The 56,679-nt window shown below is 55.5% G+C and carries 56 protein-coding genes and 1 tRNA gene (1 of these 57 only partly in view); 38 read left to right on the top strand and 19 right to left on the bottom strand.

The window, feature by feature from the left end:
* On the bottom strand, window positions 1-184 hold the beginning of the coding sequence (locus B7364_RS14615; protein ID WP_198534268.1) for a ComF family protein. The gene continues 602 nt to the left of window position 1, outside the view; 184 of the gene's 786 nt are visible here — the first part of the coding sequence; it begins with the start codon at window positions 182-184; the stop codon falls past the left edge of the window.
* 48 nt (window positions 185-232) lie between these two features.
* On the opposite strand from B7364_RS14615, the gene B7364_RS14610 reads away from it, so the two are divergent.
* Entirely contained in the window at window positions 233-1,156 is a 924-nt protein-coding gene (locus B7364_RS14610; RefSeq protein WP_085340777.1) for a methyltransferase domain-containing protein, read from the top strand.
* On the opposite strand, the gene B7364_RS14605 is transcribed toward B7364_RS14610, so the two are convergent.
* From B7364_RS14605 to argJ, 3 genes are all read right to left on the bottom strand, one after another.
* Window positions 1,153-1,329 (bottom strand): Flp family type IVb pilin, encoded by a 177-nt coding sequence (locus tag B7364_RS14605; protein ID WP_085340776.1) that lies wholly within the window; start codon window positions 1,327-1,329, stop codon window positions 1,153-1,155. The two genes, B7364_RS14610 and B7364_RS14605, sit on opposite strands and share 4 nt — an antisense overlap.
* Window positions 1,326-1,742 (bottom strand): (deoxy)nucleoside triphosphate pyrophosphohydrolase, encoded by a 417-nt coding sequence (locus B7364_RS14600; protein WP_085340775.1) that lies wholly within the window; start codon window positions 1,740-1,742, stop codon window positions 1,326-1,328. The genes B7364_RS14605 and B7364_RS14600 overlap by 4 nt, the downstream gene beginning before the upstream one ends.
* A 73-nt stretch (window positions 1,743-1,815) precedes the next feature.
* Entirely contained in the window at window positions 1,816-3,048 is a 1,233-nt protein-coding gene (gene argJ, locus B7364_RS14595; protein WP_085340774.1) for a bifunctional glutamate N-acetyltransferase/amino-acid acetyltransferase ArgJ, read from the bottom strand.
* 84 nt (window positions 3,049-3,132) lie between these two features.
* Between argJ and B7364_RS14590 the strand changes: the two genes are divergently transcribed.
* The 10 genes from B7364_RS14590 (at window position 3,133) to dprA (ending at window position 12,529) form a co-directional block, all read left to right on the top strand.
* Entirely contained in the window at window positions 3,133-4,119 is a 987-nt protein-coding gene (locus B7364_RS14590) for a helix-turn-helix transcriptional regulator (RefSeq protein ID WP_085340773.1), read from the top strand.
* Between the two features lie 67 nt (window positions 4,120-4,186).
* Entirely contained in the window at window positions 4,187-4,732 is a 546-nt protein-coding gene (gene lspA / locus B7364_RS14585) for a signal peptidase II (protein WP_085340772.1), read from the top strand.
* 104 nt (window positions 4,733-4,836) lie between these two features.
* On the top strand, window positions 4,837-5,391 hold the full coding sequence (locus B7364_RS14580; protein ID WP_085340771.1) for a DUF3035 domain-containing protein: 555 nt from the start codon (window positions 4,837-4,839) through the stop codon (window positions 5,389-5,391).
* Between the two features lie 78 nt (window positions 5,392-5,469).
* Complete coding sequence (gene mutL, locus B7364_RS14575) at window positions 5,470-7,335, top strand: DNA mismatch repair endonuclease MutL (protein WP_085340770.1); 1,866 nt, start codon at window positions 5,470-5,472, stop codon at window positions 7,333-7,335.
* Window positions 7,336-7,456: 121 nt separating this feature from the next.
* Window positions 7,457-7,930 carry an NUDIX domain-containing protein gene (locus B7364_RS14570; RefSeq protein WP_085340769.1) on the top strand — a complete coding sequence of 158 codons (474 nt, stop codon included), beginning with the start codon at window positions 7,457-7,459 and terminating at the stop codon, window positions 7,928-7,930.
* A gap of 1 nt (window position 7,931) precedes the next feature.
* A complete protein-coding gene (locus B7364_RS14565) occupies window positions 7,932-8,552 on the top strand; it encodes a class I SAM-dependent methyltransferase (protein WP_085340768.1) in 621 nt (206 codons plus the stop codon).
* Window positions 8,549-9,523 carry an aspartate carbamoyltransferase catalytic subunit gene (locus B7364_RS14560; RefSeq protein ID WP_085340767.1) on the top strand — a complete coding sequence of 325 codons (975 nt, stop codon included), beginning with the start codon at window positions 8,549-8,551 and terminating at the stop codon, window positions 9,521-9,523. The genes B7364_RS14565 and B7364_RS14560 overlap by 4 nt, the downstream gene beginning before the upstream one ends.
* Entirely contained in the window at window positions 9,513-10,805 is a 1,293-nt protein-coding gene (gene pyrC / locus B7364_RS14555; RefSeq protein ID WP_232780925.1) for a dihydroorotase, read from the top strand. Before B7364_RS14560 ends, pyrC begins: the two co-directional genes overlap by 11 nt.
* 33 nt (window positions 10,806-10,838) lie before the next feature.
* Window positions 10,839-11,423, top strand: a complete 585-nt coding sequence (plsY, locus tag B7364_RS14550; protein WP_085340765.1) for a glycerol-3-phosphate 1-O-acyltransferase PlsY — start codon at window positions 10,839-10,841, stop codon at window positions 11,421-11,423.
* A gap of 2 nt (window positions 11,424-11,425) precedes the next feature.
* The gene (gene dprA / locus B7364_RS14545; RefSeq protein WP_085340764.1) at window positions 11,426-12,529 is read left to right on the top strand and encodes a DNA-processing protein DprA; all 1,104 of its coding nucleotides are present in this window, start codon (window positions 11,426-11,428) and stop codon (window positions 12,527-12,529) included.
* Here dprA and B7364_RS14540 read toward each other — a convergent pair.
* Window positions 12,492-12,716 carry a hypothetical protein gene (locus B7364_RS14540; RefSeq protein WP_085340763.1) on the bottom strand — a complete coding sequence of 75 codons (225 nt, stop codon included), beginning with the start codon at window positions 12,714-12,716 and terminating at the stop codon, window positions 12,492-12,494. The two genes, dprA and B7364_RS14540, sit on opposite strands and share 38 nt — an antisense overlap.
* A gap of 185 nt (window positions 12,717-12,901) precedes the next feature.
* Between B7364_RS14540 and topA the strand changes: the two genes are divergently transcribed.
* The gene (gene topA / locus B7364_RS14535; protein WP_085340762.1) at window positions 12,902-15,544 is read left to right on the top strand and encodes a type I DNA topoisomerase; all 2,643 of its coding nucleotides are present in this window, start codon (window positions 12,902-12,904) and stop codon (window positions 15,542-15,544) included.
* Complete coding sequence (rnr, locus tag B7364_RS14530; protein WP_085340761.1) at window positions 15,541-17,874, top strand: ribonuclease R; 2,334 nt, start codon at window positions 15,541-15,543, stop codon at window positions 17,872-17,874. The genes topA and rnr overlap by 4 nt, the downstream gene beginning before the upstream one ends.
* Before the next feature lie 3 nt (window positions 17,875-17,877).
* Here rnr and tatC read toward each other — a convergent pair whose 3' ends face one another.
* From tatC to B7364_RS14490, 8 genes are all read right to left on the bottom strand, one after another.
* Window positions 17,878-18,717, bottom strand: coding sequence for a twin-arginine translocase subunit TatC (gene tatC / locus B7364_RS14525; RefSeq protein WP_232780924.1), 840 nt, complete (start codon window positions 18,715-18,717; stop codon window positions 17,878-17,880).
* On the bottom strand, window positions 18,714-19,235 hold the full coding sequence (tatB, locus tag B7364_RS18425) for a Sec-independent protein translocase protein TatB (RefSeq protein WP_085340760.1): 522 nt from the start codon (window positions 19,233-19,235) through the stop codon (window positions 18,714-18,716). The genes tatC and tatB overlap by 4 nt, the downstream gene beginning before the upstream one ends.
* Before the next feature lie 45 nt (window positions 19,236-19,280).
* Entirely contained in the window at window positions 19,281-19,511 is a 231-nt protein-coding gene (gene tatA, locus B7364_RS18300; protein WP_085340759.1) for a twin-arginine translocase TatA/TatE family subunit, read from the bottom strand.
* 154 nt (window positions 19,512-19,665) lie between these two features.
* Entirely contained in the window at window positions 19,666-20,436 is a 771-nt protein-coding gene (gene scpB / locus B7364_RS14510) for an SMC-Scp complex subunit ScpB (protein WP_332835088.1), read from the bottom strand.
* The gene (locus B7364_RS14505; protein ID WP_085340758.1) at window positions 20,433-21,233 is read right to left on the bottom strand and encodes a segregation and condensation protein A; all 801 of its coding nucleotides are present in this window, start codon (window positions 21,231-21,233) and stop codon (window positions 20,433-20,435) included. Before B7364_RS14505 ends, scpB begins: the two co-directional genes overlap by 4 nt.
* Entirely contained in the window at window positions 21,234-22,292 is a 1,059-nt protein-coding gene (locus B7364_RS14500) for a glycoside hydrolase family 3 N-terminal domain-containing protein (protein ID WP_085340757.1), read from the bottom strand. It abuts the gene before it with no gap.
* A gap of 23 nt (window positions 22,293-22,315) precedes the next feature.
* Window positions 22,316-23,179, bottom strand: a complete 864-nt coding sequence (locus B7364_RS14495; protein WP_085340756.1) for an SPOR domain-containing protein — start codon at window positions 23,177-23,179, stop codon at window positions 22,316-22,318.
* Between the two features lie 67 nt (window positions 23,180-23,246).
* A complete protein-coding gene (locus tag B7364_RS14490; protein ID WP_085340755.1) occupies window positions 23,247-24,428 on the bottom strand; it encodes a deoxyguanosinetriphosphate triphosphohydrolase in 1,182 nt (393 codons plus the stop codon).
* A gap of 117 nt (window positions 24,429-24,545) precedes the next feature.
* On the opposite strand from B7364_RS14490, the gene erpA reads away from it, so the two are divergent.
* Together erpA and B7364_RS14480 are read left to right on the top strand one after the other, a co-directional pair.
* Window positions 24,546-24,875 carry an iron-sulfur cluster insertion protein ErpA gene (gene erpA, locus B7364_RS14485; RefSeq protein ID WP_085340754.1) on the top strand — a complete coding sequence of 110 codons (330 nt, stop codon included), beginning with the start codon at window positions 24,546-24,548 and terminating at the stop codon, window positions 24,873-24,875.
* Between the two features lie 68 nt (window positions 24,876-24,943).
* Window positions 24,944-25,615: a nitroreductase gene (locus B7364_RS14480; protein ID WP_085340753.1), complete on the top strand. Its 672-nt coding sequence runs from the start codon at window positions 24,944-24,946 to the stop codon at window positions 25,613-25,615.
* Window positions 25,616-25,624: 9 nt separating this feature from the next.
* Here B7364_RS14480 and B7364_RS14475 read toward each other — a convergent pair whose 3' ends face one another.
* The gene (locus tag B7364_RS14475; RefSeq protein WP_085340752.1) at window positions 25,625-25,996 is read right to left on the bottom strand and encodes a hypothetical protein; all 372 of its coding nucleotides are present in this window, start codon (window positions 25,994-25,996) and stop codon (window positions 25,625-25,627) included.
* Between the two features lie 80 nt (window positions 25,997-26,076).
* Between B7364_RS14475 and xth the strand changes: the two genes are divergently transcribed.
* Complete coding sequence (gene xth / locus B7364_RS14470) at window positions 26,077-26,859, top strand: exodeoxyribonuclease III (protein ID WP_085340751.1); 783 nt, start codon at window positions 26,077-26,079, stop codon at window positions 26,857-26,859.
* A gap of 12 nt (window positions 26,860-26,871) precedes the next feature.
* On the opposite strand, the gene B7364_RS14465 is transcribed toward xth, so the two are convergent.
* A complete protein-coding gene (locus B7364_RS14465; RefSeq protein WP_085340750.1) occupies window positions 26,872-27,750 on the bottom strand; it encodes a hypothetical protein in 879 nt (292 codons plus the stop codon).
* 219 nt (window positions 27,751-27,969) lie between these two features.
* Here B7364_RS14465 and trmFO point away from each other — a divergent pair, with 219 nt between their 5' ends.
* From trmFO to B7364_RS14450, 3 genes are all read left to right on the top strand, one after another.
* Window positions 27,970-29,352 carry a methylenetetrahydrofolate--tRNA-(uracil(54)-C(5))-methyltransferase (FADH(2)-oxidizing) TrmFO gene (gene trmFO, locus B7364_RS14460; protein WP_085340749.1) on the top strand — a complete coding sequence of 461 codons (1,383 nt, stop codon included), beginning with the start codon at window positions 27,970-27,972 and terminating at the stop codon, window positions 29,350-29,352.
* Window positions 29,349-30,329, top strand: coding sequence for an endonuclease/exonuclease/phosphatase family protein (locus tag B7364_RS14455; protein ID WP_085340748.1), 981 nt, complete (start codon window positions 29,349-29,351; stop codon window positions 30,327-30,329). Before trmFO ends, B7364_RS14455 begins: the two co-directional genes overlap by 4 nt.
* Before the next feature lie 80 nt (window positions 30,330-30,409).
* Window positions 30,410-31,183: an enoyl-CoA hydratase gene (locus tag B7364_RS14450; RefSeq protein ID WP_085340747.1), complete on the top strand. Its 774-nt coding sequence runs from the start codon at window positions 30,410-30,412 to the stop codon at window positions 31,181-31,183.
* Here B7364_RS14450 and B7364_RS14445 read toward each other — a convergent pair.
* Together B7364_RS14445 and B7364_RS14440 are read right to left on the bottom strand one after the other, a co-directional pair.
* On the bottom strand, window positions 31,180-32,211 hold the full coding sequence (locus B7364_RS14445; RefSeq protein WP_085340746.1) for a serine hydrolase domain-containing protein: 1,032 nt from the start codon (window positions 32,209-32,211) through the stop codon (window positions 31,180-31,182). The genes B7364_RS14450 and B7364_RS14445 overlap by 4 nt on opposite strands.
* Window positions 32,212-32,251: 40 nt before the next feature.
* Complete coding sequence (locus B7364_RS14440) at window positions 32,252-32,743, bottom strand: HPP family protein (RefSeq protein ID WP_085340745.1); 492 nt, start codon at window positions 32,741-32,743, stop codon at window positions 32,252-32,254.
* A 382-nt stretch (window positions 32,744-33,125) separates the two neighbouring features.
* Here B7364_RS14440 and B7364_RS14435 point away from each other — a divergent pair, with 382 nt between their 5' ends.
* The 5 genes from B7364_RS14435 to B7364_RS14415 all read left to right on the top strand — a co-directional run bounded on the left by B7364_RS14435 (window position 33,126) and on the right by B7364_RS14415 (window position 38,015).
* Entirely contained in the window at window positions 33,126-34,376 is a 1,251-nt protein-coding gene (locus B7364_RS14435) for a vWA domain-containing protein (protein WP_085340744.1), read from the top strand.
* An 88-nt stretch (window positions 34,377-34,464) separates the two neighbouring features.
* The gene (locus B7364_RS14430; RefSeq protein ID WP_085340743.1) at window positions 34,465-34,863 is read left to right on the top strand and encodes a hypothetical protein; all 399 of its coding nucleotides are present in this window, start codon (window positions 34,465-34,467) and stop codon (window positions 34,861-34,863) included.
* Between the two features lie 88 nt (window positions 34,864-34,951).
* Window positions 34,952-36,262, top strand: a complete 1,311-nt coding sequence (locus B7364_RS14425; protein WP_085340742.1) for a dicarboxylate/amino acid:cation symporter — start codon at window positions 34,952-34,954, stop codon at window positions 36,260-36,262.
* Between the two features lie 142 nt (window positions 36,263-36,404).
* Window positions 36,405-37,553 (top strand): acyltransferase family protein, encoded by a 1,149-nt coding sequence (locus B7364_RS14420; RefSeq protein WP_232780923.1) that lies wholly within the window; start codon window positions 36,405-36,407, stop codon window positions 37,551-37,553.
* Window positions 37,554-37,661: 108 nt separating this feature from the next.
* Window positions 37,662-38,015 carry a nuclear transport factor 2 family protein gene (locus tag B7364_RS14415; protein ID WP_085340740.1) on the top strand — a complete coding sequence of 118 codons (354 nt, stop codon included), beginning with the start codon at window positions 37,662-37,664 and terminating at the stop codon, window positions 38,013-38,015.
* Here B7364_RS14415 and B7364_RS14410 read toward each other — a convergent pair.
* Complete coding sequence (locus tag B7364_RS14410) at window positions 37,990-39,129, bottom strand: pyridoxal phosphate-dependent aminotransferase (RefSeq protein WP_085340739.1); 1,140 nt, start codon at window positions 39,127-39,129, stop codon at window positions 37,990-37,992. The two genes, B7364_RS14415 and B7364_RS14410, sit on opposite strands and share 26 nt — an antisense overlap.
* A 138-nt stretch (window positions 39,130-39,267) precedes the next feature.
* Between B7364_RS14410 and gcvA the strand changes: the two genes are divergently transcribed.
* Together gcvA and B7364_RS14400 are read left to right on the top strand one after the other, a co-directional pair.
* Window positions 39,268-40,188, top strand: a complete 921-nt coding sequence (gene gcvA, locus B7364_RS14405) for a transcriptional regulator GcvA (RefSeq protein ID WP_085340738.1) — start codon at window positions 39,268-39,270, stop codon at window positions 40,186-40,188.
* Between the two features lie 47 nt (window positions 40,189-40,235).
* Window positions 40,236-40,583, top strand: coding sequence for a chorismate mutase (locus B7364_RS14400; protein WP_085340737.1), 348 nt, complete (start codon window positions 40,236-40,238; stop codon window positions 40,581-40,583).
* On the opposite strand, the gene B7364_RS14395 is transcribed toward B7364_RS14400, so the two are convergent.
* Entirely contained in the window at window positions 40,580-40,966 is a 387-nt protein-coding gene (locus tag B7364_RS14395; protein WP_085340736.1) for an Hpt domain-containing protein, read from the bottom strand. The genes B7364_RS14400 and B7364_RS14395 overlap by 4 nt on opposite strands.
* A gap of 148 nt (window positions 40,967-41,114) precedes the next feature.
* Between B7364_RS14395 and B7364_RS14390 the strand changes: the two genes are divergently transcribed.
* From B7364_RS14390 to B7364_RS14325, 12 genes are all read left to right on the top strand, one after another.
* Window positions 41,115-41,660 carry a hypothetical protein gene (locus tag B7364_RS14390; RefSeq protein ID WP_085340735.1) on the top strand — a complete coding sequence of 182 codons (546 nt, stop codon included), beginning with the start codon at window positions 41,115-41,117 and terminating at the stop codon, window positions 41,658-41,660.
* 172 nt (window positions 41,661-41,832) lie between these two features.
* Window positions 41,833-41,908: transfer RNA gene (locus B7364_RS14385), tRNA-Lys, on the top strand.
* 549 nt (window positions 41,909-42,457) lie between these two features.
* Window positions 42,458-43,453, top strand: a complete 996-nt coding sequence (locus B7364_RS14380; RefSeq protein WP_085340734.1) for a DUF4238 domain-containing protein — start codon at window positions 42,458-42,460, stop codon at window positions 43,451-43,453.
* Between the two features lie 784 nt (window positions 43,454-44,237).
* The gene (locus tag B7364_RS14375) at window positions 44,238-45,188 is read left to right on the top strand and encodes a hypothetical protein (protein WP_085340733.1); all 951 of its coding nucleotides are present in this window, start codon (window positions 44,238-44,240) and stop codon (window positions 45,186-45,188) included.
* Entirely contained in the window at window positions 45,185-45,397 is a 213-nt protein-coding gene (locus B7364_RS14370) for a hypothetical protein (protein ID WP_085340732.1), read from the top strand. The genes B7364_RS14375 and B7364_RS14370 overlap by 4 nt, the downstream gene beginning before the upstream one ends.
* Before the next feature lie 243 nt (window positions 45,398-45,640).
* Window positions 45,641-46,666, top strand: a complete 1,026-nt coding sequence (locus tag B7364_RS14365) for a restriction endonuclease (RefSeq protein WP_085340731.1) — start codon at window positions 45,641-45,643, stop codon at window positions 46,664-46,666.
* A gap of 438 nt (window positions 46,667-47,104) precedes the next feature.
* Complete coding sequence (locus B7364_RS14360; protein WP_085340730.1) at window positions 47,105-48,097, top strand: hypothetical protein; 993 nt, start codon at window positions 47,105-47,107, stop codon at window positions 48,095-48,097.
* Window positions 48,098-48,211: 114 nt separating this feature from the next.
* Complete coding sequence (locus B7364_RS14355) at window positions 48,212-48,472, top strand: helix-turn-helix transcriptional regulator (RefSeq protein ID WP_085340729.1); 261 nt, start codon at window positions 48,212-48,214, stop codon at window positions 48,470-48,472.
* Between the two features lie 620 nt (window positions 48,473-49,092).
* Window positions 49,093-49,476 (top strand): hypothetical protein, encoded by a 384-nt coding sequence (locus B7364_RS14340; RefSeq protein ID WP_085340726.1) that lies wholly within the window; start codon window positions 49,093-49,095, stop codon window positions 49,474-49,476.
* Window positions 49,473-51,293: a type IV secretion system DNA-binding domain-containing protein gene (locus tag B7364_RS14335; RefSeq protein ID WP_085340725.1), complete on the top strand. Its 1,821-nt coding sequence runs from the start codon at window positions 49,473-49,475 to the stop codon at window positions 51,291-51,293. Before B7364_RS14340 ends, B7364_RS14335 begins: the two co-directional genes overlap by 4 nt.
* 2 nt (window positions 51,294-51,295) lie before the next feature.
* Window positions 51,296-54,064, top strand: a complete 2,769-nt coding sequence (gene mobF / locus B7364_RS14330) for a MobF family relaxase (protein WP_085340724.1) — start codon at window positions 51,296-51,298, stop codon at window positions 54,062-54,064.
* A 566-nt stretch (window positions 54,065-54,630) separates the two neighbouring features.
* The coding region (locus tag B7364_RS14325) for a class I SAM-dependent DNA methyltransferase (protein WP_106407654.1) at window positions 54,631-56,679 on the top strand (2,049 nt) is incomplete at its 3' end.

Below are 56,679 nucleotides of genomic sequence, written 5' to 3'. Positions count from 1 at the left end.
CTGGCAACGGAAAGCCGCAGCGGACGCAGCCTGGGCCATACAGAAAGTCGAGACCACGCCATAGGTCTGCTTCTAAGGTTCCAAGGCGGTCAACCCGCGCATCCGATAGCAGCGAACGCGGTGGCCAAATCAGATCAGCAAGTGTAGTTCCGAGACGGTAAAGCCGCTGAGATCGTGCCATCATCTCTCTACCTGTGGTCTTTTTTTCAGAAATAGCGCAAAACTCATCGCCATGGAAAGCCCCAACATAACCCCGTTGTTTGATCGGAAGCTTTTAGCGATCCGGCGTAACCGCGCCGCGCGTGGGTATCGCTCGGTCGCCTTTCTGAAAGAGCGCGCGGTCGCTGATGTGTGCGAGCGGTTGGACTTTATCAATCGCCGATTTGAACAAGCCCTCGACATCGGCTCCCACGGCGGGTTTCTAGCAGAGGCGATTGCCCGCCACCGCAATCTTTGTGACAAGATTGGCGCGCTCGCCGAATGTGACATCAGCCCCGCCATGCTGAGGCAAAGGCCAGGCGCGCCTTTCCTCGCCGATGAAGATCATATGCCCCTTGCCCCTCAGAGCTTGGACTTGATCGTCTCCACACTGGGCCTGCATTGGGTTAATGATGTGCCGGGCTTTATGGCCCAAACCCGCCTAGCGTTGCGCCCGGATGGTCTGTTGCTCGTGACCTTTTTGGGCGGGCGGACCTTGCAGGAATTGCGGACATGCTTGGCAGAGGCAGAGACTGAGTCTTACGGCGAGGCGACCGCGCGCGTATCGCCCTTTGCCGATGCCCAAGATGGCGCGCACTTATTGCAGCGGGCGGGTTTCGCTTTACCCGTCGCCGACAGCGATGTGGTGACAGTTCGTTATACCAATTTGTTTGGCCTGTTCCGAGACATTCAAGCCATGGGGGAAAGCGCAGCCTTTTTTCAAAAGCCGAGGCACCCATTGACCCGGCGCATCATCGCGCGCGCGGCAGGCCTGTATCAAGCCAATCATGCCGATCCAGATGGCAAAGTGCGCGCGACGTTTGAGTTGATTACACTGACGGGATGGGCACCCCATGAAAGCCAGCAAAAGCCGCTGGCGCGGGGAAGCGCCAAGATGCGCCTCGCAGATGCCCTGGGGACACGTGAAATTCCGACCGGTGAGAAGCCACCTGGCTAGCGGGCAGTCGCCATTGCCTCAACGATCTTATTGGTAATGCGATCATACATGCCATTGGTGTTGCCGCCGACCATCTGCATGGCCGGGATCATCACGATCATCATGAGGGCCGCAATCAGACCATATTCAATTGCGGTAGCGCCGCGCTGATTCTTGAGTTTCTTTAAAATCATGACAAGCGACTCTGGTTAAGATGCTCACGTAAAATCGGAACTAAGGGAATATCCGCTTCTGGCATTGGGTAGGACTCCATGTCCTCTGGCAGCACCCAAGCTAAACTCTGCCCTTCCCGCCCTTGGGGATCGCCCTGCCAATGACGGGTTGTCCAAAGCGGCATCATCAGATGGAAATCCGCATAGGTATGGGAGGCAAAGGTCAAGGGCGTAAGATCCTTGGGATTGACGTCAAGGCCCAGCTCTTCCGCCAACTCACGGCACAGAGCAGCTTCTGGATTTTCGCCTGACTCAATCTTGCCGCCCGGGAACTCCCAGAGCCCAGCAAGACTTTTTCCCTCTGGTCGTTGCGCTAACAACACGGCACCATTCCCATTCACCAAAGCCGCTGCGGCTACCAATAAAAGTCGCATAAGCCCCTACCCACCCCACACATAAGTCACAATTATTAAATAATCCCGATAGTGGGCGATCAAATCCAATACATTAGGACCGATAATCACCATTAATAGAAATATAGCCGTGGGTTAGGTCGCAGGTCCAAACGCGGGCACGGCCGTCTCCCACACCAACATCGACAAGGATGTCGATGAGTTGACCTTTCATATGGGCATCCACCAAGGCCGCATCATAGGGCACAGCCCCGCCTTCCTTGGCTGTCCATTGTCCGCCAAAGCGCACAGCCAGACGCTCAATCGCGATTGGTTCGCCGGCTTTACCAACCGCCATGATGACCCGGCCCCAATTGGCATCTTCCCCAGCAATAGCCGTCTTCACCAAGGGCGAATTCGCAATCGCAAACCCGATTGTCCGGGCCGATAGGTCGTCGGCGGCACCTTGCACATCAATCTGGATCAGCTTTTGGGCCCCCTCGCCGTCGCGCACGACTTGTAAGGCCAGATCATGGAAAATAGTGTATAGCGCCTCCGACAGACGAGCTGCCCGAGGGTCTTTCTCTTCTGTAATCGGGGCTGCCCCGCTAGCGCCGGTTGCAAATACCAAGAGGGTGTCTGAGGTCGATGTATCGCTATCCACCGTGATGGCGTTGAAGGTCGTCTCGACATGGGCAGAGACCATGGTTTGCAAGATATTGGGTGCGACAGCGGCATCGGTGAAGATGAAAACCAGCATGGTCGCCATATTGGGTGCAATCATGCCCGAGCCTTTGGCCAAGCCTACGACATTCACACGCGTTCCATCTAAGTCGAGCGTGGTGCCAGCCCCCTTTGGGAAGGTATCGGTTGTAGAAACCGCGCGAGCGAGACTTTCCCACGCTGGTGCGGCCAAGGCCTCAAACGCGTTCGGCAAGGCGTCTGCCACCCTTTGTGCCGGCAAGGGCACGCCAATCACGCCGGTCGCGGCCAGAAAAACTTCATGCGGCTCACAGCCAACAAGGCGGCAGGTTTGCGCCACGGTTGCTGCATTTTTGGCAAGGCCCGCAGGCCCCGTAAATGCATTCGAATTGCCAGCATTGACCACAAGCGCCCGCGCCTGCCCCTTCTTTACCTGAGCTGCACACCATTCGACGTCGGCAGAGCGGGTTGTGCTGCGGGTGAAGGCACCAGCAACGCTGGCCCCATCGGGAAAAACCACCGTCAAAAGATCATCGCGCGTACCGCCATAGAGCCCAATACGGCTGGCCGATGCGCGCATGCCGGCAACAGGCGGCAGGGTTGGAAAGGCAGCAGGGGCGAGCGGGGAGATAGGCAGATTTTTCATGCCAATCGCTCTAACCGCAGCCTCCCGACAAGTCGACACGTTTTCGCGTTTGACCTGAAGCTAGATTCAGGGCGAGAAGGCGGCATGCGACACGAAAAATCTGCCCGACTTGTTGAACTCGCCCGCCATTTGGCCGCAACGACGTATGGCCTGACCTTGGATGAAATGGCCGAGAAATTAGATGTGAAGCGCCGCACCATCGAACGTATGCGCGATCAATTGGTGATGATGTATCCGGATTTAGAGGAAATTTCTGATCCTCCAACCAAAAGATGGCGTCTGCCGAAGGGCCTAGACAGCTTTACTTTGGCCCCTACCAGCGAAGAATTGGCAGCCCTGACCACTGGCCAAAAGCAGCTAGAGCGCACCAATCCACAAGCGGCTGGTGCTTTGGCTAGCCTTGAGACCAAAATGCTCTCCGCCCTCAAGTCCAATGTGAAGCGCCGCTTGGCCACCGATATTGAAGCCTTGATGCAAGCTGAAGCCATCGCGGTTCAACCTGGACCGCGGGCAAGCGTGGATAAAGACGTTCTGCAAGTGTTGCGCGATGCGCTTTTGGCTCTCAAGCAAGTGCGGGTTCATTATAGCGGTGGCTCGGGTGGTCCACGCCAGCGCGATCTCATCCCCTATGGCATTTTATTTGGCGGCGAGGCCTATTTAATCGCGCGCGAAGCCCATGTGGATGAGGCCATCGCGCCGCGCATGTGGCGGATCGACAGAATGGGCCAACCCATCATGCTTGATCTGCCGGGGGGTGCGCCCGATGGCTTTGATCTTCAGGCCTATTCGGAACGGTCTTTCGGCGTCTATCAGGAAGAAACTGTCGATGTGTGTCTGCGCGTGTTTCCCGACTTTGCCGATGAAGCAAGCCGGTGGGTGTTTCATCCCAAGCAAGTATTTGAGCTTCAGGCCGATGGGGCCCTTCTGGTCCATCTTCATGGCGGTGGCTTGAACGAACTGGCTTGGAGCTTGTTCCGCTGGGGTGGGAAACTTGAAATCCTTGAGCCACCGGCATTGAAGCGGGCCATGGCCAATGCCCTAGAGCTTGCGGGCACCATGATCCAATCCTGACAAACCTTAAATCCCCTCACTGTTTGTTGCATTTCCTTGGCCGATCAAAACACATTAAAGAGCGCCCATGACCACGCCACCCTCCGCCTCGAAGCTTCCAGCGGCCGCACCAGCCCCCATTTGGGGCATTGTGCTGATCCTTGTGATCCTCAGCTTGGATCAAGCCAGCAAATATTGGGTATTGAACCATCTTGACCTGTTGACGATCGGCAAGATTGAAATTTCCCCCATCTTTGATCTGACCATGGTATGGAATTACGGGGTCAGCTTTGGTGCGCTGAAAGCCCATGCGGACTGGCAGCGTTGGGGTTTGGTGATCATGTCCGGCGTGATCGCAACCATCTTTGCGGTTTGGCTGTTCAAAGCCCAACGCAGACAAACCTTTATCGCTTTGGCTTTGGTGATTGGCGGGGCGATTGGCAATTTGATCGACCGGGTTCGATTCGGTGCAGTGGCAGATTTCTTGGACTTCTCGGGCTTCTTTTTTCCGTGGGTGTTCAATGTGGCTGATGCGGCGATTACAATTGGCGCGATCTTGTTGGCCCTTGATATGCTGATGAACCCCGAAGATACGCCACAATCGAAACAAAATTCTGGCTCAAAAAGCCAGTGACCGCATGAGTATGGGCCGCTAGCGGCGTGAACATCTGGACCTTCAGGCAAGCTTGCGTCTATGAAGGTCTGGCGCGGACGGTATGAGAGATATGGAGCGATGCTGTGAAGAAATCCTATTCTAGCCTAATGGCCGTCACTGGTTTGGCCGTCATCGCTTTGGGCGGATGCACCAGCGTACGCCAAGCCTTGGGCAGCGAGAAAACCGCGCCTGATGAATTCCGGGTTGTCTCAAAAGCGCCATTGGTCGTTCCTCCCGAGTTCAATCTGCGCCCACCCCGCCCCGGTGAGGCCCGTCCGATGGAATTGCGCGCTGACCTACAGGCCCGCAGCGCTGTGTTTGGCGTGCAACTGGGTGCAACAGCGTCTGAGGGTGAGCGCCTTTTGGTCGAGAAAGCAGGCGGCACTAATGCAGACCCCCGCATTCGCGCCGTGATTGACGAAGAAACCGGAGGCGTCGCGCGCAAACCCACGGGTTTGTCTGACCGGATTATGGGCTTGGTCGCACCGACACCGACCCAGCCGGCTGACCCCTTGATGGCCGAGGCTGAGGCTGAGCGTTTGCGTCTTGAGAAATCGGCCATTCGCAATGCAACGGGTGGTCAACCCGTCAGCATCCAGCAGAATAAGCCGCGCGGCTTCAAACTGCCGGGCATGTAGGCCAAACCCACTGGCAAAGACCGAGTCTCTTTGCAGCCTCATCTGGTCGACTCAGCCCAGAAAGCGCATAGTCGTGTCATGACGATTGCCCGTCTTCCCCCAGATGCCATAAACCAGATCGCCGCAGGCGAGGTGATAGAGCGCCCCGCTGCAGCGGTTAAAGAGCTGGTAGAAAATGCGCTCGATGCGGGGGCAAGCTCTATTCGCATTCTCGCCGAAGAGGGCGGGATAAACCGGCTCTTGGTCGAAGACGATGGGTGCGGCATTCCACGCGATCAGTTAAGCTTGGCGGTGGAACGCCACGCAACTTCCAAACTCGCCCCAGATGCAAACGGGCATTTGGACTTGCTCACGATCGTCACCATGGGCTTTCGTGGCGAAGCCTTGCCCTCGATTGGGGCCATTGCCCGCTTAGCCATTACCTCGCGTGCCAAGGACGCCGACCAAGCTTGGACTTTGCGGGTGGACGGGGGTGTTCAAGAAGGACCCATGCCTGCACCTTGGCCCAATCATCGATCGGGTACGCGGGTGGAAGTGCGCGACCTGTTTTTCGCCACCCCTGCCCGCTTGAATTTCATGAAATCGGCGCGATCAGAAAGCTTGGCCATTTCCGATATGGTGAAGCGCTTGGCCTTATCGCGGCCAGACGTGGCCTTTACACTCGATCTCGATGGACGGACCGCGCTGAAAGTAGTGCCGGAGGGAGGCGATGCGGCTAGCCAAAGATCTGCCCGGGTCGCAGCGATTTTGGGCCGTGATGCGGCAGCCGATGCGTTGGTGATTGATACCGAGCGCGCCGAAGTGCGCCTGACGGGCCTTGCAGGCCTGCCCACTGCCGCGCGTGGCGATGCCCGCCATCAGCATTTGTTCGTCAATGGCAGGCCGGTGAAAGACCCACTTCTGAAGGGGGCAGCGCGGGCCGCGTATCAAGATGTTTTGGCCCGCGACCGCCATCCGGTTCTAGCACTTTTCCTCGAAATGGACCCGAAACTGGTCGATGTGAACGTGCACCCAGCTAAAACTGAGGTACGATTCCGCGACCCTGCCTTGGTGCGCGGGCTGGTGATCGGCGCGCTTCGCCACGCACTGGGGTCAAGTGGGATTCGAAGCCCGCAAGCCTTGGGTCAGGCCACTTTGGGGGCACTGGGGACCCAAACCGGGTTTGGGATGCCGTGGTCGCGTGGTGGCGGAGGTGGGACCCTAAGCCCGTACCGGCCAAGCCACCTGCCCCATCAGCCACCGGCTGGGGCGATTGAAGCCGGGCGTGAAGCTGGCTCACTTTTGGCGGGCTTTGCCGAACCCATGGCGCGCACAAGTTTTGAGGCCCCAACAGATTTAGAAGTCCCTGTTGTCGATGAAACGTCCTATCCTTTAGGGGCAGCCAAAGCCCAACTTCACGCGACCTATGTCATTGCCGAGACTTCTGATGGCCTGGTGATTGTCGACCAGCATGCCGCCCATGAGCGCTTGACCTTAGAGCGGATGAAGGCGGCGATGGAGGGCCAAGGCATCGCGCGCCAACCCAGCCTGATCCCCGAAATTGTTGAAATGGATGAAGCCGATTGCGAGCGCCTTGTAGCGCGGGCAGACGAGTTTGCCCGCTTTGGCCTAGGAATTGAGAATTTCGGTCGGGGGGCGATTGCGGTCACCGAAACGCCTGCCATTTTGGGCAAAGTGAATACGCAAAAATTGCTGCAAGATTTGGCCGATGATTTGGCCGCCTATGATGAAGGCCTCTCCCTTAAGGAGCGGATTGATGACGTGCTGGCCACGATGGCGTGCCACGGCTCAGTCCGCGCGGGTCGCCACTTGAGCGGCGATGAAATGAACTTCCTATTGCGCGAAATGGAACGCACCCCGCGCGCGGGTCAATGCAACCATGGCAGACCAACCTTTGTGAAACTATCGCTCACCGATATTGAGCGCTTGTTTGGCAGGAAATAGTCGCCTTGACGGTGCGTGTTTCGATGCATCCCCCCCTCGACCTATTGGGCAAGCAGGACTAGACAGGATCCATCTGCCGAGGCCGCTTTTCGCTTTTGCAATCCTAGCTTATGAGGCCTTTATGGCGCATTTTTCGATGCAGTTCGGGCGCACCGAACACGGCAAAACCTATAAAGAGCGGCCCAGCGTTTACGGCCTTTGCACCCGCAATGATGAGAAGATTGCCCTCGTCAAAGTCGGCACCCCACACAGTTTCCATTATGATTTGCCCGGTGGCGGCGTTGAGTCGGGCGAGAGCGATGCTGAAGCGGTCGTGCGCGAATTTGACGAAGAGACCGGCCTGACGGTGTGGCCTGTTCGCCAATTATGCCGCGCTGGGCAATTCTGGATTAATGACGGGGTGCCAACCAATTCGCTCTGTGCCTTTTTCGAAGTAGAACTGACTTCAACCGAGGGCACGCCGATTGAGCCAGACCATGAATTGGTTTGGGTGACGATTGATGAGGCGATGAAAAAGGTCCGCCATGATGCCCATAGCTGGGCGATCCTCTTGTGGGTGCGCGAGCGATTGATCGGCGCACGGGGACGGCGCTAGTATGTTGTTTGGGCTCTATGAACGCTTTGTTCTGCCGCGCTTCATTGGCTGTGCCTGTGGCGCAAAACCTATCGCAAAGCAAAGGGCCAAACTAATCCCGCGTGCCACAGGCGTTGTTGTTGATATGGGCTTTGGCTCGGGCACTAATTTGGCGTTCCTTGACGCCAGCAAGGTTGAAAAAGTCATTGCGGTCGAACCATCCGCCAGCATGCTCGCCTGGAAGCGCGCCGAGCGGCGGACCGACATTGTGGTCGAAGAAGTTGTCGCAGGTGCCGAGGCCACAGGCCTGCCAGATGCCTGCGCCGATACGATCCTGTTCACCTATGCGCTATGTACGATCCCAGACTATGCTGGGGCCTTGGCTGAAGCCAAGCGCCTTCTCAAGCCCGATGGTCAAATCCTTTTTTGCGAACATGGCCTTGCCCCAGATACAGAAGTGGCCCGCTTGCAAAGGCGGATCGAGCCGGTTTGGAAGGCCATTGCAGGGGGCTGTCACCTTACCCGAGATGCGCAAACCATGCTGCAAAGCAGCGGCTTTGTGTGCCATGAAATTCATGACATGTATTTGCCAAACACCCCGCGCTTTGCGGGCTATAATGTCTGGGGGCGTGCCACAACATGAGTCCCGATAGTCCACCACCTCGCGCGCCTTTCACCAAGCGCCACCTGCTACAAATTGGCGATCTCAATCGCCTTGAGGCCTTGGAACTGATTGAGCGTGCAGAAGTCTTTTTGCCCTTCACCCAAGCGCGGGAAAAGAAATTATCGACCTTAAAGGGCCGCACCCTCGTCAATCTCTTCTTTGAGAACTCAACCCGTACGCAGGCCTCGTTTGAGCTCGCCGGAAAGCGAATGAGTGCAGATACCGTCAATATGGCGGTCAAAAGCTCCTCGGTTGCGAAGGGGGAAACGCTTTTGGATACGGCAGCGACCTTAAACGCCATGGGTCCAGATATTCTAGTCTTGCGCCATGCAGCCTCCGGTGCCGCGCAATTGCTGGCGCGCAAAGTCAGTTGTTCGGTGATTAATGCCGGCGATGGCACGCATGAACACCCTACCCAAGCCTTGTTGGACGCCCTGACGCTGAAGCGCTCCTTTGGCCATATCGAAGGCTTGGTGGTCGCGATTTGCGGCGATGTGCTGCACTCGCGCGTTGCCCGCTCCAACGTTATTCTCCTTTCCATGCTGGGCGCGCGCGTCCGCCTGATAGCGCCACCAACCCTGATGCCCGCTGATGTCGACCGTTGGGGCTGTGAGATTTACCACTCGATGCTCGAAGGGCTTGCTGGCGTAGATGTGGTGATGATGCTGCGCTTGCAGCTAGAGCGGATGGATGGCGCTTATGTGCCCTCAGCACGGGAATACTTCCGTTTCTATGGCCTCGATGCGCGCAAACTGGCCGTGGCGGCCCCCCATGTGAAAGTTATGCATCCTGGCCCCATGAACCGCGGGGTGGAGATCGATTCTGATATTGCCGATGACCCCCGGGTCTCGCTGATCGTCGACCAAGTGGAATCAGGGGTTGCCGTACGCATGGCGGTACTGGAGGCCCTTGCCAGCCATGGTGCCAATGAGGAGGCCTATGATGACTGAGCCCCTCTATCATTTCATCAATGCCCGTTTGGTAGACCCCGCAAGCCAATTTGATGGCCCTGGCGAGGTGCTTGTCCAAGGTGATCTGATCCTTGCCAGCGGCCCTCAAGTGGCCGCGCCGTCCCATGCCATCATCCTGAATTGCGACGGCCACGCCTTAATGCCCGGCCTCATCGATTTGCATGTCTCTACCGGAGAACCGGGCGAGGAGCAGCGGGAAAGCCTCAACACGGCTGGCAAGGCTGCGGTGGCGGGTGGGGTTACTACCATGGTGCTGCAACCCGATACCCAGACCGTCATTGATGATGCGGCTTTGGTTGACTTCATCACCCGCCGCGGTCGTGACCGCTCGCTCGCGCGCGTTTTGGCGGCGGGGGCTCTAACCGTTGGCCTCAAGGGGGAGCGCATCGCTGAGCTTGGCTTGATGGCAGATGCCGGTGCGGTGATGTTCACCAATAGTGACCGCCCGATTGTTAGCACGCGGACTATGCAGCGCTGCATGTCTTATGCCTCTGCCTTTGATGCGCTAGTGGCTTCGCGGCCACAGGATGCCTTCTTAAGCGAGGGCGGCATGATGAATATGGGCGAGCTTTCCTCGCGCCTTGGACTTGCGGGCATTTCCAGTGCAGCCGAAACCATCGCCGCCAATCGCGATATTCAATTAGCGGAATTGACTGGCGCGAAGCTTCTTCTCGACATGATTTCGTCAGAAGCCACCCTGCCGCGCATCGCCGCAGCCAAAGCGCAAGGCTTGGATGTAACCGCCTCGGTCAGCGTGCACCATTTGACCTTAAACGAGAATGATCTGGGCGATTACCGCACCTTTGCGAAGCTCTCCCCGCCCCTGCGGAGCGAGCAAGACCGCCTTGCGTTGATTGAAGGGGTTAAGTCCGGGATTGTGGATGTGATTGTCTCGGGCCATGACCCGCGCCCTGCGGAAGAAAAACGCTTGCCCTTTGATGAAGCTGCCTTTGGGGCCAGCGCACTTGAAACCCTTCTGCCTGCCGCCCTCAGTCTTTATCATGAAGGCTTGATCGAGCTTTTGGATTTGATCCGAGCCATGACCTCCGCGCCCGCGCAAATCCTCGGCCTGCCGCAAGGCCGGATTGCGGCTGGGGCTCCCGCCGACTTGATTTTGGTTGATTTGGGCTTCCCAATCCGCTTTGACGCCAGCCGCATGATCTCGAAGTCGCGCAATTCCCCCTATGATGGGCAGACCTTGCAAGGTAAGGTCTTGTCGACTTGGGTAGCTGGCAAAAAAGTTTTCAGTGCCCTCGACTAGGCGCACGCAGGTTCTAAACGTCTTGGGGGGACTATGGATTATCTGATTGCGATCGTGGGGGGCTATCTTTTGGGCTCGATCCCATTTGGTCTTCTCTTGACCCGTTTGGCAGGTCTTGGCGATATTCGCCAAGTCGGTTCGGGCAATATTGGCGCAACCAATGTTTTGCGCACGGGGCGCAAGGATGTTGCCTTGGCAACCCTATTCCTGGATGCCGCCAAAGCCGCACTCGCCCTGATCTTGGCGCGGGAATATTTATCACAAGAAGCAGGCTATATTGCCGGTGCAGCCGCCTTATTGGGGCATTGTTTTCCAATCTGGTTGAAATTTAATGGCGGCAAAGGGGTTGCAACTTTCTTTGGCACCTTGTTGATTGGCATTTGGCCGGTTGGTACTTTAGCTGCGGCCCTGTGGTTAGCCACAGCCTTTGTGTTTCGGTATTCGTCATTAGGTGCGTTGGTGGCGTCTGCTGCCGCGCCACTCATTGCAGTGGCATTTCATGCCAGCCCCATTGGGGTTGGAGCAACGCTTTTCATGTCTGTATTGGTATGGATCCGGCACCGCGAAAATCTCGCCCGTCTGATCAAAGGTGAAGAGCCTAAAATTGGCAAAAAATAGAGATGCAAACCCAGCATGTGCTGAGCGATAAAGAAAGACGGGATTGGGTTAGATTAGCGCGCAGTGAGGGAATAGGTCCGGTAAGTTTTTTCGGCCTACTCTCCCGCTATGGACAGGTCAGCGCGGTGCTCTCGGCACTGCCAGACTTGGTCAAGCAAGCGCGCGGCAAGCCAATCCACCTCATCACAGCCGACCAAGCCGAGGACGAAATCGCCGCAACCCAAGCGCTTGGTGGGCGTATCCTTGCAGCTTGCGAACCTGATTTTCCACATGGACTTGCTGCCCTCACCCCGCCGCCGCCTGTGATGAGCATCCTGGGACAAACGGGCCTGTTGCATAAACCAATGGTGGGGATCGTCGGTGCCCGCAATGCTTCGGCGGCAGGTTTACGTCTGGCACGGGAATTTGCCACCGGCCTTGGACAGGCAGGCTATGTTATTGTCTCGGGTCTGGCCCGCGGGATTGATGGGGCTGCCCATAGTGCAAGCCTTACATCCGGCACAATTGCGGTCTTGGCGGGTGGCTTGGACCATATCTATCCGCCCGAACATGAAAGCCTCTATCACGAGATTGCCGCGCGCGGGCTCTTGGTATCTGAAAGCCCCCTTTATGCCACAGTCCATGCGCGCGACTTTCCCCGGCGCAACCGCATCATTTCTGGCCTCAGCCAAGGTATTGTGGTGATGGAGGCAGAAGCCCGCTCAGGATCTCTTATCACGGCCCGTTTGGCCGCCGAGCAAGGCCGCGATGTGATGGCGGTACCGGGCTCTCCCCTCGACCCCAGGGCTGCGGGGCCCAATAGTCTGATAAAGGATGGGGCACATTTGGTTGCCAGTGTGCAAGATGTCCTCACCTGCTTGCAAGGTGGAGCGGGGCTTAAGGAGAATAAGCCTATCGGCTATACGCACGAAGAAACGGGCCTTAATCTCACGCAGGCCGACATCGACCGCATTGCTGCCCTCTTGTCGCCTGTACCGGTAAGCTTGGCTGATTTAGCAACCGACTCTGGCCTGCCTTGGCGCACATTGGCAGCCATTGTGGTCGAGCTTGAGCTTAGCGGACGGGCAATCATCCAGCCCGGCGGCTTGGTTTCAGCCCTAGTTTGACCAATCGATCGCGTTCTTTAGCGCGACGTGCCTCTGACGCGGCGGCCCGCAAACAAGCAGCCACCGCTTCCAAATCGTGATCTTCGCTCAATTGCTCCAGCTCTTGAGCAAGGTTGCGAATGAAGTCAGCCACCGCGATCCGATCGGTGGGAGAGGCAGTTGAAACAGGATTTTGCGCGGTGGACATGGTTCACCCTATAATGGCCTGAACGGTGTGACTATATTTCTAGTTGTATCACGCAAGGGTCACACGTCAAGATGCATTACACTTAGATTTGCGGAAAGCCATTGACATTACGCCCGTTGCGAACCCACTTCCGCCCGTGAGGTTCTGCCTTTGCAGAGGCCCTTTCAAAGTCTGATAAGCCAAACATGCATCTCGTTGTCGTTGAATCACCGGCCAAGGCCAAAACTATCAACAAATATTTGGGGACCAATTATGATGTGGTCGCCAGTTTTGGTCACGTGCGCGATTTGCCATCCAAGGATGGTTCCGTCCGCCCTGATGAAGACTTTGCAATGGTGTGGGAGGCTGACAGCAAGGGCGCCGCGCGGATTCGCGACATTGCTGAGCGGGTCAAGAAAGCCGATAGTCTGATCCTTGCCACCGACCCCGATCGGGAAGGCGAAGCCATTTCTTGGCATCTCTTGGAAGCCCTGAAATCGCGCAAGGTCCTTAAAGACAAAGCGGTGTCGCGGGTCACCTTCAATGCGATCACCAAGGATTCAGTCTTGGCCGCCATGGCTAATCCGCGCCAGATTGATCAGGAATTGGTCGATGCTTATCTGGCACGCCGCGCACTCGATTATCTGGTGGGCTTCAATCTATCCCCTGTCCTGTGGCGGAAACTGCCGGGCTCGCGCTCTGCTGGCCGGGTGCAATCGGTCGCCCTGCGCCTGGTTGTTGAGCGCGAGATGGAGATTGAGCGCTTTAAGGCGCGCGAATATTGGACGGTGACGGCCCAAGCCAAAGCGCAAATCGGTGCCGCCTTTGAGGCGCGTCTGGTAAGCCTTGATGGCAAAAAACTCGACAAATTTGATTTGCCAGATGACGCCTCTGCCGATGCCGCCAAAGCAGCGACCATGGCTGGTAGCTACACCGTGGCAAGCCTGGAGGCCAAGCCGCTTAAGCGCTCGCCCGCGCCGCCATTCACCACCTCAACCCTGCAGCAGGAAGCCAGCCGCAAATTGGGCTTTAATGCGCAGCGGACCATGCAAGTAGCCCAGAAACTCTATGAGGGCGTTGATATTGGTGGTGAAACGGTTGGCCTCATCACCTATATGCGAACCGATGGCGTGGCGATGGATCAGGCCGCAATCCTGCAATGCCGGGCTGTAATTGGCGACCGGTTTGGCAGCGAGTATGTTCCCGAAAAACCTCGTTATTACAGCTCGAAAGCGAAGAATGCTCAAGAAGCACATGAAGCAATCCGGCCCACGGATCCCAATCGCCATCCCTCCAAATTGCGGCTCGAAGCCGATATGGCTAAGCTTTATGATCTGATCTGGAAGCGTGCAATTGCCAGTCAGATGGAACAAGCCATTGTTGAGCGGACGACGATTGATCTGGTCGACGCCAATGGCCGCGCAGGCTTGCGGGCAACAGGACAAGTTGTTTTGTTCGACGGCTTCTTCGCACTCTATCAAGAAGGGCGCGATGATGAAGAGGATGAAGATAGCCGCCGCCTGCCCAATCTGAAGGCAGGCGATTCCGTTGTCGCAACCGACATTGCCGCCACCCAGCATTTCACCGAGCCGCCGCCGCGCTATTCCGAAGCGACCTTGGTCAAAAAGATGGAAGAGCTGGGCATTGGTCGGCCTTCGACTTATGCCTCGGTCCTAACTGTGCTGCGCGACCGCGAATATGTGCATATGGATAAAAACCGCTTCATCCCAGACGATAAGGGTCGTTTGGTGACGGCCTTCTTGGAAAACTTCTTCGCCAAATATGTCGAATATGACTTTACTGCAGACTTGGAACAGCGCCTCGACCTCGTCTCTTCCGGTGATTTGGGTTGGCGGATTTTGCTGCGTGAGTTCTGGGAAGACTTCTCCAAGGCGATTGCCGACACGGGTGACTTGCGGACCTCGCAAGTCTTAGATGCCATTAATGACTCGCTTGGACCCCACATCTTCCCCGATAAGGGCGATGGGTCCGACCCGCGAGCCTGCCCATCCTGCGCAGATGGCCGGATATCGCTTAAGACCAGTAAGTTTGGTGCCTTTATCGGCTGCTCCAACTATCCCGAGTGCCGCTATACGCGCCAATTGACCGCACCATCGGGCGACTCCCCGGAAGCCAGTGGCGACCGCAATTTGGGCTCGGATCCAGAAACCGGTCTCGATGTCTGGCTCAAAGCCGGCCGCTTTGGGCCTTATGTGCAATTGGGCGACGGTGAAAAGCCCAAGCGCTCGTCACTGCCCAAAGGCTGGTCAGCCGCAGACCTCGAGCTTGAGCGGGCCTTACGCCTCTTATCCTTACCCCGCACGGTAGGTGCCCACCCCGAAGATGGAGAGCCCATTGTCGCCAATCTGGGCCGCTTTGGCCCCTATGTGCAGCATGGCAAGACCTATGCAAATGTCGGCACGATTGAGGATGTGTTTGAGATCGGGCTCAACCGCGCCGTCACCGTGCTGGCTGAAAAGTTGGCGGGGGGTGGCCGTCCCCAGCGCACCGCCGCTGCGGCCTTGCAGGAATTTGCCGCGCCAGCCGAAGGGGGGCCAGTCATCAAAGTGATGGCCGGTCGGTATGGCCCCTATGTCACCGATGGCACGACCAATGCGACTTTGCCGAAAGGCCAAGACCCTGGCACCATCACGCGGGAAGCTGCCCTCGCCTTGATTGAAGCCCGTGTGGCCATGGTCGGGGTGGGTAAGAAAAAGCCAGCCAAAAAAACCAGTGCAGCTAAATCCTCGGCAAAGCCCGCAGCGAAAAAGGCTGCAACAGCCAAAAAGCCAGCCGCGAAAAAGGCCCCTGCCAAAAAGGCGGCAGCTAAGAAGGCGAGCGGTGCATGAAGACGAAGGGTCGTGGCAACGGCCAGAAAGGCAAATCACCGAAAAAGCCGGTGAAGCGCCCCGCCTTGGGTGTGCCAGACAAAGCGACCTTGCTGGCCTTTTTGAATGAAGCCAAGACTGCCATTGGGCCACGTGAAATCGCCATCGCCTTTGGGATCAAGGGTGACGAACGCCGCGCCCTGAAGGCCATGCTACGCGAGCTGGCCGATGAAGGTGCGATTGCCAAGACCGGTCGCAAGGAAGTTGCCAGCCGCACGGTACCGCCAGAAGGCGGGATGTTCCAAATTATCGAAATCGACAGCCAAGGCGAGCTGATGGCGCGCGCGCTGGGTCGCGAGGATGAGCTTTATGGGCCGCTGGTGCGCCTTGCCAGTATGCGCGCACAAGTTCGCCACGAAGGCCCACCACCGGGCGTGGGCGACCGCTTCATTGGCAAGACTCGCCAAACCCAGGAAGGCGAGTATGAAGTCCAAAACATCAAGCGTCTCGGCCGGGTGATAGAGCGGGTGTTTGGCGTCTTTATGGCTGCTGATGTCCGCCCGGGCCAAGCGGGCTCTGGGGGTGGCAGGCTGGTGCCCGCCGACAAGAAACAACGCCATGACTTGATGATTTTGCCGGAGCACGCCAAGGGTGCGCGCAATGGCGATTTGGTGGCAGCGCGTTTATTACCCCATCGCGGCTACGGCCCGAAAAAAGCTGAAATTATTGAGATTTTTGGCAATAACGAAAATCCAAAGGCGGCTTCGATTTTAGCGATTGCTGCCCATGGGATTCCGATGGGTTTCACCGCCGAAGAGGAAGAAGAAGCGCAATCCGCTGGGCCTGCTCCTTTGGGAAATCGGGAAGATTTGCGCCACATTCCGTTCGTGACCATCGACCCCGATGACGCGCGCGACCATGATGATGCGGTCTATGCGGAGGCTTTGCCCGGTGGCGGTCATAAGATTTTGGTCGCGATTGCCGACGTCGCGCATTACGTGACGCCGGGCTCTGCGCTCGATGAAGGTGCCCTGATGCGGGGCAATTCGGTTTACTTCCCGGACCGGGTTGTGCCCATGTTGCCAGAACGCCTGTCGGCGGACTTATGCTCGCTGATGGATGGGGTAGAGCGGCCCTGCTTAGCGCTTGAGATCAGGATCGATGCCGGCGGCCATAAGCAGAGCCACCGCTTCGTGCGCGGCCTGATGAAGAGTGCTGCCAGCCTCACCTATACCCAAGCGCAAATGGCCATTGATGGTATGCCAGATGCGGTGACCGCGCCCTTGCTCGACACGGTACTGAAGCCGCTATGGGCGGCGTATCGCGCGCTAGAAAAGGCACGCGACCAACGTGAGCCGCTTGAGATCAATAGTCCTGAGCGCAAAATCATCCTTTCACCCGAAGGCAAAGTTCTCTCTATTGGTCTGCGCGACCGTTTTGATGCCCACCGCCTGATTGAGGAAATGATGATCCTTTCCAATGTGTGTGCGGCAGAGACATTGGAAGAAAAGCGCTCGCCCTTGATCTATCGCGTGCACGATCAGCCAAGCGAAACCAAACTTGCCGCTTTGGGAGATTTTCTAGCGACGGTGAATATGAAATGGGCCAAGGGTCAACCGCCCAGCCCTGCCCGCTTTAATCGCGTGCTGGAATTGGCCGCACCAACTGAGCATGCCGAAATGATCAATGAGATCGTTCTTCGAACGCAAGCTCAAGCGATTTATGACACCGATAATCTAGGTCACTTCGGCCTCAATCTACGCAAATATGCCCATTTCACCTCGCCCATTCGCCGCTATGCCGACTTGATCGTGCACCGGGCCTTGATCAGCGCCTTGGGTTTGGGTGAGGACGGCCTGAAGAAGACAAGCCCAGAGCAGCTTAAAAAAGTCGCTGAAGCGATTACTGCCACCGAACGGCGCGGCATGGCGGCCGAGCGCGAGGCCACCGACCGCTATGTGGCAGCCTTTTTGTCCGAACGGGTCGGTGCGACCTTTGATGCGCGCATTACCAGCGTCAATCGGTTTGGCGTATTTGTTCGGCTGGAAGAGACCGGCGGTGATGGGCTCGTGCCCGTCATGCGCTTGGGCAGTGAATATTTCCATCATGATGAAGCTGGCCATGCCCTTATTGGCTCAGAAACGGGCGACCGCTGGGAACTGGGGGCAAAGGTGCGGGTCCGCTTATTAGAAGCGACCCCGGTCTCCGGCGGGCTTTTGTTTGATATAGTAAGCCAACCGAAAGTCGGGCCTGTTCCGGGCCGGCGTGCCTTGCGCGGCCCTGCCCGCGGCACAACACCCATGCGCAAACCAGGTGGCCCACCGCGCGGTGTAACCCGGCGAAAGCGCTAGAGATTAGCCAGATGCTGCCTCTTTCGGTTCGCCCATCTTTACCAAGAACGCGCCGATATAATAGAGCAAAATCAGAGGAATGGCCAAAGAAAACTGGCTGATGACATCAGGTGGGGTCACAATGGCTGCCACCACGAAAATCCCAAAGATCGCATAACGGCCATTTTCAAGCCACGTCTGCCCGTCCACAATACCCGCGCGGCCCAGTAGGACTTGCACCACCGGCAATTGAAAGCACGCTCCGAAACCGAGGATTAAGGTGGTGATCATACCAACATATTCGGAAATCTTGCCTTGATAGACCACGCCAACTCCGCCTTCAGTTGGCGCAAACTCTTGACGTAAAGAAAACTGCATCACCATTGGCATCACAACGAAATAAGCCATCGCTGCGCCCATGGTGAACAAGACCGGTGCCATGACCAAAAAGGGGGTAAAGGCGCGCTTTTCATGGCTATAGAGGCCCGGCGCTACAAACCGATAAAGCTGGAAGGCGATCATCGGAAAGGCCAGACATATCCCACCAAACATAGCAACTTTGATTTGGGTGATAAACGCCTCAAGCGGTGCCGTCGAGATAAGGCTCATCGTGGAATTAAGCGCTTCCACGCCCTTCACAGCAATGACTGCATTCTCATAGGGCAACAATAGCCAGTGTAAAATGAACTTCCAAACAGAAAAGCAGATTGCGAATCCCACAGCAATAGCGCCAACGCTCCAAATCAGCCGATCGCGCAATTCCACCAAATGCTCCATCAAGGGCGCACGGGTGGCCTCAATCGCCGCTTCATCGGGGGAAAGCGGCGGATCAACCGGGTTTTGGTGGGGGATCAAGTCGCTCACGCCACTTCAGCTCCTGCTGTCTTGGTCGCACGTGGCGCACGGGGACGCTTGGGCTTGGCAGCCACTTCGGCTTCAGGAACGACTTCGGCGGCGGCACTTGTTTCAGCCTTGGGCTTGCGCGTCCGCTTAGGCTTGGCCTCGGGTGCCGATTCGACGGCGGGCGGCAGTGCGTCCATCATGGGGGTTTGTTGGGTGACTTGATGATGATGATCAGACCCATAAGGTGTGATGGGCGCATAGGGGTCGATGCCGGTCTCGAACGGTTTGGTCAGCTCGTCGCGAATATCTTGGATCGGGTTATTGTTGCGCAGCGCTTCGACTTCCTTACGCAACTCATCCAACTCGGCTTGTCGGGCCATTTCATCAAAATTAGCCCGAAAGTCAGCTGCCATGCCGCGCAGTCGCGCAGTCCATTGGCCAGCTTTGCGCATCAAGACGGGTAACTCCTTCGGCCCAACCACCATTAAGGCAATGATACCGATGACGACCAGCTCTTGAAAGCCGATGGAATCAAACATGCGTGAGGACTCCTGACCTCAAAATTGTAGAGGTCGAAGACCGAATTACGCTTCGGTCTTTGACTTTGCCGAAGGGCTCACGTCAATCGTATTGCTATCATTGACTTTGGCGGCTTCAGAAGCTGCAGCAGTTGGTTCGTCGGCCAAGCCCTTGCGGAAGCCTTTGATGCCTTCTGCGGCGTCTTTCATGATGGAGGACAGTTTACCGCGCCCACCAAAGACCAGCAATGCCACGGCTGCAACGACCAACCAGTGCATCAGACTCATACTGCCCATTTTATTCTCCGTTCCGTTGATCGGCCCTGACCACAAGGCTGCTCAGATGCACATAATCTACCAAGGACCCGCTTGCCAGTCACTTCCTGCAAGCGCTCAGACAATCGTGATAGCGACGAGAGATTACTAGACGCCTATCAAAGCGGAAGTTTCCTCAGGGTTCAAAGAAGTCTTGTGTGAAAGCGATGTCATCGCCATCCATTGCCTCATAGCTGCTATCATCGTCGCCATCTTGGGCAGAAATGGGGCGGGGTACTTCAAAATCAGGCGGCAAACGGGCATCCAAGAGCCCTTGCGCTTGTAGATCAGCCTTGCCGGGTAAATCCTCGAGGCTGGCGAGATTGAAATGGGCTAAAAATTCGCGCGTGGTGCGATAGGTCAAAGGTTTGCCGGGGGATTGCCGGCGCGCCCCTGCCCGCACCCAACCAATCTCCATCAGAAGGTCCAACGTGCCACGCCCGACACCCACCCCGCGCACTTCTTCAATGTCTGAGCGGGTGCAGGGTTGATGGTAAGCAATAATGGCCAAGGTCTCGAGAGCCGCTTTTGACAATTTACGAGGCTCTTCACGCCGCTCTTCCATCAAGAAAGCCAAATCAGGGGCAGTTTGAAACCGCCAGCCCCCAGCGACTTCAACCAAGACGACACCCCGGCCAACATAGCGCCGCTTCAGGCGCGCCAAGGCCCCGCCCACATCGGCGCCCTCGGGCAGACGGGCGGCAATCGCAGAAGCACGCACCGGCTCTGCACTGGCAAACAACAGGGCCTCAACCATGCGGTCGACATCGGGTGCTGGATCGACCGACAAATCGGCCCTGTCCACCAAATCCAGTTCAGGTTTAGCCCGCGCCAAACTGCGCACAGCCGCCGCTATGGCCTCTGGGGAGGTGCGATCATTGGCGCTATCGTCTTCGGGTTCTGTCACACCAAAGTCTCCGGCCCAGCCTTCACATAAAGCGGCGCATAATGTTCCAATTGCCGCACGGCAAGCTTGCCTTGTTTGGCCAGTTCCAAACTGGCGGCCAAAAGGCTTGCATAGCGCGATGCTGCACTAGGCGGCTCTTTGGCAAAACTGGTCTCTGGTGGCGCAAACTCACCCAAGGCCTGCCAGTCTGTTGCGCGCGGCATCAAACGCTCAAGCCGTTTGCGCGCCTCATCGAGAGAATAGACCGGCCACGCTTTCACTTCATGCTTTGGCTCTACCCCCCGCACGCGCTGGTCAGCATAGGCCCGCAGCAGATCGAGGATGGTTGCCTCCCATAAGGGAATTTCGGTAACTGCGGTTTCTTCGGGCGCTCCGCGTGTAAAGAAGTCCAAATCCTGTTGCGGGCGCTGATAGAGGGCCTCGGCGGAAGCGCGCATCGCATCAAGACGGGCCAAACGCCAAGCCAAATGCGCTGCAATGTCTTCTACAGGCTCTTCCCCCGCTGGACGTTCTTTGCGCGGCAGCAAGAGGCGAGACTTCAAATAGGCCAGCCAAGACGCCATGACCAAATAGTCTGCGGCCAAATCAATCCGGGCAGAACGGGCGGCCGCAACGAATTCCAAATATTGCTCAGCCAGTTTCAAGATCGATAAGCGACGCAAATCTACTTTTTGGTCGCGGGCTAGACGCAATAGAACATGTAGCGGGCCTTCATAGCCATCAAGATCGACACTAAAGGCAATGTCGCTTTCACCCACCCCGCGCAGGGCCGCTTCTAAGACGTCGTCACCGGCCATTTAAGCCCACGCCTTTCGGGTTGGATCGGGCGAGATGGAAAGGGTCATGGCCTTCTCCCAGCCCGTCAATTCTGTGAAGCGCGCCCAGAGCTGATCGGGGTCGAGGGCAACGACAGGTTTTGGTGCATAGGCCTCCGCCCGCTTTGCACGATCTAAACTGGCCCCCGCCAAGGGCGGGCAATGCTGCAGAAAGGCGTCCCGCTCGTCCAGCGTGCCATGACAGCGCATGGCGATATCAATGCCGGCCTCAAACACGCGGGCCGCTTTAACTTCATCGGGTTGATCAAGGGCTTTCATGGTCAAATCGTCGGTCATCAATAGACCGTCAAAACCCATAGCGTCGCGGATCCAATGGTGAACGACGCGAGCGGACTGGCTGGCTGGAGCAACGGGGTCGATGGCTTCAAATACAACATGACCAATCATGCCCATGGGGGCTGATTGATTGGCCCGAAATGGCAACAAATCCTGCGCCAAAACGTCTTTCGAGGCCGCAATCCGGGGCAAAGCTTCATGGCTATCCAGTGCGGCTCGCCCTTGGCCTGGCATATGTTTCAAAACCCCAGCGACACCAGCAGATTGGAGGCCAGCGAGACCAACTTGACCCAAATCAGCGACGCAGTTTGGATCGGCCGACACAGCCCGGTCACCAATGGCATGGCTTGCCCCTTCCAAGCGCAGATCAAGGCAGGGCGCACAATTGGCATCAATCCCAACGTCGCGCAGCATTTGGCCCATAATTTGATGATGCAGGGCGCAAGCCTCCCGCGCATGCGCCGGATTGTCCTGCCAAAGCTTGCCATAGAAGGATAAGGCAGGTAGCCGCGGCCAAATCGGCGGTGCCAAACGCTGTACCCGCCCGCCTTCTTGGTCGATGAAGATCAGGCAAGCCCGCCCAACGCTGTCACGCAAGTCCTCGCACAGGGCACGAATTTGGCCGGGGGTCTCACAGGACCGACCGAACAAGATAAAGGCCCAAGGATCGCGTGCGGCAAACAACCGCCGCTCCTGCAACGTCAGGACGGGTCCTGCCACATCAATGACGCAGGCGACTGCCATGCTAAGGTCGCCAGCCCCTCATCTTAGCGCGAGGCTGGAATGCACTGGGCACCCGCAGTGCGCGCCTTGCCGCAGAATATCTCGACTTCTGAGCGCGACTCAAAGCCGGTGGCGCGGATCCGATACCACGTCCCCTTCGCACCGAGGTCTGCGGCAACGATCGACACAGGACCCGACAGGCCAGACGCCCGGAAGCGCGCCAAAGCAGTATCGGCAGAGGCTTTGTCCTTAAACGAACCCAATTGAGCGGCAAAACCAGTTCCCCCAGCAGGTGCAGGATCAACCTTTGGCGCGGCTGGCGCACTGGCTTTAGCGGGCGCAGGCGCTGCAGTCTTGGTTACAGCTGGCGCGGTTTTGGTGGCAGCCGGCGCTGCTGCCGGTTTGGTAGCAGGCGCGGTAGCCGCAGGCTTAAGTGCAGGTGTTGCGGCGGCGACTTGTTTAGGCGGCGCAGTCTTGGCCGGGGCTGCAGCAGGGGCCGGCACCGGCGCGATTGCAGCTGGGGCCGCGCTGCCATCGGTCAACATGGGCGCTTCTACTGGGCTTGCCGGCTGAACGTCGAGTGCAGGTGCAGAAGCACCGCTCGCGGCATCAAACACGCCCTTATCCAGATCAGAGCCGACGACTGGAGCGGTCGCCGCTGCATCCCCTGGTGCTTTGAAGGAGCCCGTGTCGGCTGCTACTTGAGGGGTTTCAGATGGTTCGCGATTTGACGAATAGACCTGCCAGAAGACGACGCCGATCAAAGCCAAAACGGCTACAATACCAACAATGATCAGCGGGCCACGACTGCGATCTTCTTCTTCTTCGCGCGCATCAAAGGTCAAGAACCCATCGTCTTGATCATCAGTGTCGTAATCGTCAAAGGAATCACGATCCCGGTTGGCCATGCGAATCTACTCCAGACTTGAAAGAAAGTTTCTTGTAACTCTCAATTGAGTCGGCGCCAGCCCCTTGTTACAAGGTCCGATCAAGATTGAAGAGCCGACGATGCTCATCAATTGCAAAATCATCAGTCATTCCAGCGATGTAGTCACAAATCAAGCGTGCTGCCTTCGTGGAATCTTTGCTGTGGAGATGCAACCAATCTGGCGGCAAAGTATCGGGTTCGGCCAGAAAAACGTCGAATAATTCCCGAACGATTCGCCGAGCTTGGCTGCGCGAGCGATTCATCCGCCAATGGCGGTACATTTTCGCATAGAGGAATTCGCGAAGCGTTGCGGCTTTTGCAATCATCTCGTCAGAAAAGCCAACCAAAGCCTGTGGTAAGGCACGCACTTCGTCCACCGACTGCGGGTTGTAGATCGCGATGCGTCTTTGGCTCTCAACAACAAGATCATTCACCCAAATGCCAATCAAGCGGCGAATAACTTCCCCCCGCATCCGACCAAGGTCTAGATTGGGATAGTCGCGGGCGGCCTCGTCATAGACTTCACGCACCAAGGGCACGCTGTCACACATTTCTGCGTCGGTAAAAATGCCACCGCTCAAGGCATCGTCAATATCGTGATTATTATAGGCAATGTCATCGGCTACGGCAGCGACTTGGGCTTCTGCGGAAGCAAAAGTTGTGAGACCCATATCAAATTCAGCATTTAGATTTTGCCAAACTGGGGCCAAGCTCTCCAGTGTCACACCTTTGGCCAGCATCGGACCATTGTGTTTAACCGTGCCTTCCAAGGTCTCCCACGTCAGATTCAAGCCATCGAAACCTGGGTAGCGGCGTTCAAGGCGCGTCAATACGCGCAAGGTCTGCGCATTATGGTCAAACCCGCCCCAAGGCTTCATGCAATCATCCAGCGCATGCTCGCCCGTATGACCAAAGGGCGGATGGCCCAAATCATGGGCTAAGGCACAGGCTTCGGCCAAATCTTCGTTAAGTCCAAGGCGGCGCGATACAGAACGGGCTATTTGGGCCACTTCCAAGGAATGGGTCAAACGGGTGCGAAAGTGGTCGCCCTCATGGGCAACAAACACTTGGGTCTTCCCTTTCAGGCGCCGGAAAGCTGTGGAATGGATGATCCGGTCGCGATCACGCTCAAAAGGAGAGCGTGTTTGGCTTTCTGGCTCTGACCAGCGTCTGCCGCGACTCTTGGCGGGATCTGCGGCGAAAGGCGCTGGGCGCGGTTGGACAGGCATCAGGGTCTTCCTCAAAACAAGTTTCTACCCCATATAGGGATAAAGTTGACGGAAAAGAAAACAGCTTGGCGTTCAAGCTGCCTTTTCGCGCCCTTACATGAAGATAGGCTTACACGCATGCAGTCAGGTTTTTCTGTTTCAGATGCCGCAGCGGCGAAAATTGAACATCTTATTGCCACCGAGCCCGGGGCGAACTTGTTTCGTGTCGCCGTCAATGGCGGGGGCTGTTCGGGCTTTCAATATGAATTTGGCTTTGCCGAGCAGGCGGGCGAGGATGATGTGATTATTGAAAAAGGCGCAGCCAAAGTCGCCGTCGATCAAGTCTCTCTGCCCTTTTTGGAGGGCGCAGAAATTGACTGGGTCGATGATCTGATCGGCTCGTCCTTTAAAATCCGCAATCCGAATGCGAAATCCTCGTGCGGCTGTGGGATTAGCTTTTCTGTCTAAGAGGCCGCTTGCCCCAAAGGCGCATTTGGCCTTAGTCTGGAAAAAAATACCAGCTCAGGAATACAATCATGAATATTGAAGTCGCTGTGAAGCAACGCAAATCTGTGCGCGCCTTTAAGCCAGATCCCGTACCCTTGGAAGAAGTTCGCGCGCTTTTGGATATCGCCCGCTCAGCGCCATCCGGCGGCAATTTGCAGCCGTGGAAAATGATTGTGATTGCGGGGGAAGAGCGAGACGCCGTTGTGGCCTTGGCACAAAGGGCGCTGAATGAGAATCCCCGCGGGGAAGCCGGTGAATTCCCAATCTATCCTGCCGAAGTCAAAGAACCCCATCGTTCCCGCCGCTATAAGGTTGGGGAAGATATGTACCAAATCCTTGGCATTCCCCGCGAAGACAAGCTTGGGCGCTTGGGCCAGATGTCGCGTAATTATCAGTTTTTTGGTGCACCCGTTGGCATTTTTTTCGTGATTGACCGTTCCATGGGCCATGGTCAATGGGCCCATATGGGCATGCTGATGCAGACGATCTGTCTGGTCGCCGAAGAGCGCGGCTTGGCCACCTGTATGCAAGAGGCTTGGGGCATGGTGCGCCAAAGCCTCGCAACCCATTTTGGCTTGCCGGACAATGAAGTCATCTATTGCGGTTTGGCGCTGGGTTATGAAGACAAGGACGCGCCGATCAATCAATTGCGGACCGAGCGCGCCCCTCTCGATGAAATCGCCCAATTCAAAGGCTTTTAGAATAAGGACCTAATTGCCACTGAAAACAGCGCCACCCTTATCGGTCGTGGCTTTCAATGAATCCTGAAAACCACGGGAAATGCGACGCCACTCGTCTGCCGTGCGGCAGGTGCGGGTTGATTTAAGGCGCGTTCCCAAAATCGCCTCTTGCTTACAAACCATGCGGGCACCGCGACGCTTTGGTTTGGCGGCAGGTGCTTGGGCTTGGGTTGTTTCAGGCGTGTTGGTGGTCGTCGTCGATGGTTGGCTTGTGGCCGCTGGTGCAGGTTGGGCGGCTTCTTGGGCAATTGCTGCCCCAGCACACACCAGGCCGCCAGCAATCGCGATGAGACCAGCAACCAAATAAGCAGGTCTGCGAGGGGAAGAAGGGCGGCCTGTCATGGGGAACCTCGTCGGGGCTGTTAAACTTTTCGAATTCCACTAAACCCTAACTCAGGCTTAGAGCTTCAAGGATCGGACTAATGCGCATCGCGACTTTTAATGTCAACTCTGTCAACGCGCGTCTGCCAAACCTCTTGGAATGGCTGAAAGAAGCTGGTCCTGATGTTGTTTGTATTCAGGAAATCAAATGCGAAGAGGCCAAATTCCCGCGTGAGGCGCTTGAAGACGCGGGTTACAATTGCTTCATTTCCGGCCAAAAGAGCTATAATGGCGTGGCGATATTAACCCGATTGCCTGCAGAAGTGGCACAAAACCGGCTGCCGGGCGAGGAAGAAGACCTGCAAGCGCGCTATCTGGAAGTGGAAGTCGCCACGCCCAGTGGCGCGGTGCGGATCGCCAATCTTTATTGCCCGAATGGCAATCCGCTCGGTACCGAGAAATTCGACTATAAGCTACGCTGGATGACTCGCCTGCAAGATCATGTCAAAGACCTCCTCACCCTTGAAGAGCCCTTAGTCCTCGCCGGGGATTGGAACATTATCCCCCGGCCAGGTGATTGTTATGATCCGGCGGCTTGGATGGGCGACGCCCTTTTCCAACCCGAAAGCCGCGCCGCGTGGCGACGGCTGCTAAATCTGGGCCTGACGGACGCCTTCATGGCGGTGAATGGGGCTGAACATGCTTATACATTCTGGGACTATCAGGCAGGGGCGTGGCCGAAGGATCACGGCATCCGCATCGACCATTTCGCCATCAGCCCACAGGCGGCAGATCGACTGAAAGAGGTCAAAATCTGGCGTATGGTACGGGCACGGGAGAAGGCGTCAGACCACGTTCCCGTAACCGCAGACTTCGACTTTTAAAGCGATTGGCCGTTAGAGGTCCGACTTCGGCGGGGGTAAGTCGCCCCGGCTTTGGTGCCACGCATAGGCCCCGATACAAATAAAGCCGAGATTGAGGAAGCCTGTGACCATCCCATAAAAAAGGGTGTAAAATGCCCAACCGGCGGTCGCAAACGCCTCCAAATTCGCAGGCAAGCCGGAACCAATTCGGGTCCCCAGCGCCGAGGCACCGATGGTGGCAAGGCTTTGCACGATGATGCCCAGGATGATTACAACCACCAGCCACAAGGCATAGGCACCCGTATAGCGCCAGAATTTGCCCTTGGTTTGTTCAAAAGATTCTTTCAGACCCAGCGTGCCCGTCACCGCCCCCATAACGCCAAACTGACTTAAGCGGATGCCGAACCAAAACAGGGCACCCATGGAAGCAATGGCCGCGAGGCTGCCAAGAGCGCCTTGAACACCAGCCAAGAGGGTTGAAATCATCACAAGAAGTGCGCTGGTGACTATTATGATGAGGATAAGGGCCACCGTCGCAATCAGATAGCGCACTTCAATAAGGCCAGCTTGCAGACCCCAAAATCCGTCCTCGCGGTCATGCAAAGTCTTGCGCAAGGCCATACCGGCCAAAAAGGCATTCAGAATGGCGCTGGTCACATAGGAGAAAATCAAAGCCGGCATCGCAGGCCCCAGAATGGCCTGTACTTCATCCAGTTGAGGCATGGTTTCGGTTTGCGCGAGTTCGAGATAACGCTGCATCGCCTCCCCCGCATTGGTCGCCGCAACCAGCAACAGGTTGATTGCCATTACCCCTGCAGAAAGCATGGCATAACGCATCACGAATTGCGGCTGGCGCTTGGTCAATTCAAATAGAGAGAAGGCCGCTTCAGAAGGGGAGAAAGTCTTTAACATTGAAATTCCTCAAAATGGGTACAGGGGCCTAGCAGCCCTTGGCGTCCCCGGATCGTGCGCTTTTCCCTTCGGCTATATCCTTTTGGCGTGCAAGAGGGGTAATCAAACAAGCTTGATCGCGCCGGCCCCCGCAAAAGGGGCAAGGAATGACAGTGGCAGGCCTTAGCGACTGAGCCCGCCCCCTCCCCTCGAGGCCAAGGCTGCGCTATTTGAAGCTGCATGACCCATGTAAAACCTATCCACATTATTGGCGGCGGCCTCGCTGGAAGCGAAGCGGCTTGGCAGATCAGCCGAGCGGGTGTTCCTGTCATTCTCCACGAAATGCGCCCTGTTCGGAAGACCGACGCGCATCAAACCGATGGTTTGGCAGAGCTTGTGTGTTCGAATTCATTTCGTTCCGATGATTGGGAGTTCAATGCAGTTGGGTTGATCCATGCGGAAATGCGGCGTGCAGGCTCGCTCATCATGGCATGTGCGGATGCGCACAAGGTTCCTGCGGGATCTGCCTTGGCGGTTGATCGTGATGGCTTCTCTGCAGCGGTGACGCAAGCCCTGACGCAAGAACCCCTGATTACGCTTGTACGCGAAGAAGTGACTGAGCTGCCACCTGAATCCTGGGGCAGCACGATTATCGCGACCGGCCCATTAACCTCGGATCTTTTGGCCCAAGCGGTTCAATCGGTGACGGGAGAGGATGAGCTAGCTTTTTTCGATGCCATCGCGCCCATCGTCCACCGCGAAAGCATCAATTTTGATATTGCTTGGTTCCAAAGTCGCTGGGACAAAGTGGGCCCGGAGGGCGATGGGGCGGACTATATCAATTGCCCAATGAACAAAGAGGAATATGAAGCTTTTATCAATGCCTTGTTGGCGGGCGAAAAGACCAGTTTCAAAGAGTGGGAGAACACACCCTATTTTGAAGGATGCTTGCCGATCGAAGTGATGGCCGAACGTGGCCGCGAAACCCTGCGCTTTGGCCCGATGAAACCGGTTGGCCTGATTGATCCGCGCACCGGGAAAAGGCCTTGGGCTGTGGTCCAATTGCGTCAGGACAATGCGTTGGGTACGTTGTTCAATATGGTCGGCTTTCAAACCAAGTTGAAACATGGGGCCCAGACCGAAGTCATCCGTATGATCCCCGGCCTTGAACAGGCCCAGTTTGCCCGTTTGGGTGGCATTCATCGCAATACTTTCCTCAATTCGCCCAAATTGTTAGATGCAAGCCTGCGGCTGAAATCGCGTCCCGATATTCGATTTGCCGGTCAGATCACCGGGTGTGAAGGCTATGTCGAAAGTGCGGCTATTGGCCTCCTCGCTGGCCGTTTTGCCCGGGCGGAGCGTTTAGGCATCGAACCTCATTTGCCCCCGATAACAACCGCTTTGGGCGCGCTGTTGAACCATGTCACTGGGGGGCATGTGGACGGCGGCAAAGGCAGCTTCCAGCCCATGAATGTCAATTTCGGACTTTTCCCGGAATTGAGTGAAGATGCAGGTGGAAAAGGGAAAGAACGGGGGCGCCTGCGCAAAAAAGCGCTAGCGGTTCGCGCCTTGAGCGACCTCGAAGCCTGGCTTGGCCCAAGCGAGAAAGAACAAGCCGCTTGACCATTCTGATTTGGATTGTGCGTCTGACCTTGGGATTGATTGGGCTTGCGACCTTGGGTCTTTGCGGGCTAGCGCTTGGCGCCCCTTTCCATTGGATCTTGGCTTTGTTTGGCGCCTGGGATCGGCTGATTATGGTCTTCGGCTTGGTGGGCTTAGCTGCGTTTTGGTTCGGCAAATGGCGCGTCATGACCCTGGTGCAGGCTTTTGCTTTATTGGCCTTGTTATTCTTCAATCTGCGTGTGCCAACACTTTATCCGCCCTCTAACTTTACCGAGGCAGAGATGGCTGACGGCCAGACCCTGGCTTGGGCGAATATTCACGATAATCGCCTCGCCTTGAAGAGCTTTGCGTTGCTGCCCGAAGTGAAGCAGGCCAAAGCAATTGGTCTTGGCGAAGTACCCGAATACAGCAATCTGCGCGAATTGTTTCCAGGAATTGGCCACCCAGAATTTGTAACCCCATCGAAGGAAACTTGGGGCGTTGAGACTTTGGGCTGCAAAGTTGAAAGGCCCAATGGCGAGTTAGCCGTCTTCGAAGGCCGCAACTTTGGGCTGAAGGCACGCTGCGAGGGATACACGCTGATCGTGCTGCATCTTCAAAACCCAACCCGCGGGCGGGGCGAAGGCCTGCGTGTGCGGAATCGCGAACTGGCGACTTTGGCAGAAGCGGTGCAGAACGAGCCGGGCCCGGTGGTGATCATGGGCGACTTTAACACCACGCCAAGTGCGCTGCCCTTCTATAACTTGCTGCAAACTGCGGGGCTTAAGCGTGTCGCTTGCGGCGGTCCGGCTGTTGGAACATGGCGGCCAATTGGCTGGAGCGGCACCAAATTGGATCGGATTCCAGGTCTCAAGGTCACGATCGACCATGTTCTGGTCCGTGATGTGGATGTTCTCGCGTGCAAGGTGGGGTCTGATGTGGGGTCAGACCACTTCCCGCTGATGGTTACAATTGCCCCACCCCAATCGATCAATTGAAGCCTAGCATTGCCTTTTCCTGCCGGGCCACGCACAAAGTCTGCGCTGTTTGACCCAGACCAAAGCCTGAAGGAAGTCCCATGACTCTGACTATCGACCGTCAAGACGCCATCGCCATTGTCACTCTTAACCGGCCAGAGGCGATGAACGCCATGTCGAAGGCCATGCGATCGGCGCTCTATGAAGCTATGATAGAGCTCAATCAGGATGATGCCATCCGGGTTATTATTTTGACCGGTGCCGGACGGGCCTTTACGGCAGGGCTAGATCTAAAGGAATTGTCGACCGACCCACTAGCTATGGGGGATGCGACGGCAGAAAAGCCTGAAGCCAATCCCGTCCGTGCGATTGAGATCAGCACAAAACCGGTTATTGGGGCGATTAATGGTGTCGCGATCACGGGCGGTTTTGAAGTCGCGCTGGCGTGCGATGTCTTGATTGCCTCGACCGCCGCCCGCTTTGCCGACACGCATGGGCGCGTTGGCATTATGCCCGGCTGGGGCCTGTCGCAGAAATTGTCGCGCCTGATCGGGATATATCGCGCGAAGGAGTTATCCCTTACCGGCAATTTCTTAGATGCCGAGACCGCCGAGAGCTGGGGCTTGGTCAATCGGGTTGTTCGTCCTGAGGACTTGATGCCCACTGCCTTAAAATTGGCCGCCGACATGGCCACCATGCCGTCTCAAGCGCAGCAAGACTACAAGAAGCTGATCAATGATGGCTTTGCCATGACCTTTGGCGCGGGCTTGCACTTTGAGACCGCCTTCTCAACCGAGCGCAACAATCAAGTCACACCCGACAAAGTCGCTGCCAATCGCGAGGCTGTTCAAGCACGCGGTCGCGGACAGACTTAAGCACCCAAAACGAGGCTTAAAAACGTCTGATCTGACCAATCGCCCGCGCCGCGACGCATAGTTTCACGTATCCCATCAGCTTGGCGAACAATGACCATGTCTTGGTCAGGCAACAGGTAAAGTCGCTGATTGCCTGCCCCCGCCGCCATATAAAGCTTGCCTAACCCGGCCAGCGAGACGGCCTCTCCAGCCACACCAGAACGTGGGCCCGGACCTATCATGCCCGCGCGCGGAAGCCACCAGGTCAAACCATAGCCAGGATTAGCCGAACTGGCCTCAAAATTGGCCCGTAGCGCGGTAGAATCAACCAACGCCCGCCCGCGATGCACACCTCCAGCCAACACAAACTGCCCAAAATTTGCCCAGTCGCGCGCGCTTATTGCCGCACCAGATGGTAGATGAGGCATGCCATCACTGCCGCGCTGCCAGCGTATCGGACGGATGCCCAAAGGCGCGAAAATACGCCGCGTTAGGTAGGCCAAGGGGTCAGCATCACCTGTTTTGGCCGCGATTAACTTACGCCGCACCATTTCCCCGAAGACTTGAAATGGCACGGGGCCATAGGAAAACTGCGTGCCGGTGGCCTTGGTTGAAGGAACTGCCACGGCTTCGGCATAGGTTGGGACATCGCCAAAATTACGTCCATCCTTCCCGTCAATGCCACTAACCAGGTGCAAAAGATCGGATACTTTTATGGCGCTGCGATACCGATCAGACCAAAATTCGGGCAATGTGTCGGCGCAAACTTCCTCAAGCTTAAGTAAGCCGTCTTGAACGAGCGCTGCGGCCATGACACCAGAGAAGCTTTTGGTGCCACTGGCCAATTCCCAACCTTTAAACCGCTGACCCTGTCCCTGATAATCCTCAAACAGAATCTGACCGCGCTGCATCACCAACATGGAAATGCCACGTCGGGCGGTTGAATAGGCTTTGGCTGCCGCAAACCGGGTTTGGGCGACTGCGGGCGTGGAAACAAGGGCTGAAAGACCCACAAGGGCGGAACGTCGGGTAAGAAGTGTCTGTGTCATGCTGACTGAAACGGCCCTCGCCTGATATTCCGTCGCAGCTCTAATTAGGGCCTGGGGCCGGGTGGGTCTTTCGCTCGGTCAGCCGGACATAGATCAGCCCCAACAGGACCAGAAGAATGGTTGAGGCAGCCAAGCTTGCCATAAAGCCAACAGGCTCTGGGTGAGTGATCCCGATCACCAGCGGCAACGCACCGGCTGGGGCGTGCAAAACGTCAAACATCACCATCGCAAAGATGGCAAGGCCCACAGCAAAGCCCATCGCCCACGGTGTCGACCCCGACAAGCTTAGCACGAAAAAGCCGATCAAAGCTGAGATCAAACTGCCCCCAATTACGGCACGCGGTCGCGCAAGGGGGCTTTTGGGCACCATCCAAACTAAGGTTGCAGATGCCCCCAAGGGTGCAATCAAATAAGCAAGCATGCCCCAAGCTTTTAGGCCTGCGATAACGGCAATCGCCAGGCCAGCACCGAGTGCAGGTTTCCAAGGCTGAGTGGCCCAACGAGTTTGAAACAGGGAGGAAAGCGCGCGCATGTCATCCTTCTCCCAGATTTGGAACCTTAATCACACCGCTAGGCTCTGAAAGCCTGAAAAATATTGCAGTGGGCCTGATTTTTTTGATGCTATAGTTAATGGAAACAGTCAGTTACAACTCAAATTAATCTAACGACCGGTAACCTTTTTGGATGGCGAGGCATACAAATGCTAAGCGACTGAGATACTAGAATAAATCATTTTGATGTCAAATAAAAAGACAAATCAAGTTTGGAAAAATATAATGATTATATTATATCAATACTTACAAGTAATTGAAATTGGACAAATTGATTAGAGTGGCATTAACTAGACATACTTCCAACGGATTCAGAAATAGCCCCTAATCAGGCCCATGAGCATGAAATCAGGGTTAAAGTGAATGCGTTGGTTGGCGGTAAAGTGGCAAAAGTGGATCGCATGGGGGGCGCGGCTTAAGGGCGAGCGCGGAACCATTGCGCTCAGCTTTGCGTTATCTGCCACCGCACTTTTGCTGGTTGGGGTTGGCTCGATCCAACTTGCGATGATTTCCAGCGGCAAAGCAAAATATCAATCCGCCGCCGATACGGCTGCTTTGGCTGCTATCGCGCCGACGACGGCGGATGAAGACATGGAGGATGTCGCCGAAAAAGCTTTCATGGCCAATCTCAACCCCAGCGAGCGCAACGCCGTAACCAGCTTTGATGTCACGACAGAAACTGGGCGGGTGCGAAGCGCCGCTATCACCTATTCTGCCAATCAAGCCAATGTGGCGCCAGGGCTGATGGGCGGACCCTCGACACCGATTACTGGCTCCGCCCGCGCGCGCAAAGCCGATTATCGTTATGTCGACATCGATTTATGGCTGGATGGTTCGGCCTCCATAGGTGTGGCAGCCGACGAAGCGGGGCGTGACAAATTGCGCCTTCTATCGAAAAACGACCCAGAACATAAGAATTGTGCGTTTGCATGCCATTTTCCGACCAAATTGATCAATAGCAATATCTATGCAACTTCAGAGCAACGTGCCCATGCCAATGGGGTAAAACTGCGCCATGACATTATGAAGGAAAGCGTCCAAATCCTGATTGATGAATTGCACGATGCTTATCCGCGCGGATTGCGGGCCCGTTATGGCGTCGCACGCATGGCGCGTTCGTGGGAACGCCAACTCGCGCTTACCTCGGACATGCAGGCAGCGCGCGATTTCGTCGGAACCTTTAAACTGGCACCTGGTGGAAATTCAGCCGCAGCTTCGCGTCTAACCCCAGCCATCCAAACCGGTCGTAACACCCTCACCAGCGGGGCGGGTGATGGATCGCAAGCGAAGCCTGAAAAATTCATCATTATTGTCACCGATGGCATGCAATTTGACTGGAATGCCATCTCGCCCGGTCCAATTGGCAGCACGGCCTGCCAAGACCTAAAGTCGCGTGGCGTCCGCGTCGGCGTGGTTCAATTGAAATATGTCCGTTTGGATGGCGACGGGGCCTTCAATACGTGGGTAAAGCCAGTTTATAACCAAATCACCCCTGCTCTGCAGGCTTGTGCTTCGGCTGGCTATTATTTCCATGCCGACAATCCAGACGAAGTGCGTGCCGCGTTCCGGCAATTGGCAAAAACCTTAGAAGAATCCTTGCGCCTGACTGAATAAGCCTGCCGGAGTGCCCACATGGGTCAACCCGCAGCCAGTCACAGTCTTGTGGGTTTCTTGTGATGGCGGATCAAGGCATGTGATTTGCATGAAAAGTCTAACCGCCCTACTCCTTGCAGCTACTTTGGCCTTAAGCGCCTGTGGCCAAGCCCCCACCGAAGCCGCTGAAACCGTGAAAGAGCTCAAAAGCTCTGCTGTGAGTGTGGCTGGGGATGCCGCCAAAGCCGTGGGCGAAGTGCTCGATACCAAATTGGTTTGCCAATTGGCGGGCCAATCGGAAACCTTCTGCGGCTGTTTGCAAACAGAGCTTGGTCCTAAATTGAAGGCTGAGCATATTGATGCGGTGACGGCGATTGTGAAAACCTCTATCGATGGGTCGATCCAGTCAGCTGTTGAAACAGCGACCTCGCTAGACCCCAAAACCCGCAATGGTCTTGTCTCTTGCGCGGCCAAGGCCGCCATCTCTGACGCCATCAGCGGACAGTAGATCAAAAATGTTTCGCGTCTGAGGCTTTTAGGGTCTCTACCTACTTGCTAGTAAAATCCAGGTTCAACCGAGTTTCTGGATTTGAGACATGGCAGACGCAGCGCTTTCGACCGCCCTGAGGCCGCAGACTTTCATCGAGCGATGGCAGGCGCTGCTGCCTCTGGCGTGCATTTTAAGCCTCGTTCTTGGCTTTGCCGCAGGTGGTTTTCTTACCAGCACGGGCGAGAGCGCCGGGACGCAGGCCACAATCGCCCTCTTTGATGTGGTCGGCACCATGTGGATCAATGCCATCCGCATGACCATCATTCCGCTGATCGTGCCCTTGTTGATCGGGGCCATTGCAGGGGCTGAGAATGGTCGTTCGGCTGGGAACATCAGCGTACAGACCCTGATGGGCTTTTTCCTCATCTGCATCTGCTTTGCAGGCCTTGCGGCCTTGAGCACGCAATTTGTCTTTTCAGGCTTGAGCTTAGATCCAGGCATCACTGACAAGTTGCGGACCTCGGTTCATGCCGCCGAAGTCCCAACGGGCGATGCCAGTATCGCGAGCTGGTTCAAAAATCTGATCCCAATCAACCCGATCAAAGCTGCCGCCGATGGCACAATGCTGTCGCTGATGATCTTTGCAATTGCCTTTGGATTTGCCAGCTTAATTGCCCCACCAGAGGTGAGAAGCCAGATCGTCAGTGCCTGCCGAACGATCAGTTCGGTTATGCTCTTAGTGGTTCAAGGCGTTTTGCTGGTTGCGCCCCTTGGAATTTTTGGACTGACCCTCGTTGTTGGCACCAAACTTGGCGGGGAAGCCTTCACGGCGCTAGGATATTTCATCACTGTCCATGTAAGTGCCGCCCTGGTTTTCAGCTTGGGTCTCCTTGCAGGGCTGGCAATCTGGGGCAATCTCCCGCTTTCCAAGCTGTTGATCGGCGTTTCAAACCCGGTTTCAGTGGCTCTGGGCACAAGTTCGTCCCTGTCCGCCTTACCTGCCATGATTGATACGGCGCGCGATGTTTGGCGGTTACCCGAACGCGTCTATGGCTTTGTACTGCCGTTTGCGGTTTCCACCTTTAAGCCATCAACGGCATATGCGTGGGTGTTTTCCACTTATTTTCTCGCCCTGCTGTACGGCACACCCTTTGGTCTGCAGGAGATAGCATTTGCAGCAGCCTATGCCGCCATCTTCAATGCGACGGTTCCAGGCATTCCAGGCGGGGGCATGATTGCGATAGCGCCCCTATTACTGGCCCTAGGCTTACCACTTGAAGGCCTCGCCATCTTATTTGCGGTGAATCCTATCACCGATCGAACAGCAACAGCGATCAATGTTTTGGCAAATCTGACCGTCACCACCTTTTTAGCCAAGTTCCAAAAACCTGTGTTCATCGAGGGTTCAGAGGTTTAGGCCCATAGGCGTGTGGTTACCGTGGTTTGGCGTACATCTTGCTTGCCCCTCTGCTCGATTTTTAAAAAGGTGTTGATCTAATACATCTTTGCCTTACGGCATCATCTCGGTGCGATGCCCACGCTACTTCGGAGACACTTCTGTGATCGCACCCACACGCCTGTATAACTTCCCTACGACACTTGAGCCTTTGACGGGTGTGCGGCTGTTTCTCGCGTTAGGCGTAGTTTTCTTTCACTACCAACTGTTCTGGGCCCTGCCCGCAGAAGCGGCCCCCATCCTCAATCGCGCTCGCTTAGGCGTGGATATCTTCTTTATCCTGTCTGGTTTTATCCTCATACATGTCTATCTCACCGGTGACAAGGCCCCGTCCTATTGGGATTTCATCAGCGCGCGGTTTGCCCGGGTCTATCCTGCCCATTTCTTCATTTTGATAGGTGTTTTAGCCCTAACTTTGGGTGCTGGGTTTGTGGGTGTAGCTATTAATCCCAACAATTTTTCGATCTTCAGTTTTCTCACCAGCCTGTTTCTTGTACATGCGTGGTTCCCAACCCAAGACATGGCAAATTGGAACGGGCCATCTTGGTCTCTATCAGCAGAGTGGTTTGTCTATTTGTGCTTTCCAGCCTTTGCTTGGATCGCCCTGCGTTGGCGCGAACGCCCCCAATGGCTGATTGGTTTGGCCGTTGTCATGTTTATGGCCCTTGACCTTGCCTATCGAAGTTTATTCGGCCCGATTTTGACAGAGGCCCAAGAAAACCTCGGGATCATGCTGGTTGTGCCGGAATTCCTCTATGGCATCGGCCTCTATTATCTCGGCCAAAAGATTAGCCTAAGCCAGGTTCAAGCGAGCCTATTTGCGCTGTTCACGACTGCCGCCATGCTATTGGCGATGCATGCCCAGATAGATGACCGCCTGATTGTTGCCCTAGCTGGCCCCTTTGTCTTGTCGCTAGCGCTGTTGGCAAAATCGGGTCAGCGCAGCTTTCTGTCACATTCATGGGTTCAATTTGGGGGTGAGGCTTCATTTGCCCTCTATCTGGTCCACCTGCCCATTTTGATGGTGTGGCGGAATGTGATGCAAAAGTGGTTTGAGCTTGAAAAGACCTATCGGATGGGGCTGCCAGAAATCGCCGTGCTTTTGACCCTCACGCTGATCACAGCAGCCTTAGTCCATATTCGGTTTGAGCAGCCCAGCCGGCGGTGGTTGCGCCATCTGTTCCGCCAGATGTCTGCGCGCCGCGCCCCCGAAAAAGGCACGCCCTTGGCCAATTCCAAGCCCCGAATCTGAAGGCCAAAACGATTATTTCCTCTGTGGTGTGCATCCATCCTGCCAGAGCCTCTTGCCGGGCTGCAAAAAGTGTGTTCCTGTTATGTTCTAGTCGACGGAGTATGGAATATGACAACACAGGAAGTTGCCGATGACTTTGCTGCCATGTGCAAAGCAGGCCAAATGGTTGAAGCCGGCTTGAAATATTGGGCTGAAAATGTGCGCAGTATTGAAAATATGGAGGGTCCTTCCAGCATCGCTGAGGGGATTCCTGCCCTGCTTGCGAAAGGCGAGTGGTGGTATGGGGCCCATGAGGTCCATCGTGTGGAGACCCATGGACCTTACGTAAATGGCAATCAATTTGCCCTGCGATTTGTCATGGACATCACGAACAAAGAAAGTGGCGAGCGCGTCGCAATGGATGAAGTCGCCTTATATACCGTTTCTAACGGCAAAATCAGCGAAGAGCGTTTCTTTTATTAAACCAAGGAGTTAAACGGTCCATCGCCTCTTCGATTTGGGGCGTAGAAACCGCGAAACTGAACCGTAGATGCGTGTGGCCGGCGACCGGATCAAAATCGACGCCCGGTGCAATGGCCACGCCTGTATCCGCCAACATCTGATGGGCAAACCCCATACTGTCGCCAGTCAAATGGCTGACGTCGGCATAAATGTAGAAGGCCCCATCCGGCGGGGCAATGCGCGTGACTCCCATTGCTGGGAGGGCCTGCAAAATAATCTCGCGATTGGCGCGATAGGTAGCGACATTGGCTTCCAGCTCGTCAATGCAATCCATCGCCGCCAGTCCTGCATGTTGGGCCAAGGAGGGAGCGGTCAAGAACAGATTGCCCATCCGGGCGCGGGCGGCGTCAACCAGATCATCGGAAGCCACCAACCAGCCTAATCGCCAGCCAGCCATCGAGAAATATTTGGAGAAGGAATTGACCACCAAGGCATTGGGCGCGAATTCCAGCATTGAGTGGGTTGGCCCCACATAGCTTAGCCCATGATAGATTTCGTCGGAAATGATGCGGATATTGCGCCGGGCACAGACCTCAGCAATCGCTTGAAGTTCTTCTGCGGGAATAATGGTGCCGGTTGGATTGGCGGGACTGGCCAAGATTAATCCTTTGGGGGCTGGCTCCAAAGCCTCTATTTGCGCCGCTGAAATCTGAAACCGTGTCGCCTCACCACACACAATCTCCAACGGTGTCAGATGCAGCGCTTTAACCGTATTGCGATAGGCGACGTAGCCAGGGCTTGCAAAAGCAATTGCATCCCCAGGCGCAAATGCCGAGCTCAACGCCATCACTAGGGCAGGCGAGGCCCCGCAGGTCAGCACGATCCGCTCTGGATCAATACGCACGCCATAAAGGTCTTGATAGCGGCCAGCTAAGGCCTCCTTCAAAGGGTTCGACTCCCAATAGCCCATACCATCTGTGTCTAAGATGTGATGGGCGGCGGCAATCGCCTTGGACGGGGCCCCAGTTGACGGTTGGCCAAACTCCATATGAATCACCTTCTCCCCACGTGCCTTCATGGCGTGGGCAAGGCGGCTGATGGAAATGGCGCGAAACGGCTCGATCAAGGCAGTCATGTTACTGGCATAAACGGCTTGGGGGGTGGGTGTCGAGCCCTGCGCCGGGCCATAGAAAGTGGACTACGAAAGCCCTTACTTGTAAAAATAGATTTTCTGATCGTTGTCTTGCCTACTTTCTGGCATTAGACTTTCTCTATGAACACTGCCTATCCCCCCTTGAATGCATTGCGCGCCTTTGAAGCGGCCGCGCGGCGCTTATCTTTCACCAAAGCGGCTGAAGACCTGGACGTAACGCCGGGGGCGATCAGCCAGCAGGTTAAAATTCTTGAGGATTTCGTTGGCCAACCCTTGTTTCGGCGCTTAGGGCGGGCCGTTGAACTCACAGATTCTGCACGCGCCTCTATGCCCTTATTGCGTGAAGCCTTTGAACGCATCGATGATGCTGTGCGACAAATGCGCTTGCCCTTGCGGCGGGAACGCGTGTCGGTATCTGCGGCCCCTTCGTTTGCCTCCAAATGGCTGGTGCCGCGCATCGACAGATTCCAAGCCGCCAATCCAGAGGTTCAGGTCTGGGTCGCAGCCGACATGAACCTCGTCGACTTTGCTTATGCCGATGTTGATCTAGCAGTGCGCTATGGCCCAGGCTTTTACGAGGGCGTCACCTCAGAAATGCTCATGAGCGAAGAAGTTCTGCCTGTGTGCAGTCCCGCCCTTTTGGAAGGTGCCAAACCCTTACGCACGCCGCAAGATTTGGTCGGCCACACACTGCTTCATGATGTCAGCCCCGATAATGATCCTTCCTGTCCAGATTGGTCCATGTGGTTGACCGCGCGCGGCGTACAGCGCGCCGATGGCAATCAGGGCTTGCGCTTTAACCAGTCAGCCATGGTGATTGATGCGGCCGCGTCTGGTCGAGGGGTCGCTTTGGCAAAACGCGCGATTGCCGCGGCCGACCTGCAGTCTGGGCGTCTGGTCGCGCCTTTTTCCGGCGAAGGCGATAAAGTCGGCTTTGCCTATTGGCTCGTGCGCCCCAAGGGCCGCACCATGACTCCTGCCCTCAAGGCCTTCCTCGACTGGATCAAATCGGAAGCAACTGGCGATGACTGGGTGATTTAGTGATTGAGGCTTTGCGTCTGCCCGCAGTCTAGTCTATCTGCGCGGCCATGACAGATAATCGCCTTGAAAGCCGCAATACGGCTGCCACCTGCCAAACCATGGCAGACGTGCGCTATGAGATTGACCGCTTGGACCGAATGCTGGTGGCGCTGATTGCTGAGCGGCAGAGCTTTATGGATGCAGCCGCCCGGATCAAGGGCCATCGCGGCCTTGTGCGCGACGAAGCCCGAATTGCTGATGTGATCGCAAAAGTCGCCGTTAGCGCTGAAAAGCACGGCTTGTCCATGTCCATCGCCGACCCAGTCTGGCGTACCATGATGGACCGCTGTATCGCCTATGAATTCAAAGCTTTTGACGCTTTATCGGCTAAATCACCATCCTCGAAAGAGGACTAACGCAACGAAGCCAAAGCATAGTGATGCTCGATCACGGCAATCTCGCCGATAACTGCTTGCATCTCGGTTGTAATGGCTTCGTAAAAGGCGCGTTTATCATCCCGGCTTAGCGGGCGGGACTTGCTGGCCTCTTCGGCTCGGCCACATAATTCGGCCAATTGCCACGCACCAATTCCCCGTGCCGAGCCCTTTACGGTGTGGGCCGCATTACCCCAGTCTTGGGTTTCCGTGCTGGGTTGCAACAGCTTACTCCACAGCTCAATCTGTTCGCGAAAAAGACCCAAGACTTCCAGGGCGAGTTCGTGATCGCCGCCAGTCATGCGCTCCAAATGGGCTCTGTCCACCACGGGGCCCTGCAAATGAAGAGGTGTGCTTACATCCATCCCTTCCTCATACTGGTTCAAGGTTAAAGTGGCATTTACAGGCCGTCATCACCAAGGCGTGATGTTTCTGAAGAACTTATTCATGCTGGTTTCAGGGAGTTGCAGGCAAAGTTGCGATCAGGGACATCTGAATCAAGGAGAGTTTTCTATGCGTCTGCTTCTCACCAGCGCCCTTGTGTTAGCCGGTCTGGCCTTCACAGCCCCTGCACAGGCGCAAAGCATTTCCGTCCATGTGGGCTCGCCCGGACCCGTCTATGTCGACCGCCGTGGTTCCGATTATTGGGGGCCGTATGGGCAATGGCACAGCTGGAACCCCCGCTGGGGCAATCCCGCCATCTATGCCAACCGCTGGGGCTTTGATGAATATCACCCAAGCCGCGGCTGGCGTCGCGACAAGCAATGGTACAATCATCCCTCGGCGTGGTCGGGTTGGGGTGGCTGGAACTGGTCCTTTGAAGTACGCGGCGGGGATGATTTTGACCGTGGCCGTGGTTGGGATCGCCACGATCGCCATCGTGACCGCTTTGAAGACCGCTATGGCTACCACGCCCCTGTTGTACGGTGTTATCGTCAGAAAAGCCATGATTGGATCCGTGGCCGTAAAGCGCTCGTCAGCTATGTGCTCTGCACAGACCGTCGCGGTCGTACCTATGAAGAGGCAGGGTCTCGCAGGATCGAGGCCTGGATTTGGTAATTGACCCCCAGTTGCCCGGCAAAAAGCACACGCCGTGCAAACAAAAGCGGCGCAGGGCTTGAACCCTGCGCCCATTTGGGCCATACGCCCTTTCACTTGTTTCTTGCGCCCGAAAAGGGCGGCTGGCATAAACCAAACGCCAGCGGCATCCGCCCAGAAGGACATGCCGGTCGGGTGATTAGCTCAGTTGGTAGAGCAGCTGACTCTTAATCAGCGGGTCGCAGGTTCGAACCCTGCATCACCCACCAAATTTTCTCAATTAATACATATATTTGATTAAAACGACCCTCATAAAAAAGCGCCGATAATTTCAATTTGGGGCACAATTGGGGCACAGAAGTCGTCAGGTACGATCTACTCAGCTTCTCGCAATAAGTTTACATAGCTACTGAGGAAAAAATTTTTCTAGCTTGGACTAGCAAATGACCTCGATTGACGTTCGTTGTCGGCTCCCTTTACAGTGCGGCCAAAAGGGTGCGCGAAAGTCACAGGGCCTTAGGATGACTTTGAAAAACCAACTAGGCCTAATGCATGAAGGTTAGGTCACAAACTACATAAACAAGGCAAGAAACGACAACAGCGCTGCACGCTAGGCCTTCTTTGCGCTAAGCAAAGCCTTGCGCCGGCCGAGCGTACAGCTTTAAAGACGGACCCTTATTAATTGGGCTTCGACGGGGTCCACTGCTAAACGGCACTTTGGTACAGAACAGACACCTGCTCCTCCTCCCGCCAAGGTTACGCGAGGGGCCACATCTTGGTGCCTCGACATTAGCCAGCCATAACCCCAGTATACGGCTATGAATCAGAAGCCCCTAAAGACTGAATTGCACCATTGGTGGCCGCGAACCCTCGCCGACCATTGGGCGGCAGCTGATGGCATGGTCTCAGTAATCCGCCCGAATGGAGTCGTGCGCCGTGCACCACCAGGCGCGTACGGGGCGATAACTAATGCCCATCATATAAAGGTTGGCGGACCATGGAATTCGACCTTCGAACCGATATTCAACGAGCCCGACAGTGAAATGGCTGCGTTCGTGCAGTGGCTAGGAACGATTGAGGCGTCGCTAGCCTCAGCCGATCAGCCTTTGGTTGAACGGATCCTGCCTCAGGTGCTCCCAGAGGAACAGGAAGCGCAAATCGCCCGTGTAACTGCGTCGCTGCTTGCCCGCAGCCCATACATTCGCGAGTCTATCAGACAAAAAACCGAGCGTTACCGGGGCGGCTCCGGACTAGCCGCCAACACCGATGATAAGACGCTAATCGCCGCGAACCAGCGCGGGCTGTACGACGCTTATCGCATGCGGATGATGCGAGGTCGGTGGGCGATTCTGTTTAGCGAAGTGAAGGAGTTCATCACGGGGGACGGCTTTTTGAACAATTTTCCCGCCTCGCGAGACGTTCTCAACTCTGGACTCAAGTTGGTGCTACCAATCCTACCCACCGCTACGATAGTTTATATGTCGCCCATGCAATATCCGACTGAGCCAAGTCTCGTCACGCTGCGCCTCGATGCTAAAGAAGTCGCGCGGTTGAATGAGATTACGCAGGTCTATGCCAGGGACTTTCTATTTTTTCGCGACGAAGAGCCAAAACTGAGTGAAGCCTTTATATGCGGTGAGCATTGTCAGTTTCAATATCATCGCCATCACTGGCTTGATCCGTTACTAGACGATCTGTCACAATACTATCGTTGGGGAAAGGATGGCACCGCGGGCATCTTAAGCCGGCGATTGTATAGCAAATATCTCGAAGGTAATGGCTGGCTCGACTCTTTCGTCGACCGAGACGTCTAACCGTAGGACTGACCCTACAGGCGCTTTTCACCAGCCCTAAAAGCCAGTACTCCAGCCCCTTAAAATCCAGCTAATTATTTGGAGAATCCTTTCGCTTATGAACGGCAGCTTTCAACGTCCGCGCGATCATAAGCAGAGCATCCGCAATCGGCCATTTGCTGTCATCGTTGGCGCCGTATTCGCCGTTCAAGGATGACCGGTTTCAGCGAAACCGGTCATTCCGGTGCACGGTGGCGACTGGCGGTTCTTTCAATTCTTTTTGGGGGTCTTGCTAGATTTGCTGGGCTTAAGGGAGGGTGTATTTCCTGGTGTGGTCTTGTTATCACGGCGGCGCTGATCCGGTTTCCCTGTTGATTCTGCTATCGGCTTGGGTCCTGGTTTAAGTGCCATAGGTGCTCTCCTTTTTGGGTGTAAAAACCAATCCTGCGGGCAACTTCTGCAGAGGCTTTAGGACAACGCGTCTTTAGGTATTAATCTGCACGAGCTTAGACTGAAGTCAAGGCTGAGTGTTCCAGCCATTGATAATGTCCCACGACAGTTGGCAGGTGGGTCTGAAGGCTTTTTGCTTTACTGTGCTTATGAACGGCGGTGCGAGCGATCGCGGCATGGATTCTCGGGAGGTGGAAATCGGCCGTAAGAAGCACCATATCTGCGGTAGGCCGCGACAAATGCCGCCGAAGATCGAAAGAGGCCACCTCAGTTGCAACGTTGCATCTACTGCAAAGAGATCATGCTAGCAGAGGGCGAAGCGGGCGATGCCTGACTTCGCCCGTCGCGCGAGCATGTGATCCCGTCTGCGCTTGGCGGACCGGATGCGCTGTGCACGTTCGACGTCTGCTCGGGATGCAACAGCAACCTCGGGAAGACGACCGACGGCGAGATCATGCGCGAGGACATCGTGACGATCGTGCGCCAGAAGTTCGGCATGCCCGGTTACAGCGGCAAGATCCCAGAACTTGTGCTGCCCGCGTCATCGATGCAGACCGGAACCGCGTTCGAGATGCGGATACCGCATGTCGGCGACATCATCTACCACGCGCCCCCGCAGGTGACATCAAGTATGGATGACGACGGTAACGAACGCTTCAGTGTTCGCGGCACCCGCAAGCAGGTCGAGGCCATCGTCCGCAGCAAGCAGGCGAAGGCGAAGCGTCAAGGCCGACGCATGCTGAACCCTGACGGCAGCGCCCTGACCTCCATTGAGGACAGTATCGCTGCGGCCGTCCCCGAGGATACCACCGAATTCAAGGCTCGGTTCACTTACAACGAGATCCCGGTTTGGCGGGGACTGATAAAGATCGCGTTCAATTTCGCCCACGTCATACTCGGCGACCAGTGGACGTTTAGTCAGCAGGCCGAACCCCTTCGCAACGCCGCCCTCGGGCGCAGTGACAATGAATCGGTCGCCGCACTGGTTAGCGGCATCAGGATCGAGATCCGCGACCTGCTGCTGCGCGATGAGAGGGACAAACCGACGCGACACCTCATCGCGATTATGCCAGGCGAGCAGAGCCGGATCATCGTATCGCTTGCTGGGGAGGAGCTGCTCACGGTGGCGGTGCGCATCGACGTAACGACCCGTCAGCTCGAGGACGGTCTCATGGCTTCGAACCGCATGATGGTTTCCACCCTGCCGAAGGGCGGGAACCCGACATGGGGGAGCCTCGCGGACTTCGCCGCGAGGCTGGTCGCTGACGACTATCATGCCGTCCACGGGTCCGAAGGCCAGCCATGATGCAGCTGCCGCTAAGCCTTCAGACGGTCGAGGCCCTAGTGCAGGTGATCTCTGGCGCACCGAGAAACAGTCTCGAACCATCACCCGGAATCTGCCACGTGGAGGCGAAGCTGGAGCCGTTCATGCACGCCTGCGGCGTCAGCATTACGGTTGCATCGCTGTGCGGCTTCCCGACGCTTACTGCCATGATTGAGAGCATGACTGAATGACTTCTTTTCGACTCTAGCAAACTGAAAGCCGCCGGTCCGCTACCGGCCAGCTATTGCCAATTCTTCTAAAACTCAGCCGGTATTAGTCAGGCCAATAACTGCCTTCCAACAATTGAGCGATCTTGAGCCATTGCGGATTGTGATATCCCCAATACGCTATCAAAATCTGCCTGCTAATGGACATGCGCCTCTGCGGTCAGCATAACCTGTGTCAGCAGATGCTTCGCAAGGAATTCAGAAAATATGGGCCACATTATTATGCCAGCGTTTTCCTTTCGAGCGGCGCTAAGCGAAGACGTAGGCACACGGTCTGGTTTTGCACTTACCGAATTCGATTTGCTGAGCCATCTCGACCGGGAAAGTGACATCGCCAAACAATTGAGTTGCGAAGGGGTACTTAGGTTGTCCTCGGAGATCTATGCAGACACCGTTGGAGACCTTCTTTTTACGCTCGGTGCCGCGAAAATCAAAGGTATGCCGACCCTAGGAATTCGCTTTATGAGTACAATCGGCGACGATTGGCAGGATCTGCTTACGATTGAGGAGTTGCTCCGCATCGAGGCTGTCGCAAATGAATATTTAAGGCGGCGTAACCGTGAATCCGGGGCTCAGAACGAGGTTTATATTGAGCTGAGGACACTACTTGGCAGCAAGCGGCTTCACTTGTGGGAGGCACTGCAAGAGGCGATGGCACTTGAATTGGCTCACTCGCCCTTTTACACGCGCAAAATCGACAACGCGGATGCAGTAGCGCTGTCAGAGCTGTTTAAAAGTGAGAAGCTTCCAAGCGAGGATAGTCGTTTTTTTGACCAACGATTTATCAATTATTTGGCGGCGCATCCAGACAAGATAGATAGAATGCACTGGCGCCAGTTCGAGGGAATGACAGCCGAGTGGTTCCAGCGTCAGGGCTATAGCGTCGAGCTTGGGCCTGGCCGCAATGATGGTGGGATAGACATACGTTTATGGAATCCAAGCATTCCAGTTGGAGGGCCGCCGACCATTATAGTACAATGCAAGCGTCAAAAGGGAAAGATTTCAAAGGTAGTAGTAAAGGCGCTGTACGCCGACCATTTGCACGAAAAGTCTCAAGCTGGCTTGGTCGTGACCACAAGCGACCTAACGCCGGGCGCTGCAAAAGACGTTGCAGCGAGAGCCTATCCGATAACCACTGCAAACCGTCAGGAAGTGCGACGATGGATCGAAGCAATGCGCATCCCAAATGCGGGCATCGTCCTCAATTTCGACATTCCGGCACCTGCAAAATGACCACTTCCCGACCATTGATCCATCTTGGTTGGGAGAAGTAGCGAACGAACACTGAGTAGACATCGACCTAGTAAATGGGACGTGTATCTTTCGACGACACTATTGCTGTTAATATCTCTGACTGAAGGACTGATATAGGCCAACTATTGCCGAAATCGGCCGTTCATGAGTGCACAAAAGTCCAAAGAGTTTTGTGTTTCTAACCCTGCTCCGAACGCCAACCAGAAACGCGGTTTAGCTCAACCCTTGGCAAACTCGTTTTGAAATCGCGGTCAATCAGCGGACGTTCTAATTGCGCTACACACTCGGCCGCTTTAGGGCCGACATCGGTCAATTGAACCTAGTAATTGGCGAAGGGTGTTTACAAAGCTGAAAAACCAAGAAACTCTACTTCTAGCTTAGCGAAAGAGTTTCAACTCAGGCCAATTGACCCGGAAAATGCACGCCAACAGCCCAGAGATTTTACAGCGCGACAGAGTAATCGATCTTGAAGAGCTTCTTCGAGAGCTTCTCGAGCTTACCGACAAACAATCTTTCAAAGACGCCATAGGAACAGATACCTGGAGCGCTTGGTCATCTGCTACTGCGGATTATGCCAGAAAGGAGAAGTGGACCGGTCTTCTTGCACTAATCACCGCAGGTCTATTGATCATGCTTGGATCGGCGTTCTTAAACGGGATTGTCGCTCCGAGTTTTATTTATTGGAGCGTATGCATAGGATTTGTCCCTTGGGTCTTTGTCCGCAGCTCTCCGGAGGAACCACTAAGATTCCAGCATGCAGAAGCTGATGTAAGCGACCCAGCCGATGAACTTGATTTGCACCGCCAGCGAGCTTCAAGACTCATTAGGATTCTGGACGCAATTAAGTCGACCAGCACGAAATTCTACGCGTCGCGAAACTCCCCCAGAGGGACGACAAAACAAGAGTTTGACGGCAGATATTTCCAAACCAAAGGCGCAATTTTTTTGGCGCTCGGAATTGAAGGCGAGGCCATCCGCAAAGAATTTGCCATATGGCACACGTTCCATAAAAGAATCGAAATCGACCTAGCCAGTGCTCCAGATCTCCACGCCGAGTTTTTAGTGCATCGACTTTGCAGTTTGAAGCTTCGCAGGCGGGAGCTTTCACCAGATGACATAGACGTTCTTGATCGCTTTTTTCAGAAGCCAAAATTTATCAACAAGGTCACATCAAGTGCATTGCATACGCTTCGGATTGCACTCAATTTGAGACCTAAGTTTGCCAAACAAGAAGCGCTCATTCAGGCAATATCTGATCAGCTGAAAGCGGAAAATGCTGCCTTGGATCAATCCCAATGGAGAAGCATCAGCAAAGCCTATGTGCGCACGGTCATTGAAGACGGAACAGCCAATAATAAAGAGCCCTTCATTGAACAATTGAGACTTGCAAAAGCCAAGCTAACTGATTGAATCAAATAGGATAGCAATTTCTAGCACAAGAAAAAATTGAGTAGCGCGGCTTTTGCTTGCCAATTTTCGCCCCGTCGAATCAACTCCAAGAGGCTGATCGAAGGAGGATTGTGCATGAAACTTCTTAATACCAAAGCGGTGATGGAACTCACCAGTATACGTTGCCGCAGCAGCTTGTGGCGTGCAGTTAAATCTGGAAAATTTCCAGCTCCAAAGAGACTGGGGGCAAATCGCAATTGTTGGGAATTGGCAGAAATTGAAGCCTGGGCAGACGCGTTACCGCGTCGTGATTATGCTCCCAAAGGCCGAAAGCCACCCGCAGCGCGCGCATCCGCGCCCCAACTTAATCCAAAGCCTTGGGGGCAAGCGCAATGACCGAAGTAATGGAGTCTTCGTCTCACTATTATCCTGAAGTGATTAGAGTCCAGTACCAGACACCCTTCAATTTTGTTGCCGGGCTCCTTTACTCGACCGCGCGGGTCGAGATGACATCTCGCCGCTTGTGGACCCTGATTGACGAGACTGTTGCACGCAACTCGCGCTGGTACAGGCCAAAGCCAACCCGGCTTTTCCTACTCGAGTTCTCTCCGGCCCGACAGACTTTATACTTTCGGCTTGAAGCTCTGAACGCGACCCACCTCGCTTGTCGCCCGACACGATCTGTCCCTAAGCGTCTTGAAGTCGCGGGAAACAAGATCGCCAACCGCCTTGGATTCCATGGCGATCCAGCCTTGGGAGTTTTTGATGTTTAGGTCCGTGCAAACTCGACGAAAAACTCGTCCCTCTGGACGCTACATCAACAAAAAGCGCTTTATCACTACACCAAATGATGAAGCGATAGTTTTCATTATTCTTCTACACCCCACGCACGAAAATGTGCCAAATAACCAGATGATGATCTGTATACTATGGGTATACAAAAATTGCGCTGAGGCCAAGAGAGCCGCAAATGCAGCGTTTCTGAAGAGCACGGATAGTATACAGGGGATGACGCCATGAGTGCGCGGCGTCATCTCGCAAGTATCAGGCTCACCGGTGATCAAAGTAGGTTGGTCAATGAGTTCGCTAACGGACTTGGGGTGCCTGTCTACCAAGCCCGCATTCGTATCTTTGAGCGCGGCCTAGGTGCCATCTTCGGAAATGAGAAAGACCAAACCCTCGACGAGTTGGCGCTTTGCTTGACCGAAACATTGGCTCGTCTCGAGCGCCTAGAGCGCATCTGCGACCGCACTTTATACACTGCGGCTAGCGCTTACACCTTTGCCGCCCACGCTGCCCATAAGGGCGGCACAAACCCAACCCAATTGAACGAGACCCTGAGCCAAGCGTCGATGGATGCCTATCGCCGCCAGCTTGAGGCTGCGAGGTCACAAAAATGAAACAGCGTCATGAAAGCTTGCGACGCGGTCAAGGCCTCGTCTCACTCTATTGGTCGGCCCTAATTGCACGCGGGCGAACTTATCTCTCTGTCATCCTGATCTCGTCGGCTTGCTTGGCCGCTGCCCTGCCCGCTCTCATATTAGACCAGCAAGAGAGGCAACACCTCAAAGCCTTTACGGAGGCAGAGGCTAGGTTACTGTTTACTGAGGGCCAGTCTCTCAAGCCTTACATGACCGTCGAGTTTTTGGGTCGCCCTCTGAAGATGCGCGCGGACCGCGTCCAGCGGCATCCCCTGTATCGAGGAGCATACCTCAAAGCCAAAGATTGGGCCATCGCGGGGGCGCTACTGGGCATTCTTCTGGGTGCAGGACTTTGCGTGGTCTTGTTTCGCATTTTTGAGGATCAGGGAGAGGTCGCCGGACAAGATGACCTTTTGCGGGGAGCCCTCCTTACCACACCCAAGGGGCTTCAAAAATTGCTGAAGAGCCAGTTAGCAAATGGTTCGTTCAGCTTTGCAGGGATTAGCCTTCCGAACGATTTTGCTAATCGCCATGTCGCCATTGCGGCAGCAAGCGGCGCTGGCAAGACAACAGCGCTCAGAGAGCTTCTGGATCAAGCTGACGCAAAGGGCCAACCAGCAATTATATTTGATACCAGCGGTGAGTTTACGGCCCAATACTATAGGCCCGAGCGTGGCGACGTAATTTTGAATCCCTTCGATGCGAGAGGCTGCTTCTGGGATTTGATGGGTGAAGCCAAAAGCCATCCAGCCGACGCTGACCACATAGCCCAAAAGCTAATTCCCGACGGCCATGAGCGAGACGAAAGCGTCTGGGTAGAGAGCGCACAGAATCTGGTCGCCAACATTATTCGTAAGCTAGTTGCGGAGGAAAGAACGACACTTGCTGACCTCATTCAGGCGCTACGGTCGACCTCAAGCGACGATTTGGCCGCTTGGCTCGCAGATACCTCATCGGCAAGAATTTTTGCCCAAGGTGCCGACAGAGCGACCGCTTCGGTTCTATTTTCATTGACGAAAGCCATCGAGACGCTTCAATTTTTGAAGCACGAGGACAGTAACGCAACGCCCTTTACCTTCAGTGGCTACTTCGACCGGTTGGACCATATACAGGGTCCCAAGCCCTTTTTGTTCATGCCACGACGGGAAAAATACTTTGAGGCGATGAAGCCACTTTTGGCTTGCTGGCTCGAATTGGCCTCTGTCGGGATTATGAGCCTAGAGCCGAATGAGCATCGGAAAATCTGGATGTTTCTGGATGAACTGCCTGATATACCTAAAGTTGTTAATTTGCAGCGACTTCTACCTCAAGGTCGCAAATTTGGCGCTTGCACGGTCATTACCTTCCAAGCCATCGGCCAGATGCGTCTGCGTTACACTGCAGACGGTGCGGAGGCGTTGCTTGGCAATTGCGGAACGAAGCTGATCCTGCAGTGCGGAGACGCCGATACTCGCAAGTGGGCAAGTCAGATGGTGGGCGAGGTAGAAGCGGAGCTTCGCAGCGATTCTGAAAATCTCGACTTCGAAAACGGTAAAGGCCGAACGACGGTCGGCAAGCAGAGGCAGATTAGACCGGCAATCTTGGAGAGCGAGTTTAAGCTCGAAAAGCATACCGGCTACCTACTCCTCCCAGATGGATTCCCAGTGACCAAGGTCCGGCTATCCAACAAGCACATCATCGCCAGAGGCCCTGCCCGCCAGCCGGGGTTCATTCAAGGGGATATCACTGCCACGCTTTATGGCCGCAAAAGCACGCCCCCAGAGAGCAACATCGACTTCAGCGCGGGGCCTGTATAGCCATGGTCGCCACGATCTCACGTCTTTCAAGTGCGGCAGGAGCGGCTACTTACTATAGCGCGGCAGGCGAATATTATGCCGAAGGAGGTCTTGCCCCCAGCCAGTGGCTTGGCAAAGGGGCAGAAGCCTTAGGTCTATCTGGTGATGTTTCGCCGGAAATCTTCAAGGCCGCTCTAGAAGGCAACTTGCCTGACGGCACAGTCTTGGGCACGATCCGCAATGGAGAGCGCGAGCATGCCCCCGGCTGGGACATCACATTCAGTGCGCCTAAGTCTGTCTCAACGATTGCTTTAGTGTGTGGTGATGAGAGGCTAGTCACCGCCCATGATGCTGCCGTCAAATCGACGCTGGAGTTTGCTGAGGCCCATGTCGCTATGACGCGGATACGCGATGGCGAAAAGGTCGACGAAGTCAATCTTGGTAATCTACTGGTCGCAACTTTTCGCCACGAGACTAGCCGTGGTGACGATCCGACATTACACACACATTCGATTATTCTGAACGCCGTACGCGACGCCGACGGAAAATGGCGGTCACTTGAAAGCCGAGAACTTTTCAAGCTCCAAAAGACCTTAGGCGAAGTCTATCGGCAGAACCTTGCATTTAACGCCCTCAACCTTGGCTACAAAATCGAGATGGGTAAGGACTCGATGTTCGAGATCGTAGGTGTGCCGGAGAAAGTCTTGGAGACTTTCTCGACTAGGTCCGCACAGATCGAAGCCCGCTTGGCAGAACGTGGAACCGATAGAGCTCATGCTTCAGCGGCTGAAAAGCAAATCGCCGCCTTGGACACCAGAGAAGCGAAATCAAAGGCTGACAGAGGCAGCTTGATGGGTGAATGGCGTGAAACCGCCGATAGCCTAGGCTTTGATCAGGCACGCCGGATGCGCTTGGTTCAAAACGCCAAGGATCGGGCGGCAGAGCCTCACTTTGTGGACAGCCTAAATGGCATCGCTGAAATCCGCGCCTTTGAGGCAGTGAAGTTTGCCGCAGCCAAGCTCAGCGAACGGGAAGCCGTCATGACAGCGCCAAGCCTTGCCAAGGAAGCGGGTCGCTTTGTGTTGGGGCACGCTTCCCCGCTTCAGATTGGCAAGGCCATCGAGAAGGCCGTCAAAGAAGGTGATCTGGTTCCCAGACCCCACACAAATCAGCGTGGGCTGGAAACCCAAGGCTTTACCACCCCAGCCAACATCGAAGCAGAAAAACAAATCCTGGCCCTCGAGAAGGCTGGCCGTGGCGCTATTGAGCCCATGCTTTCAAAGGCCGAGGCCGCAAAGCTTGTAGCCAAAGCAATCCTTCAATCGGAAGACGGAGGCCATAAGTGGAATGCAGGGCAGAAACGCGCCACGCTCGACCTTCTGACCACGACGAACAGGGTCGCAGCGGTGCAAGGCTATGCAGGCACAGCTAAGACGACAACCGTCATGGCCACCCTTTCTGAGGCCGCTAAGTCCCAAGGCTTTGACGTTTGCGCCTTTGCACCCTCTGCAAGTGCGGCGCTCACCTTGGGCGATGCCTTAGGCACTAAAGGATGGACGCTCGAGCGGCATTTGCGAACCGAGGAAAAGAAGGTGCATCCAGAGCGAGGCGGCAAACAAGTCTGGCTTCTCGATGAAGCAAGTCTGGTCTCAGCCGTCGATATGGCCCGCCTATTGTCAGCTACGCAAAGAGCCGAGGCGCGCCTAATTTTAGTGGGCGACGTCAAACAACTTGGATCTATTGGCGCGGGTGCCGCATTTGCCCAGCTTCAAGGGGCTGGCATGCAGACTTCCGTGCTCGACAAGATCGTACGCCAGACGAACGCCAAAACTCTCGAGGCTGTTGAAAGCGCCATTGCAGGCCAAGCGGCCAAAACCATCAAGGCGCTTGAGACCGGAGGCGGCAAGCTGATTGAGTATGCCAGCACCCAAGATCGATATCAGCTCTTGGCCGAACGCTTTGCTGACTTGTCGCCTGCAGACCGCGCCAAGACCCTTGTCCTTGATCCATCCAAAGCAGGTCGAGAACAGCTGACTTCCGCCATACGGGGCGAGCTTCTGGCCCGAGGAGACCTTGGACGGGAGGTACTCGACTTCCCTGCCCTCGTCCCAAAGGACTTGACTAAGGCCGAGCGGGTTCAGGCCAGCAGCTATCAAAAGGGCGATATCCTGATCTTTGACAAATCCAAACCAGACCAGAAGATCTTGGCCCGAACTCCCTATGAGGTGACCGGCGTGGATAGCAAAGACGGCGTTGTGAGCGTGATCGGTGAGAACGGCACCCGATTGAAACTCGAACCTGCCTACTGGGGCCAAGCTGAAACCTTCACCCAAGCCCAAATGGATATGCGCACCGGCGACCGCGTCGCTTTCACCCGTAATGACCAAGAGAAAGACCGCGTGAATGGCGGAACCGGCACGATCACGTCAATCAACCGCGATTTAGGCCTCGCCACTCTCAGAGCCGATAATGGCACTGTTCATGAGCTAGAGCTTTCTAAGGCCCGCGATCAGCATTTGCGCTATGCTTGGGTCGATACCGTCTATGCCTCGCAAGGAAAGACCGCAGAGCGCGTCCTTATTCACGCCGAAAGCGGGCGTGCTAATCTTGTCGACCAAAAGGCGATGTATGTCGCGATTAGTCGGGCGAAGTCCGAGGCCGTGGTAGTGACCGATAGCCGTGAAAAGCTGGTGCGAGGACTTGGGGAGAGGACCGGCGAGAAGCTCAGCGCAATCGGATTAAGTCCCGAGTTTGCGGGGGTGAAGGAGGAAGAACGGTCGCTTGCTTTATGATATCTGGAAGTGACTAGGTCTTTACATTTTGTCCTAGATTAGGTGAGCAAGGGCTTGTCAGCGGGGAACTAGCGGGTCACTGGCTAGGGGCGGTCTCCATCGCGAAGGACGTAGTAATTTTTACGTGAATGCGGATCTAGTGCGCTTGTTCATTGAGGTCTCTGGTATGGCAAAGGGACCAAGGACCTGAACTTACAACATTTTCCATGACAACCCTATTTATTACGTCCCAAAATGTCGTAACCGCAATAGATAAGCCCCAAGGGAGCCTGTTCCAAAGGCAAGCGACCAAGTCACGTGGCCACGGCATTATGACTTTCCGCAAACATAAGGTAGAAAACCTGCAAGACTAGCACAGCGGAATCATGACGGAGTATTTGGGCAGGATGATGCTTTAGCTGCATACTGAATGCAAAGTAGGAATTGAGAGCGAATTGAGGATAGGTCGAACGGTGTTCAGCGGGAGGCGTGACACGGCAACCCCTAGCGGCTAATTTTGAAAACAATCTTGAGGTGCGGCGGAGGAATTCTGGCGTAACACCACCAACTCCATTTTATAGGGCACCATGAACGCGATCGAAATTGAAGAAGCGGTATCTGAGCTGGTCGAGCGTCCGTTCGATGCAGGCGAGTTTGCGTTCCAATTCCTCGAAGCGTTCGGTAACAAGGCCACCACGATCAAGCGGCTGCGCGATGGCACTAGCAATGGGTCGGACATCGGCGGCGTCCTCCAGCGTAACAACATCCATATCGCCGTGGCAGAGCCCGGTACTGTGACCGCGCGGCTGGAGGCGCTGCGCACAAGCCCCAGCACTGCCAAGGCCAAGGCGAAATTCATCCTTGCCACCGATGGCGAGACGCTGGAGGCCGAGGATATCGAGGCGGGCGAGACACTCGCCTGCGCCTACACCGACCTACCCAATCACTTCGGCTTCTTCCTGCAACTCGCAGGTATCACCACCGTCAAGCAAATTCGGGAAAACGCGTTCGATATGCGCGCCACCAGCCGGCTGAACCGGCTGTATGTCCAGCTGCTGCGTGAGAATCCTGATTGGGGTAAGACCGAGCGACGGGCCGACATGAACCATTTCATGGCTCAGCTGATCTTCTGCTTCTATGCAGAAGATACCGGCATCTTCCATCCAAGCTACCCGTTCACCGGCACCATCGAACAGATGAGCGACCGCGACAGCTCCAACACCCATGAGGTGATTGCCGAGCTGTTCCGCGCCATGAACACCCGCAAGGAACAACACGAGGCCGAAGGCATCCGCTCCTGGGCAAGGCCGTTTCCCTATGTGAATGGCGGGCTATTCGGCGGTACTCTTGCCGTTCCGAAATTCAGTAAGATTGCGCGTTCCTACTTAATGCATATCGGCAATCTCGACTGGACGCAGATCAACCCGGACATTTTCGGCTCTATGATCCAGGCTGTCGCCGATGAGGAAGAGCGCGGCGCGCTTGGCATGCACTACACCAGCCGCCCCAACATACTGAAGGTCCTTAATCCACTCTTCCTCGACAGCTTGCGCGAGCAGCTGGAGGAAGCTGGTGATAATCCGCGCAAGCTGCTCAATCTGCGAGGCCGCATGGCCCGCATCCGGGTGTTCGACCCCGCCTGCGGTAGCGGCAATTTCCTCGTGATTGCCTATAAGGAAATGCGGGAGATCGAAGCCGAGATTAACCGGCGGCGCAATGAAGCAGATCGCCCTTCCGCCATTCCACTCACCAATTTTCGCGGAATCGAGTTGCGGGACTTTCCTGCCGAGATCGCCCGCCTCGCTTTGATTATTGCAGAGTTCCAGTGCGACACTCTCTATCGTGGGCAGAAGCTGGCACTGGCTGAGTTTCTGCCGCTCAACAAGGATAACTGGATCACCTGTGGCAATGCGCTCCGGCTGGACTGGCTAAGCATCTGCCCGCCGACTGGAACCGGAGTAAAGCTAGTCGGAGATGACCTGTTTTCGACGCCGCTCGATCAGGCGCAGATCGATTTCGAGAACGAAGGTGGTGAAACATACATCTGCGGCAATCCGCCGTATCTCGGTTCGACTTGGCAGGACGATGAACAGAAGTCCGATTTACAGGCCATTTTCGAGTATCGCACAAAAAGCTGGAAGTCTCTCGACTATGTCGCTGGATGGTTCATGAGGGCTGCTGACTATGGCACTCGCACAATGGCAAGTGCGGCCTTCGTCACTACTAACTCAATCAATCAAGGTCAGATGGTCCCGATCCTCTGGCCTCTGATTTTTAAGACGGGACACGAAATTTCCTTTGCACATACTTCCTTTAAGTGGGCAAACCTTGCAAGCCACAACGCAGGGGTAACAGTCGCTGTGGTCGGAATATCAAAAGACATAGGAAAGTATCGAAAACTTTTTTCTATGGCGTACGATGGAACTACTACGCTAAAAGAGGCTGAGAATATAAATGCCTATTTGACAGCGGGAAATGATATAATTGTTGAAAAGTCTTCGAAGCCACTGAGTGATATTGCCATCATGAGTTTTGGCAACAAGCCGGTTGATGGCGGGCATTTGCTTTTGACGCGCAGTGAAGTGGATGCTCTTGGATTAGAGCGCTTCCCGTTTAATAAGCATCATAGCCACAGC

Origin of the sequence: Aquidulcibacter paucihalophilus (genome assembly GCF_002105465.1) — a bacterium.
Classification (GTDB): Bacteria; Pseudomonadota; Alphaproteobacteria; order Caulobacterales; family Aquidulcibacteraceae; genus Aquidulcibacter; species Aquidulcibacter paucihalophilus.
The sequence above is the reverse complement of the archived record's forward strand: the minus strand, read 5'-3'. Positions and strand labels throughout refer to the sequence as shown.

Excerpts from the sequence above, each read along its gene's own strand:
- B7364_RS14610 (WP_085340777.1), top strand. The coding sequence starts at position 233 with ATGGAAAGCCCCAACATAACCCCGTTGTTTGATCGGAAGCTTTTAGCG.
- B7364_RS14605 (WP_085340776.1), bottom strand. The coding sequence starts at position 1,329 with ATGATTTTAAAGAAACTCAAGAATCAGCGCGGCGCTACCGCAATTGAA.
- B7364_RS14600 (WP_085340775.1), bottom strand. The coding sequence starts at position 1,742 with ATGCGACTTTTATTGGTAGCCGCAGCGGCTTTGGTGAATGGGAATGGT.
- argJ (WP_085340774.1), bottom strand. The coding sequence starts at position 3,048 with ATGAAAAATCTGCCTATCTCCCCGCTCGCCCCTGCTGCCTTTCCAACC.
- B7364_RS14590 (WP_085340773.1), top strand. The coding sequence starts at position 3,133 with ATGCGACACGAAAAATCTGCCCGACTTGTTGAACTCGCCCGCCATTTG.
- lspA (WP_085340772.1), top strand. The coding sequence starts at position 4,187 with ATGACCACGCCACCCTCCGCCTCGAAGCTTCCAGCGGCCGCACCAGCC.
- mutL (WP_085340770.1), top strand. The coding sequence starts at position 5,470 with ATGACGATTGCCCGTCTTCCCCCAGATGCCATAAACCAGATCGCCGCA.
- B7364_RS14570 (WP_085340769.1), top strand. The coding sequence starts at position 7,457 with ATGGCGCATTTTTCGATGCAGTTCGGGCGCACCGAACACGGCAAAACC.
- B7364_RS14565 (WP_085340768.1), top strand. The coding sequence starts at position 7,932 with ATGTTGTTTGGGCTCTATGAACGCTTTGTTCTGCCGCGCTTCATTGGC.
- B7364_RS14560 (WP_085340767.1), top strand. The coding sequence starts at position 8,549 with ATGAGTCCCGATAGTCCACCACCTCGCGCGCCTTTCACCAAGCGCCAC.
- pyrC (WP_232780925.1), top strand. The coding sequence starts at position 9,513 with ATGATGACTGAGCCCCTCTATCATTTCATCAATGCCCGTTTGGTAGAC.
- plsY (WP_085340765.1), top strand. The coding sequence starts at position 10,839 with ATGGATTATCTGATTGCGATCGTGGGGGGCTATCTTTTGGGCTCGATC.
- dprA (WP_085340764.1), top strand. The coding sequence starts at position 11,426 with ATGCAAACCCAGCATGTGCTGAGCGATAAAGAAAGACGGGATTGGGTT.
- B7364_RS14540 (WP_085340763.1), bottom strand. The coding sequence starts at position 12,716 with ATGTCCACCGCGCAAAATCCTGTTTCAACTGCCTCTCCCACCGATCGG.
- topA (WP_085340762.1), top strand. The coding sequence starts at position 12,902 with ATGCATCTCGTTGTCGTTGAATCACCGGCCAAGGCCAAAACTATCAAC.
- rnr (WP_085340761.1), top strand. The coding sequence starts at position 15,541 with ATGAAGACGAAGGGTCGTGGCAACGGCCAGAAAGGCAAATCACCGAAA.
- tatB (WP_085340760.1), bottom strand. The coding sequence starts at position 19,235 with ATGTTTGATTCCATCGGCTTTCAAGAGCTGGTCGTCATCGGTATCATT.
- tatA (WP_085340759.1), bottom strand. The coding sequence starts at position 19,511 with ATGGGCAGTATGAGTCTGATGCACTGGTTGGTCGTTGCAGCCGTGGCA.
- B7364_RS14505 (WP_085340758.1), bottom strand. The coding sequence starts at position 21,233 with ATGGCCGGTGACGACGTCTTAGAAGCGGCCCTGCGCGGGGTGGGTGAA.
- B7364_RS14500 (WP_085340757.1), bottom strand. The coding sequence starts at position 22,292 with ATGGCAGTCGCCTGCGTCATTGATGTGGCAGGACCCGTCCTGACGTTG.
- B7364_RS14495 (WP_085340756.1), bottom strand. The coding sequence starts at position 23,179 with ATGGCCAACCGGGATCGTGATTCCTTTGACGATTACGACACTGATGAT.
- B7364_RS14490 (WP_085340755.1), bottom strand. The coding sequence starts at position 24,428 with ATGCCTGTCCAACCGCGCCCAGCGCCTTTCGCCGCAGATCCCGCCAAG.
- erpA (WP_085340754.1), top strand. The coding sequence starts at position 24,546 with ATGCAGTCAGGTTTTTCTGTTTCAGATGCCGCAGCGGCGAAAATTGAA.
- B7364_RS14480 (WP_085340753.1), top strand. The coding sequence starts at position 24,944 with ATGAATATTGAAGTCGCTGTGAAGCAACGCAAATCTGTGCGCGCCTTT.
- B7364_RS14475 (WP_085340752.1), bottom strand. The coding sequence starts at position 25,996 with ATGACAGGCCGCCCTTCTTCCCCTCGCAGACCTGCTTATTTGGTTGCT.
- xth (WP_085340751.1), top strand. The coding sequence starts at position 26,077 with ATGCGCATCGCGACTTTTAATGTCAACTCTGTCAACGCGCGTCTGCCA.
- B7364_RS14465 (WP_085340750.1), bottom strand. The coding sequence starts at position 27,750 with ATGTTAAAGACTTTCTCCCCTTCTGAAGCGGCCTTCTCTCTATTTGAA.
- trmFO (WP_085340749.1), top strand. The coding sequence starts at position 27,970 with ATGACCCATGTAAAACCTATCCACATTATTGGCGGCGGCCTCGCTGGA.
- B7364_RS14450 (WP_085340747.1), top strand. The coding sequence starts at position 30,410 with ATGACTCTGACTATCGACCGTCAAGACGCCATCGCCATTGTCACTCTT.
- B7364_RS14445 (WP_085340746.1), bottom strand. The coding sequence starts at position 32,211 with ATGACACAGACACTTCTTACCCGACGTTCCGCCCTTGTGGGTCTTTCA.
- B7364_RS14440 (WP_085340745.1), bottom strand. The coding sequence starts at position 32,743 with ATGCGCGCGCTTTCCTCCCTGTTTCAAACTCGTTGGGCCACTCAGCCT.
- B7364_RS14435 (WP_085340744.1), top strand. The coding sequence starts at position 33,126 with ATGCGTTGGTTGGCGGTAAAGTGGCAAAAGTGGATCGCATGGGGGGCG.
- B7364_RS14430 (WP_085340743.1), top strand. The coding sequence starts at position 34,465 with ATGAAAAGTCTAACCGCCCTACTCCTTGCAGCTACTTTGGCCTTAAGC.
- B7364_RS14425 (WP_085340742.1), top strand. The coding sequence starts at position 34,952 with ATGGCAGACGCAGCGCTTTCGACCGCCCTGAGGCCGCAGACTTTCATC.
- B7364_RS14415 (WP_085340740.1), top strand. The coding sequence starts at position 37,662 with ATGACAACACAGGAAGTTGCCGATGACTTTGCTGCCATGTGCAAAGCA.
- B7364_RS14410 (WP_085340739.1), bottom strand. The coding sequence starts at position 39,129 with ATGACTGCCTTGATCGAGCCGTTTCGCGCCATTTCCATCAGCCGCCTT.
- gcvA (WP_085340738.1), top strand. The coding sequence starts at position 39,268 with ATGAACACTGCCTATCCCCCCTTGAATGCATTGCGCGCCTTTGAAGCG.
- B7364_RS14400 (WP_085340737.1), top strand. The coding sequence starts at position 40,236 with ATGACAGATAATCGCCTTGAAAGCCGCAATACGGCTGCCACCTGCCAA.
- B7364_RS14395 (WP_085340736.1), bottom strand. The coding sequence starts at position 40,966 with ATGGATGTAAGCACACCTCTTCATTTGCAGGGCCCCGTGGTGGACAGA.
- B7364_RS14390 (WP_085340735.1), top strand. The coding sequence starts at position 41,115 with ATGCGTCTGCTTCTCACCAGCGCCCTTGTGTTAGCCGGTCTGGCCTTC.
- B7364_RS14380 (WP_085340734.1), top strand. The coding sequence starts at position 42,458 with ATGAATCAGAAGCCCCTAAAGACTGAATTGCACCATTGGTGGCCGCGA.
- B7364_RS14370 (WP_085340732.1), top strand. The coding sequence starts at position 45,185 with ATGATGCAGCTGCCGCTAAGCCTTCAGACGGTCGAGGCCCTAGTGCAG.
- B7364_RS14365 (WP_085340731.1), top strand. The coding sequence starts at position 45,641 with ATGGGCCACATTATTATGCCAGCGTTTTCCTTTCGAGCGGCGCTAAGC.
- B7364_RS14360 (WP_085340730.1), top strand. The coding sequence starts at position 47,105 with ATGCACGCCAACAGCCCAGAGATTTTACAGCGCGACAGAGTAATCGAT.
- B7364_RS14355 (WP_085340729.1), top strand. The coding sequence starts at position 48,212 with ATGAAACTTCTTAATACCAAAGCGGTGATGGAACTCACCAGTATACGT.
- B7364_RS14340 (WP_085340726.1), top strand. The coding sequence starts at position 49,093 with ATGAGTGCGCGGCGTCATCTCGCAAGTATCAGGCTCACCGGTGATCAA.
- B7364_RS14335 (WP_085340725.1), top strand. The coding sequence starts at position 49,473 with ATGAAACAGCGTCATGAAAGCTTGCGACGCGGTCAAGGCCTCGTCTCA.
- mobF (WP_085340724.1), top strand. The coding sequence starts at position 51,296 with ATGGTCGCCACGATCTCACGTCTTTCAAGTGCGGCAGGAGCGGCTACT.